This is a genomic window from Microbacterium sp. 22195, assembly GCF_052056515.1.
In the GTDB taxonomy this organism is placed as follows: Bacteria; Actinomycetota; Actinomycetes; order Actinomycetales; family Microbacteriaceae; genus Microbacterium.
The window spans coordinates 700922-756970 of record NZ_JBQEPE010000001.1 but is presented as its reverse complement, the minus strand read 5'-3'; the positions used below and the strand labels follow the sequence as shown (position 1 = coordinate 756970).

Genomic DNA, 56049 nt, shown 5'->3' with positions numbered 1-56049 from the left:
ATCGCGCGCCGCGAGCAGCGCGCCGGGACGCTCTCCGGAGGACAGCAGCAGATGGTGTCGGTCGCCCGCGCCCTGCTGAACGACAACAGGCTGCTGCTGGTCGACGAGCCCACCAAGGGACTGGCGCCCAAGATCGTCACCGAGGTGGCGGATGCCCTGGCCGAGGCCGCCACGACCGTTCCCATGCTGCTCGTGGAGCAGAACCTCGAGGTCGTGCGCCGCCTGGCGGACCAGGCCATCGTGATCGCGGACGGCCGCGTGGTGCACACCGGAACGGCATCAGAGATCCTCGATGACGCCGACCTGACCCGACGCCTGCTGGGCGTCAGCGCGGAGGAGACGAAGTGAGCACGCTTGTCCTCACCCTGATCATCGGCCTGGGCCTCGGGGCACTGTACTTCCTGGTCGCGAGCGGCCTGAGCCTGATCTACGGCCTGATGCACGTGCTGAACTTCGCCCACGGCGCCTTCCTCACCCTCAGCGCCTTCGTCGGCTGGGCGGTCGCCCAGACCATCGGCGTCTCCAGCTGGGGCGGCTTCCTGCTCTCGGTCCTCGCCGGCGCTCTGGTGGGCGCGGTGTTCGCGGCCCTGACGGAGCTGATCCTGATCCGGCCGCTGTACGAACGGCACATCGAGCAGGTGCTGGTCACGGTCGGGCTCTCGTTCGCCGCGATCGCGCTGTTCGAGGGCATCTGGGGCACGGATCCCGTCACCGTCACAGGACCGGCGTGGCTCGGGCAGACCACCTCGGTGCTCGGCGCCAGCATCCCGAACAAGTACTGGGTGCTCATCATCGCCGCGGGAATCGTGCTCGCCGGGCTCGTGCTGTTCCTGAAGAAGACCCGCTACGGCATGATCATCCGCGCCGGCGTCGAGAACCGCGCCATGGTCACCGCCCTCGGCATCGACGTGCGTCGCTCGTTCACCCTGGTGTTCGCGATCGGCGGCGCGGCCGCCGGCATCGGCGGAGTGCTCGCCATGCACGCCATGACCTACGTCTCGGCGCATCTCGGCTCCACGCTGCTGATCTTCGCGTTCATCGTGACCGTGGTGGGCGGCCTCGGCTCCCTGACGGGCGCCGCCGTCGCCTCGGTGCTCGTGGCCGTGCTGCAGCAGGTCGCCAACACCTACCTCGGCGGCACCGGCGACTTCATCGTCGTGATCCTGCTGGCGGTCGTGCTGCTGGTGCGACCGGCCGGACTGATGGGGAAGAGGGCATGACCATGCGCAGCATCCGAGACCTCCTCCCGCTCATCGTCGGCGCCGCAGTCGTCGTCGTGCTCGCGGTGCTCCCGCTGCTGAACCTCTCGATCCCCGGCATCCTGCCCGGGCCGACCTACACGCCGGGCTCGCTCGCCCTGATGTCGCTGTGCATGGTGTTCGCAGCCCTCGCGCTGTCGTACAACCTCATGCTCGGCACGGCCGGGTTGCTGTCCTTCGGGCACGCCCTGTACTTCGGCGCGGGCGCCTATGGGCTGGGCATCGTGCTCCACGCCGCCCAGCTCCCGCTCGTGCCTGCGGTGTTCGCGGCGCTGCTCGGCGGCGTCGTGATCGCCGTTGTCACGGGAGCCGTCGCCATGCGGGTGAGCGGCATCCCGTTCGCGATGGTGACACTCGCCTTCGCGCAGGCGGGCTCCGTGCTCGTCCGCCGCAACCAGGCGGTCACCGGCGGTGAGGAGGGGCTCAGCCTGAACACCGCAGGGGTTCCGGACTGGCTGGTGGGCGTCATCAACACCCGCAACCTGTACTGGGTGTCGCTGGCGGTCGTCGTGGTCGTCTACCTGATCGTGCTGTGGGTGGACCGCTCGCGCCTGGGACACCTGGCCGCCGCCGCACGCGAGAACGACCTGCGCGTGCGGGTGCTGGGTCTGCAGCCGAATCGGGCGAAGCTGATCGTGTTCGTGATCGCCGGCCTGTGCGCCTCCCTCGCGGGCATCGCGTACCTGCTGCTGCAGTCGGGCACGCAGCCCAGCGCCGTCGGAGCGGACCTCACGATCACGGTGCTGGTCATGGTGGTGCTCGGCGGAGTCGGATTCCGCTGGGGCGCGATCGTGGGCGGCGTGGTCTACACGATCCTCGATCAGCGACTCACGGTGCTGGCCAGGGCCGACGCCATCCACCAGCTCCCCGACATCCTGCGTGTGCCGCTGTCGGAGCCGCTGTTCATCCTGGGCGTGCTGTTCATCCTCGTGGTCATGTTCCTCCCCGGCGGCATCGCCGGGACGGTCGACGGCTGGGTGCGCCGCCGCCGGGGCAGGGCGGCGCCCGACACGGGCATCGCCGGGCTCGAGCAGAGCGACACGGCGGGTGTCGTGGCGCGATGATGGATGTCATGGCGGGCGCGCACACGATCGGGCGGTGGCTGCGCGACAGCGCCGTCGCAGCGCCCGCACGCATAGCCGTCGATGATCGCGGCGTGCGCACCGACTATCGCGCGCTCGCCGCACGAGTCGACGCGCTGGCAGCACGGCTGACGGATGCCGGGTACGGCGCCGGCCAGCGGATCGCCACGGTCTCGGGCAACTCGACCGACCACATCGTCGCGTTCTTCGCCTGCGCGGAGCTGGGCATCGCGTTCGTCCCGCTGTCGTGGCGGCTGACCCCGGGGGAGCTCGCGGATCTCGTCACCCGGACGGCGCCGGCACTGCTGCTGATCGACGACGAGCATGCCGCCCTCGCGACGGCGGCGCTCGAGCTCGTCGAGGCTCCCGTCTCGCGGGCCGCGCTCGGCGTGGCCGGAGTGGAGCGCGACGCGCCGCCCGCTGCGGAGGCGGCGCCGGCGCGACCGGCCCGCGACGACGACCCGCTGCTGGTGATCTACACCTCCGGCAGCGAGGCGGCTCCCAAGGGCGTCGTCCTCACGCACGAGAACTGCTTCTGGAACAACCTGGCGCTCGACCGCGCCATGCCCCTCGGCGCCGATGACGTCGTGCTCGCCATGCTGCCGCAGTATCACGTGGCAGCCTGGAACGTGCAGCCGCTGCAGGCGTGGTGGCGCGGCGCGACCGTCGTGCTGGAGCGCTCCTTCGATCCGGGCCGCGTGCTGCAACTGGTCCCTGAGCGCGGCGTCACCACCATGATGGGCGTGCCGACCCAGTACCGGATGCTGCTGCAGCATCCGCTCTGGGCATCCGCCGACCTCGCGTCGCTGCGTCGCGTGGTGGTCGGCGGGGCGACCATCCCCGACGACCTCGTGGCGAGCTGGGCCGCGCGGGGCCTGACCTTCACCCAGGGCTACGGGCTCACCGAGGCCGGACCCAACGTGCTGTATCTGGCTCCCGAGCTCGTCGCCGATCACCCCGGTGCAGTCGGCAGGCCTTACCCGGGCGTGGACGCGAGGCTGGTCGACCCGGCGACAGGCCTCGAACTGCGGGGCGTGGCGACCGGGGAGCTGTGGGTGCGCGGGGCGAGCGTCTTCCCCGGATACCTCGACGACCCCGATGCGACCGCGCGGGCCAGGAGCGGGGAGTGGCTCCGCACCGGCGACCTGCTGCACCGCGACGCCGACGGCATCCACCGGGTGGTGGACCGGCTGAAGGAGATCTACGTCTCAGGCGGGGAGAACATCGCCCCGGCCGAGATCGAGGGCGTACTGAACCGGCATCCGCTGGTCGCAGCCTCCGCCGTCGTCGGCGTGCCCGATCCCGTGTGGGGCGAGCGCGGCTGCGCGTTCGTGGTGACCGACGGCCCGGTGTCGGCGGACGAGCTGCGCGCTTTCGCCGCGGAGCGGCTCGCCGCGTTCAAGCTGCCCGCGCACATCGTGCTGCTCGACGAGCTGCCCCGCTCGACCATCGACAAGGTCGCCAGAGGCCGGTTGCGGCGGATGGCGCGGGACCTGCTCGCCGACCCGCCTCTGAAGGAGGAACATGATCACGCCCACTGAGGATCCGCCGGTCTCCCCGGCGACGGGACGGCCGCTGACCAAGCGCGGTCAGCTGACGCGCCGCCGCCTGCTGGAGGCGGCCGAGCAGGTGTTCGCCGATCTCGGCTATCACGAGGCGTCGATCGTGAAGATCACCGAGCATGCCGGGGTCGCGCTGGGCACCTTCTATCTGTACTTCGACAGCAAGCAGTCGATCTTCGAGGCCCTGGTCGTCGACCTGAACAGCCGTGTCCGGCACTCCATGTCCGAGGCGATGGCAGGTGCCGCGGACCGCATCGAGGCCGAGCGGAGGGGGTTCGAGGGCTTCTTCCGCTTCACCGCGCAGCATCCGGCGCTGTACCGGGTCGTCCGCGAAGCGGAGTTCGTCTCGCCCGCCATGCTCAAGCTGCATTACGAGCGCATCGTGGACGGGTACCGAGCCGGGCTCGCCGCCGCGCAGCGCGACGGCGAGGTCGCGTCCGAGCTGGACACCGAGGTGGTCGCGTGGGCGCTGATGGGCGCCGGCGAACTGATCGGCATGCGCTATCTGCTCTGGGAGACGGATGCTGAGGGGCGCCCGCCCGCCGAGATCGACCCGGCCGTGCTGGACGGCATGACCGCATTCATCACCCGGGCGCTGCGCCCGGACACCACGACCTCGCCGACCACGAAGGGGGCAGCAGGATGACCGAACAGGACCTCGCCGACAGGCGGGCCGTCGTCACCGGGGGAGCGAGCGGCATCGGCCTGGCGTGCGCCAAGGAGTTCGCCGGCCGCGGAGCGCACGTGATCATCGCTGATCTGAACGCCGAGGCGGCGGCTGCTGCCGCCGACGAGATCGGCGGGGAGGCGTGGGCCGTCGACCTCTCCGACACCTCAGCGCTCGATGCCCTCGAGCTGCAGGCCGACATCCTCGTGAACAACGCCGGCATCCAGCGGGTGAGCCCGATCGCCGAGTTCGATCCCGACGCCTTCCGGCTGATCCAGCGCATCATGCTCGAAGCGCCGTTCCTGCTGATCCGCGCCGTGCTGCCGGGCATGTACGAGCGCGGCTGGGGTCGGATCATCAACATCTCCAGCGTGCACGGGCTGCGCGCCAGCGCGTTCAAGTCGGCGTACGTCGCCGCCAAGCACGGGCTGGAAGGCCTGTCGAAGGTGACGGCCCTCGAGGGCGGCCCGCACGGCGTGACCAGCAACTGCATCAACCCCGGCTACGTGCGCACGTCGCTCGTCGAGAAGCAGATCGCCGACCAGGCGCGGCTGCACGGCATTCCCGAGAGCGAGGTCGTGGAGAGGATCATGCTCACCGAGAGTGCGATCAAGCGGCTGGTGGAGGCGACCGAGGTCGCCTCGCTCGCGGGCTGGCTGGCATCGGACGCGGCCGGCATGGTGACCGGTGCGTCGTACACCATGGACGGCGGATGGAGCGCTCGCTGATGTCCCACACCTACCGCACCACCGACGTCCCCGTCGCAGGCGGCGCCCTGCGCGTCGCGATCTGGGAGCCGGAGGGGGAAACGGTCGCGACCGCGCTGCTGATCCACGGGGTCACGTCCTCGCACCTGGCCTGGCCATTCGTCGTCGAGCGGATGCCCGGCGTCCGGATCATCGCACCGGACCTGCGCGGCCGGGGGATGAGCAGCACTCTCGAGGGGCCCGCGGGCATGGCGGCGCACGCCGACGACATGGCGGCGGTGCTGGATGCCGTGAGCGTCGAGTCCACGACCGTCGTGGGGCATTCGATGGGCGCGTTCGTCGCGGTCGCGTTCGCGCACAGGCATCCGGATCGTGTGCGTCGCCTGGTGCTCATCGACGGCGGCTTTCCGCTGGATCTGCCTGCGGGCGTCGACCCGGAGCAGGCGGTGCAGGTCGTGCTGGGACCGGTCGCCGAGCGCCTCTCGATGCGCTGGTCGGGCGTGCAGGAGTACACCGAGCGGTTCTGGCGGAATCATCCCGCGCTGGCCGAGGACTGGAGCGACGAGCTGGAGCGGTACATCGCCTACGATCTCGTCCCGGACGGTGACGCGTTCCGCGCCGCGACCACCTATCGCTCGATGGCCGACGACACCCGCGACATGAACGTCGGCACGCTGCTCCCGGAGGCACTGGCAGCGCTGTCGAAGCCGACCCTGTTCATCACCGTGCCGCGCGGCCTGCAGAACGAGACACCGGGGCTCTACCCGCCCGCGCACCTGCAGAAGGTGCTGGCGGAGTTCCCGCAGGTGCGTCACGTGCATCTGGACGACCTCAACCACTACACGGTCGTGATGTCCGAGCGCGGGGCGGACGCGCTGGCACCGTTGATCGTCGCCGAACTGGGGGCCTGACTACCGCCGGGCGCCTGCGATCCGCGAGGAGAGCTGGTGCGCGTGCGCCAGCAGCGTCCGGCCGAGCTGCGGAAGCCTGTCGGGGCCGAAGCGGAACTCGGCGCCCGTGAGACTCAGCGCCCATTCGGGGCGACCCTCGCGATCGAAGACCGCGGCGCCGATGCCCCAGGAGCCCTCCACGATCAGACCGGGATTCACGGCGTACCCCCGGGCCTTCGTCTCCGCGAGCCGCTTCCGCAGCGGCTCGGGGCCGTGGGCCGCGCCCCAGCGTCCCTCCAGCTCCGGATGGCGCTCGAGATACGCATCCACATCGTGGTCAGGCAGGAACGACAGGATCGCGATTCCGGCGCTGGCGACGCCGAGCGGAAAGCGGATGCCCTCGCTGAGCACGAAGGAGCGGATCGGGAACGACCCCTCCTCACGGATCAGGCACACCGTCTCGTCGGCCCGTCGCGTGGACAGGAACGCGCTCTCCTCGGTCTTCACCGCCAGCGAGCGCACGATGTCGCGGGAGATCTCCGTGATGTCGTAGCGCGACGCCGCGGCCGTGCCCATCAGATACAGCTCAGGACCGGCCGTCCAGCGCGAAGTCACCGGATCCTGATCGACCAGCCCCTCGACCTTCAGCGCGGTGAGCAGCCGGTGGGCTGTCGAGCGGCTGAGCGAGGCATCCGTCGCCAGCTGCTGCAGTGACGCGCCGTCCGCCGACGCCGACACCAGCCGCAGCAGGGCGGATGCCCGGGCGATGGCCTGCGCGCCGGGGACGGAGCGCCTCCCCGATGCCGTCGATTCCACAATGTGGACGCTACCCGGATCCTTGACCACATCGCAAGCATCGGCTTGCCGCCGCCGTCGCGCCGGGCGGATGCTGGATGAGGACATTCACGAAGGAGTGGTCAGTGATCGACAAACAGTTCGCATCGGCGGCCGAGGCGGTCGCTGACATCCCCGACGGAGCGTCGCTCGCGGTAGGAGGATTCGGTCTCTCGGGCAACCCGATGCTGCTCATCGAGGCGCTGCTCGCGCAGGGCACGAAGGACCTCAGCGTGGTCAGCAACAACTGCGGTGTGGACGACTGGGGTCTGGGCGTGCTGCTCGGCGCACGGCGCATCCGCAAGATGACCTCGTCCTACGTCGGCGAGAACAAGGAGTTCGAGCGGCAGTTCCTCGAGGGCGATCTGGAGCTGGAGCTCACCCCGCAGGGCACGCTGGCCGAGAAGCTGCGGGCCGGCGGCTCCGGCATCGCCGCGTTCTTCACGCAGACCGGCGTCGGCACGCAGGTCGCCGAGGGCGGGCTGCCGCGTCGCTACAACGCCGACGGGACGATCGCGGTCGCCTCTCCCGTCAAGGAGACCCGCTCGTTCGACTTCCACGGCGCGGAGCGCGAGTTCGTGCTGGAGGAGTCGATCACCACCGACTTCGCCCTCGTGCACGCGCTGAAGGGCGACCGGCACGGCAACCTCGTCTTCAACAAGGCCGCCCGCAACTTCAACCCGCTCGCCGCCATGGCCGGGCGCATCTGCATCGCTCAGGTCGAGCAGCTCGTCGAGCCCGGCGAGCTCGACCCCGACGGTATCCACCTGCCCGGAGTCTTCGTGCACCGGATCGTCGAGGTGGGGACCGGCATCGAGAAGCGCATCGAACGGCGCACCGTCGCCGCAGGACAGGGAGGCGACTGACATGGCGCTCACGCGGAACGAGATGGCGGCCCGCGCCGCACGGGAGCTCACCGACGGCTCGTACGTCAACCTCGGCATCGGCCTGCCCACACTGGTCCCCAACCACGTGCCCGAGGGCGTGACGGTCGTGCTGCAGTCCGAGAACGGCATCCTCGGCGTCGGGCCGTACCCGACCGAGGAGAACGTCGACCCCGACCTCATCAACGCGGGCAAGGAGACCGTCACGCTGCTGCCCGGCGCCGCGTTCTTCGACTCGGCGACCAGTTTCGGCATGATCCGCGGCGGCAAGATCGACGCCGCCATCCTCGGCGCGATGCAGGTCTCCGCCACCGGAGACCTGGCCAACTGGATGATCCCGGGCAAGATGGTCAAGGGACCCGGCGGCGCGATGGACCTGGTCCACGGCGCCGGCCGCGTGATCATCCTGATGGAGCACGTCGCCAAGGACGGCTCCGCCAAGATCGTCAACGACTGCACGCTCCCGCTGACCGGCAGGGGAGTCGTGCATCGCATCATCACCGACCTCGCGGTCATCGACGTCACGCCCGACGGGCTCGTGCTCGTGGAGACGGCACCCGGCGTGACCGCGCAGGAGGTCATCGACGCCACCGAACCGCCGCTGACGGTCTCGGAGAACCTGAAGGAGAACTCATGAGCGACATCGTCATCGTCGCCGCTGCCCGCACCCCGCAGGGACGCCTGAAGGGGCAGCTCGCGCCGTTCACCGCGCCGCAGCTCGGCTCGTTCGCGATCCGCGGCGCCCTCGAGCAGGCCGCCATCTCGCCGACGGACATCGACGCCGTGGTCATGGGCCAGGTCCTCGCGGCGGGCTCCGGGCAGAACGCGGCGCGCCAGGCCGCGATCGGCGCCGGCATCGGCTGGGACGTCCCGGCCAGCTCGGTCAACAAGGTCTGCCTCTCCGGGCTCACCGCGATCATCGACGCCGCCCGCATGATCCGTACCGGCGACGCCACCACGGTGGTCGCCGGAGGCATGGAATCCATGACCCGCGCGCCGCATCTGCTGATGGGCTCCCGCGACGGCTGGACCTACGGCACGGTCGACGTGCTCGACCACATGGCGTACGACGGCCTCACCGACGCGTACGACAAGGAGAGCATGGGAGCATCGACCGAGCGTCAGAACCCGCGCTACGAGATGACCCGCGAGCTGCAGGACGGGGTCGCCGCGCTGTCCCACCAGCGCGCCGCCGCAGGCCAGGCCGGCGGCGCGTTCGACGCCGAGATCGTGCCGGTCACGGTGCCGCAGCGCAAGGGCGACCCGCTCGTGCTCACCCAGGACGAGGGCATCCGTCCCGAGACCACGGTCGAGACGCTCGCGGGGCTCCGCCCGGCGTTCGCCGAGGGCGGCACCATCACGGCCGGCAACTCATCGCAGATCTCCGACGGAGCGGCAGCCGTCGTGGTCACCACGCGCGAGAACGCGGCGGCCAAGGGCTGGCCCGTGCTCGCCGTCGTGGGCGCCAGCGGCCAGACCGCGGGCCCGGACAACTCGCTGCAGGCGCAGCCGGCCCGCGCGATCGAGAAGGCCCTGGGCAAGCAGGGCATCACGACAGACGACCTCGACCTGGTCGAGATCAACGAGGCGTTCGGCGCCGTGGTCGCGCGATCCCAGCAGGAGCTCGGACTGTCCAGCGACATCGTGAACGTGCACGGCGGCGGCATCGCCATCGGGCATCCGATCGGCGCCAGCGGAACGCGACTGGTCGTGCACCTCGTGCACGAGCTCGCCAAGCGCGGGTCCGGCACGGCTGTGGCCGCCCTCTGCGGCGGCGGCGGTCAGGGCGAGGCGCTGGTCCTCACGCGCTGATCGGGTCTGCAGCGTCCTTCGCCTCGTCGCTGCGCTCCTCGCTCAGGAACCGGGGTGGATCCGGCCCCTGAGCGAGCGCAGCGAGACGAAGGGTCAGTGCTTGGTGCCCTTGGCGGCCTTCTCGATCGCCTTGAGCTGCTTCTTCGCCCGCTTGGTCTGCTTGGGGGCCAGCGGCGAGTCGTAGGCGACCGAGAGCCCGCGCTCGTCGCGGCGCATGTCGACCGCGGCGCCGATCGCGAGGGCGAGCGTGATGCCCCAGCTGATCCAGGCGAGCACGGCGCGCCACGTGATCGGCGCCTCGCGGGTGCCACGCAGCAGTGACATTCCGGCCGTGATGGCGCCGATGAGTCCAGTGCTGAAGAGATACCGCATGGCTTCACGTTAGCCGACGAGCATCCCTCCTCGGCTAGGCTTGACAGCAGTTACAGCTGTGTATCTACCGGCCGCCGGCTCCCCGGCGGACAGCGGCGGCACCCGACCCGGCGTCGCGATGCGGCGCCCGAGAGCCATGACACAGATCGATTCCTCGCCGAGCCTGCTGCGCCTCGCCGGCCTTCCGTACTTCCTCATCGCGTTCATCGCGCGACTGCCGTTCGCCATGATGGTCGTCGGCGTGCTGACCATCGTGGTCAGCGCCCGCGACTCGCTGTCCCTGGGCGGCCTCACCTCCGCCGCCGTCGGCATCGGCACGGCGCTGATCGGCCCGTTCCTGGGAGCTGCCGCCGACCGCTACGGTCAGCGCCCTGTGCTGGTCGCCGCGGCCGCGCTCAACGCGGCCATGCTCGCCGCGTTCGCCGCCGTCGTGTACAGCCCGCTCGACCAGGGCTTCGTGCTGCTCGCCGCCTTCGCGATCGGCGCCACCGCGCCGCAGGTCTCGCCCATGTCGCGCTCGCGGCTGGTCACCATCATCGACGAGCGGATGCCACAACCGCGGCGCGCCCGCACGACCTCGGCGACCATGTCGTACGAGTCGGCAGCCGACGAGACCGTGTTCGTGTTCGGCCCCTTCCTGGTCGGCGCGCTCGCCTCGCTGATCGCCCCCTGGGCGCCGATGGTGATGGCATCCGCCCTCACCCTGCTGTTCGTCGGCGCGTTCGCCCTGCACCCCACCGCGCGGCACGTCTCCGCCTCGCGAGCGGCGGACGGCACCGCGCCGTCCGCCGTGTCGGAGCTCTTCCGCCCCACGCTGCTGGTGGTGGTGCTCGGGATCCTCGGCGTCGGCCTGTTCTTCGGGGCGATGCTCACCGCCCTCACCTCGTTCATGGCCGACCGCGGCGTCGCGGAGCAGGCCGGACTGCTGTACGGCGTGATGGGGATCGGCTCGGCGATCCTCGCGCTCGGCGTGGCCTGGCTGCCGCCGCGCTTCACGCTGCACATGCGCTGGCTGGTGTTCGGCGGCATCCTGCTGGCGGGATCGGTGCTGGTGATCACAGCATCCGATGTCCCGGCCATGACCGTCGCCCTCGCGATCCTCGGCATCGGGGTCGGGCCGACGCTCGTCACGCTGTACAGCCTGGGGGCCGCGCGCAGCCCGCTCGGGCGCTCGGCCACCGTGATGACCATGCTGGGCGCAGGGGTCGTCGTCGGCCAGGCGGCCGCCGCGGCGATCACCGGAGAACTGGCCGAGGGCTCAGGCACCGCAGCCGCACTCGTCATGCCCCTGATCGCCGCGGCCATCGTCGTCGCGACCGGTATCGCAAATCGGCTCATGACGCCAGCCCGGCGCTGAGCCGCGCCGCGATCGGTAGCCTGGAGGAACCGAGCAGAGGAGTCCCCATGGCAGCCGCAGAGTTCGTCGTCGTCGCCAACCGACTGCCGGTCGACCGGGTCGAGACGGCCGACGGCGAGGAGATCTGGCGCACCTCGCCCGGCGGGCTCGTGGCGGCGCTCGAGCCCATGATGCGCAGCGTGGACGGCGCCTGGGTGGGCTGGGCGGGGATGCCGGATGTCGAGCTCGCCCCGTTCGACGCCGACGGCATCCGCCTGATCCCCGTCGCACTCAGTGAGGCCGACATCCAGGAGTACTACGAGGGCTTCAGCAACGACACGATCTGGCCGCTGTACCACGACGTGATCGCCCCGCCGCAGTACCACCGCGAGTGGTGGGAGGCGTACGTCTCGGTGAATCTGCGCTTCGCCGAGGCCGCGTCCGCCGCGGTGGCGAAGGGCGGCACCGTCTGGGTGCACGACTACCAGCTGCAGCTGGTGCCCGAGATGGTGCGCAACCTGCGTCCGGACGTGACCATCGGCTACTTCCACCACATCCCGTTCCCCGCCCACGGGCTTTACGCGCAGCTGCCGTGGCGGGATCAGGTGCTGCGCGGCCTGCTCGGCGCCGACGTGATCGGCTTCCAGCGTGCACAGGACGCCGCGAACTTCCTCGCCGCGGTCAAGCGCCGCCTGGGGTTCGAGACGAAGGCCAGCGCCATCACCCTGCCCGACGGCCGCCGCAGCCATGCGAGGGCGTACCCGATCTCGATCGACACGACGCCGTACCGCGAGCTCGCTCAGCGCGCCGACATCCGCGCCCGCGCGGTGGAGATCCGCGAGGGGCTCGGCAATCCGAAGCACATCCTGCTGGGTGTGGACCGGCTCGACTACACGAAGGGCATCCGGCACCGCATCAAGGCCTACGGCGAACTGCTCGACCAGGGCAGGATCTCCGTGGAGGACGTCACCTTCATCCAGGTGGCGAGCCCCAGCCGTGAGCGGGTCGACGCCTACGTGCACCTGCGCGACGAGGTCGAGCTCGCCATCGGCCGGATCAACGGGGACCATGACACGCTCGGGCACACGGCGATCCGGTACCTGCACCAGGGATTCCCCCGCGAGGAGATGGTGGCGATGTACCTGGCCGCCGACGTGATGCTGGTGACGGCGCTGCGCGACGGAATGAACCTCGTCGCGAAGGAGTACGTCGCCACCCGGGCCGACAACCGCGGCGTGCTCGTGCTCAGCGAGTTCACCGGCGCGGCCGACGAGCTGCGACAGGCGGTGCGGGTGAACCCGCACGACATCGAGGGCGTGAAGGATGCCATCGTCGCGGCCATCGAGATGCCGCGCACCGAGCAGAGCCGCCGGATGCGATCGCTGCGCAAGCGCGTGCTCGAGCACGACGTCACGGCCTGGTCTCAGGCGTTCCTGAAGGCGCTCGAGCACGCCTCCCAACACCGTCACCACCCGGAGGAGCCCGCATGACCCGCACCTGGACACCAGGCAGCCCCGACGAGGCCGTCACCGCGATCGCCCGCACGCCCGTGCTGCTGGTCGCCCTCGACTTCGACGGGACGGCGTCCCCCCTGGTCGCCGACCCGATGAGCGCGCGCGCCCTGCCTGAGATCTCGGATGCCGTGGCGCGACTGGCGGTGCTGCCCGACACCGAGGTGGCCTACGTCTCCGGGCGGAGCCTCGTGCACCTGCGGGAGATCACGGAGCACTCCGACGACTCGCCGGTGATCCTCGCCGGCTCCCACGGCGCGCAGTACTGGTTCCCGGGAGAGGGCGAGGCGGATGCCGCCGAGAGCGAGCAGGAGCGCGATCTGCGCGAATCGCTGTTCGACGAGCTCGAGCCGCTGCTCACGGAGTACCCGGGCGTGGAACTGGAGCGGAAGACCTTCGGCGTCGGCATCCACGGCCGTCCCGCGGATCCGGCCGTGGAGCGCGCCGCGTTCGCCGCGGTCGACGAGGTGATGGCGCGCCGGGCGGCGCGCTGGCGCCGGCGCACGGGCGACCGCATCCTGGAGTTCTCCTCCCGGCACGAGGGCAAGGATGCGGCGATCACCGCGCTGCGCGCCCGCACCGGGGCCACCGGGATCCTGTTCGCCGGCGACGACGTCACCGACGAGGACGCGCTGCGCGTGCTCACGAAGGACGACCTGGGCGTGCGGGTCGGCCCGGGGGAGACCTCGGCGACTCTGCGTGTGGGATCCCCACAGCAGATCGGCGAACTCCTCGGCGTCATCGCGACAGAGCGCGCGGCCGGTCGGGAATAGACTTCCGTCATGTCCTCGCAAGAAGCCCCCTCCGGCGCGCCCGGCGCGCCCGCTGAAATCGACATCAAGCCCCGCAGCCGGGTCGTCACCGACGGCATCGAGGCGACCACGTCCCGAGGCATGCTCCGTGCCGTGGGCATGGGCGACGCAGACTGGGACAAGCCCCAGATCGGCATCGCGTCCAGCTGGAACGAGATCACCCCGTGCAACCTGAGCCTGGACCGGCTCGCGCAGGGAGCCAAGGAGGGCGTGCACTCCGGCGGGGGATACCCGCTGCAGTTCGGCACCATCTCCGTCTCCGACGGCATCTCGATGGGCCACGAGGGCATGCACTTCTCGCTGGTGAGCCGCGAGGTCATCGCCGACTCCGTCGAGACGGTCATCATGGCCGAGCGCCTGGACGGCACCGTGCTGCTGGCCGGCTGCGACAAGTCCATCCCCGGCATGCTGATGGCGAGCGCCCGCCTGGGCCTGTCGAGCGTGTTCCTGTACGCCGGCTCCATCGCACCGGGCTGGGTGAAGCTCTCGGACGGCACCGAGAAGGACATCACGATCATCGACTCGTTCGAGGGCGTCGGCGCGTGTCGCGCCGGCCGGATGACCGAGGAGGACCTCAAGCGCATCGAGTGCGCGTTCGCCCCGGGTGAGGGCGCATGCGGCGGCATGTACACCGCCAACACGATGGCATCCGTCGCCGAGGCGCTCGGTCTGAGCCTCCCCGGCTCCGCCGCGCCGCCCTCCGCCGACCGCCGCCGCGACTACTTCGCGCACCGCTCCGGCGAGGCCGTGGTCAACCTGCTGCGCCAGGGCATCACGACCAAGGACATCCTGACGAAGGAGTCCTTCGAGAACGCCGTCGCCCTCGCCATGGCCCTGGGCGGTTCGACCAACGTCGTTCTGCACCTGCTGGCCATCGCCAACGAGGCGGGTGTCGAGCTGAGCCTGCACGACTTCAACCGCATCGGCGACCGCACCCCGCACGTGGGCGACCTCAAGCCGTTCGGGAAGTACGTCATGAACGACGTCGACCGTCACGGCGGCATCCCCGTGATCATGAAGGCCATGCTGGACGAGGGCCTGCTGCACGGCGACGCGCTGACCGTCACCGGCAAGACCGTCGCGGAGAACCTGCGCGAGCTGAACCCGGACCCGATCGACGGCGAGGTCATCCGCACCTTCGACAACCCGATCCACACCTCCGGCGGCATCACGATCCTGCACGGCTCGATGGCTCCCGAGGGCGCCGTCGTGAAGTCGGCCGGCTTCGACGCCGACGTCTTCGAGGGCCCGGCCCGCGTGTTCGAGCGCGAGCGCGCCGCGATGGACGCCCTCGCCGCGGGCGAGATCAACGCCGGCGACGTGGTGGTCATCCGCTACGAGGGCCCGAAGGGCGGACCCGGCATGCGCGAGATGCTCGCGATCACCGGAGCCATCAAGGGCGCGGGGCTCGGAAAAGATGTACTACTCTTGACGGACGGACGATTCTCAGGCGGCACAACCGGCCTGTGCATCGGCCACATAGCACCCGAAGCGGTGGACGCAGGTCCTATCGCCTTCGTGCGCGATGGTGATCTGATACGGGTCGATATCGCGGCTCGCTCCCTCGAGCTACTCGTCGAGGAGGCTGAGCTGAGCTCCCGCCGTGAGGGCTGGGAGCCCCTACCCCCGCGCTATACCCGTGGCGTCCTCGCCAAGTACTCCCGTCTCGTGCGCTCCGCCGCACAGGGCGCGGTGACCGGCTGAGCCTGAGACAGGCACGCCCTCCGCTCCCGTCCGGGTACCTGCTCATCACGATCATCAGAGGAATGAAATGACACCTCCCGATTCCGCACCGGCCGTGCCGCGGCCACCGGCGCGCACCGCATCCGCTCCCGAGATCTCGGGTGCCGAGGCGGTCGTCCGCTCACTCGAGAAGCTGGGCGTCACCGACGTCTTCGGCATCCCGGGCGGTGCGATCCTCCCGGTGTACGACCCGCTGATGGACGCATCCGATCTCCGGCACATCCTGGTCCGCCACGAGCAGGGCGCCGGGCATGCGGCGGAGGGCTACGCCTCGGCCTCGGGCCGGGTCGGCGTCTGCATCGCCACCTCCGGTCCCGGCGCGACCAACCTGGTCACCGCCATCGCCGACGCGTACATGGACTCCGTGCCGCTGGTCGCGATCACCGGTCAGGTGTTCTCCACGCTGATGGGCACGGACGCGTTCCAGGAGGCCGACATCGTGGGCATCACGATGCCGGTGACCAAGCACTCCTTCCTCGTGAAGGACGCGGCCGACATCCCGGGCGCGATCGCGGCGGCGTTCGAGATCGCCTCGACGGGTCGTCCAGGCCCTGTGCTCGTGGACATCACCAAGGACGCGCAGCAGGACGTCGTGCCGTTCATCTGGCCGCCCAAGGTGGAGCTTCCCGGCTACCGCCCGGTGACCAAGGCGCACGGCAAGCAGATCCAGGCGGCGGCGACGCTGCTGGCCGAGGCCAGGAAGCCCGTGCTGTACGTCGGCGGCGGCGTGATCCGCGGCAAGGCGTCCGACGAGCTCCGCATCCTCGCCGAGTCCACCGGCGCGCCCGTCGTGACCACGCTGATGGCCCGCGGCGCCTTCCCGGACTCTCACCCGCAGCACCTCGGCATGCCCGGCATGCACGGCACGGTCCCCGCGGTGCTCGCGCTGCAGGAGGCCGACCTGATCGTCTCACTCGGCGCGCGCTTCGACGATCGTGTCACCGGCAAGGTCGCGCTGTTCGCCCCGAACGCGAAGATCGTGCACGTCGACATCGACCCCGCCGAGATCTCCAAGATCCGCACGGCCGACGTGCCGATCGTGGGCGATGTGCGCGATGTGCTGGTCGACCTCGACACCGCCTTCCGCAGCACGGTGAGCAGCGACGGACCGGACACCGACGAGTGGTGGTCCTACCTGGACGGCCTGAAGTCCGAGTTCCCGCTCGGCTTCGCGCCGACCAGCGACGGACTGCTCTCGCCGCAGCACGTGATCCAGCGCATCGGCGAGCTGACCGGGCCCGAGGCCGTGTACGCGGCGGGCGTGGGGCAGCACCAGATGTGGGCCGCGCAGTTCATCAAGTACGAGCGTCCCAACTCCTGGCTGAACTCCGGCGGCGCCGGCACGATGGGCTACTCGGTCCCGGCCGCGATGGGCGCGAAGGTCGCCGAGCCCGACCGCGTGGTGTGGTCGATCGACGGCGACGGATGCTTCCAGATGACCAACCAGGAGCTCGCGACCTGCGTCATCAACAACATCCCGATCAAGGTCGCCATCATCAACAACTCGTCGCTCGGCATGGTGCGGCAGTGGCAGACGCTGTTCTACGACGGCCGGCACTCCAACACCGACCTGAACACGGGGGCTGGCACGGTCCGCATCCCGGACTTCGTCAAGCTCGGTGAGGCGTACGGCTGCCTTGCGATCCGGGTCGAGAAGGAGGACGAGGTGGACGCCGCGATCCAGCTGGCGCTGGAGACCAACGACCGTCCGGTGCTGATCGACTTCGTCGTGAGCGCGGATGCCATGGTGTGGCCGATGGTCCCCCAGGGCGTCAGCAACAGCTACGTCCAGTACGCGCGCGACCACGCGCCGGCCTTCGAGCAGGAGGACTGACCATGGCATCGCACGTGCTGAGCCTGCTGGTGGAGGACACCCCCGGCATCCTGACCCGCGTGGCCGGGCTCTTCGCCCGCCGCGGCTTCAACATCGAGTCCCTCGCCGTGGGCGTGACCGAGGTCGCCGGGATCTCCCGGATCACGGTCGTCGTCGACGTGGAGGACCTGCCGCTCGAGCAGGTCACCAAGCAGCTGAACAAGCTGATCAACGTGATCAAGATCGTCGAGCTCGAGCAGTCGTCGTCCGTGCAGCGCGAGCACATGCTCATCAAGGTGCGCACCGACAACAACACCCGCTCGAACGTGCTCGAGGTCGTCAACCTGTTCCGCGCCTCGGTCGTGGACTACGCGCCCGACGCGCTGGTGGTCGAGGTCACCGGCGATCAGGGCAAGGTGCAGGCGCTGCTGCGGGCTCTCGAGCCCTTCGGCATCAAGGAGCTCGCCCAGTCGGGCCTGCTCGCCATCGGCCGTGGCGGCAAGAGCATCACCGAGCGCGTCCTGCGCGGCTGACCACATGACCATGTTCGCTCGGCCGGTTGCTGAGCGAGCGAAGCGAGACGAAGTACACAACCAAGGAGAAACAACACCGTGAGCACCGAGATCTTCTACGACGACGACGCTGACCTCTCGATCATCCAGGGCAAGAAGGTCGCCATCGTCGGCTACGGCTCGCAGGGCCACGCCCACGCGATGAACCTGCGCGACTCGGGCGTCGAGGTCGCCATCGCCCTCAAGGAGGGCTCCAAGTCGATCGCCAAGGCTGAGGAGGCGGGCTTCCCCGTCAAGACGGTCGCAGACGCCACCGCCTGGGCCGACGTCATCATGATCCTCGCGCCGGACCAGCACCAGCGCGGCATCTACACCGAGTCGATCAAGGACAACCTGACCGCGGGCAAGGCCCTCGCCTTCGCGCACGGCTTCAACATCCGCTTCGGCTACATCGACGCACCTGAGGGCGTGGACGTCATCCTCATCGCTCCGAAGGCACCGGGCCACACCGTGCGTCGCGAGTTCGTCGCAGGCCGCGGCATCCCGGACATCATCGGTGTCGAGCGCGACGCGACCGGCGGGGCCTGGGCGCTCGCCCTGTCGTACGCGAAGGCCATCGGCGGCACCCGTGCCGGCGTCATCAAGACGACCTTCACCGAGGAGACCGAGACCGACCTGTTCGGCGAGCAGGCCGTGCTCTGCGGTGGCGTCAGCCACCTCGTGCAGGCGGGCTTCGAGACCCTCACCGAGGCGGGCTACCAGCCGCAGATCGCCTACTTCGAGGTGCTCCACGAGCTCAAGCTGATCGTCGACCTGATGTGGGAGGGCGGCATCGCCAAGCAGCGCTGGTCGATCTCCGACACCGCCGAGTTCGGCGACTACGTCTCCGGCCCGCGCATCATCGACGCCGGCGTCAAGGAGCGCATGAAGGAGGTGCTGGGCGACATCCAGTCCGGCGCCTTCGCCAAGCGCTTCATCGACGACCAGGACAACGGCGCTGCCGAGTTCCTGGCCCTTCGCGAGAAGGAGCAGGGTCACCCGATCGAGACCACGGGCAAGGAGCTGCGCGCTCTGTTCGCCTGGAAGCAGTCCGACGAGGACTATGTCGAGGGCAGCGCTGCGCGCTGACCGCGACATAGTCCCGGAGGGCAGTGCTGGTATGGCCGCTTCGCGGCCGCCGGCCCTTCGGGCCTGGGTCGAGGGCAGCGCTGCACGCTGACCCCCGGTTCGACTGAGAAAGGGCATCCCTTCGGGGATGCCCTTTCTTTGTCTGTTCAGATCACTGCAGGACGACGCCCTCGCCGACGACGCGCAGCGCGATGCGCCGTCCGGGCTTCGCGAGAGCAGCGTTCCAGTGCCGGATGGTGATGGTCGGCGGCTCCGCGGACAGGCGCGGGTCGGCGTCCGCCTGCGACTCCAGCCGGATGCGCACGGAGCTCTCCGCGCCGAAGTACACGCCGTCCTCGACGGTGCCCCGGACGGGGGCGTCGGCGACGATCTGCACCTGCTCGGGGCGCAGCATGAGCGTGACGTGCCCCTGCACCGGCGGGTTCCGCACCGGGATGTAGCCGAGCGCGCAGGACGCGAGAGAGCCGTCCAGCCACGCGTCCAGCACGATCGCCTCGCCGAGGAACTCAGCGACGCCGCGGTCGACCGGGCGGGTGTAGACCACGAACGGGTGCCCGGTCTGCACCAGATCGCCGTCGCGCATGACGGCGACCTGGTCCGCGAAGCTCAGGGCCTCGGACTGGTCGTGCGTCACCAGGATCGCCGTCGTCCCCGCCTCGGCGAGGATGGCCGAGACCGCCTGCCTGGTGGCCGAGCGCAGTCCCGTGTCGAGTGCGGAGAACGGCTCGTCCAGGAGCAACAGCTGCGGCTCGCGGGCCAGGGCGCGGGCGATCGCCACGCGCTGCTGCTGTCCGCCGGAGAGCTGGTCGGGGCGACGGTCGGCGAACTCGCGCGGCAGCGCCACGAGGTCGAGCAGCGCAGCGACGCGGTCGCGTCGTTCGCCACGCGGCAGGTGCTCGAGGCCGAAGGCGATGTTGCGGGCCACGGTCAGATGCGGGAACAGTCCGCCGTCCTGCGTGACGTATCCGATGCCGCGGCGATGAGCGGGGACCCAGGTGTCGGGTCCGGCGACCTGGATGTCGCCCAGGCTGATCTCGCCGCCGTCGGGGCGGGCGAAGCCCGCGATCACGCGCAGCAGCGTGGTCTTGCCCGATCCGGATGCCCCGACGATCGCGGTGATCCCGCCGCGCCGCACCGCGAGGTCGATGCCGTGCAGGACCTCGTGCCCGCTGTACGAGGCGGTCACCCCAGACAGCAGCAGGTGGGCGTCCGGCACGGGACCGGTGCCGATGGTGGGGACGGCGCCTGTGGAGCCGAGGTTGGATGCGGTCATTCGGTCGCCGCCTTCGTGGTGGTGCGCCTGGTGCTCCGGGCAGTGGTCGACTGCCGGAACAGCAGATAGGTCATGGGGGCGGAGAGCAGGATCAGCAGCAGCGCGTAGGGGGCCGCGCCCGCGAAGTCGATCTCGCTGGACAGGCTCCAGAAGCGGGTCGCCAGGGTCTGCACCCCGATCGGGGAGAGCAGCAGGGTCGCGGTCAGCTCGCCGGCGATCGCGAGGAACACCAGAGCCATCCCCGCAGCGGTCGCCGGCGCCACCAGGCGAAGCGTCACGCCCAGGAACGCGCGCAGCGGCGGGCGACCCAGCGCCTGGGCTGCCTCCTCCAGCAGCGGCGGGGCCTGCGCGATGCCGGCCTGCAGTGGCACCAGCGCCCGAGGCAGGAACAGCAGCGCGTATGCGACGAGCAGCAGCAGGGTGGTCTGGTAGATCGCCGGAACGAACGTCAGCGACACGGAGACGAGGGCCAGGGCCAGCACGATCCCCGGCATCGAGCTCGTGAAGTAGTTGGTGCGCTCCAGCAGCCGGCTGAGCCGGCCCGGATGACGGACGGCCAGCCACGACAGCGGGAACGCGGCGACCACGGTGAGCACGCCACCGCCGAGCGCGAGCCCCAGCGTCTGCAGGAGTGACGGGACCAGCTCCGGGGCCTGCCACACGCCGGCGCCGCCGAACACCAGCCAGCCGCCGATGACGACCGCGGGGACTCCGAGGGCGAGGACGGCGAGTGCCGCGAGCCCGAGCTGGGCCGGCAGCTGCCAGCCGTGCAGATGCACGCGGCTCGGCGGCGCGGCGGTCCCGGAACCGATCCGCGCATACCGCGCACGACCCCGCGCACGACTCTCCAGCACGAGCATCAGCAGGCACAGCAGCGTGAGGACTCCGGCGAGCATGCTTCCGGCGGAGCCGTTGAACGTCGACCGGTACTGGTCCATGATCGCCGTCGTGAACGTGTCGAAGCGGATCAGCGCGAACGCGCCGTACTCGCTCAGCAGGTGCAGGCCCACGAGCAGCGATCCGCCGAGCAGCGCGAGGCGCAGCTGGGGGAGCACCGTGCCGAAGAACACCCGCACCGGCCCGCGGCCGAGACTCGCCGCGCTCTGCTCGAGCGCGGGGTCCAGGCCCGCCAGCGTGGCTCGCACCGGCAGATACACCAGGGGGAAGTACGACAGGGTCGACAGCAGGACCCCCGAGCCGAGACCGGCGAGCGAGGGGATGGCGGACACCCATGCGTAGGAGTTGACGAAGGCGGGGATCGCGAGCGGCATCGCGAGCACGGCGCCCCAGAAGCCCGCACCGGCCAGCGCGGTGCGCTCCACCAGCCATGCTCCGCCCACGCCGAGCACGGCTGACAGCGGTACGGCCAGCGCGACGAGCAGCACCGTGTTGCCGAGAAGCTCGCCGACCCGGGGGCGGAGGATCAGGGCGATGGACTGATCCCAGCCGATCTGCACCGCCGTGGTGATCACGAAGACCAGGGGAAGCAGCGAGAGCGCGGCGACGAGGACGCCGGCGAGGACGACGCCGAAGGGCGGGCGGAGCGCTCGGGCTCCGCCCGCCCTGACGGGAGCGGTGTTCGTCGTGATGTTCCCGACCTTAGAGCAGGCCGGCCTGCGTCATCAGGTCGGTGACCTTCTTGGAGTTCAGCGTCGCGGGATCGATCTTCGGTGCGTCCAGCTCGGTCAGCGGCACGAGCTTGGAGTTCGCGGGCACGTCGGAGCCGACCGGGTACTCGAAGGACGTTCCGTTCTGCAGGACCTCCTGGCCCTTCTTGCCGGTGATGAAGGCGAGGAACTTCTGTGCTGCGGCCTCATGCTTGGTGGACTTGAGCACGCCGCCGCCGGAGATCGAGACGAACGCGCCCGGATCCTGGTTCTTGAAGTAGTGCAGCGCGACGTTCTTGGAGTTCTCACCGGTCTGCGCCTGGTCGCCGAACCAGTAGTAGTGGTAGATGATCGCGCCGTCGATCTCGCCGGCGTTGACCGCCTTCATCGCGGTGGAGTTGCCCTTGTAGGCGACCGAGTTGGTCTTCATCGCCTGCAGCCAGCTCTCGGCTGCCTTCTCGCCCTTGAGCTGGACGAGTGCGGAGACGATGGCCTGGAAGTCGGCGCCGGAGGGCGATGCCGCCCAGCGGCCCTTCCACGCCGGATCAGCGAGGTCCATCATCGACCCGGGCAGCTGCGCCTCGGTGAGCTTGGTGGTGTTGTAGGCGAACACGGTGGATCGTGCGGCGATGCCGACCCACTTCTCGGACGACGGGCGGTACTCCTCGGGGACGTTCTTCAGCGCTTCGTCCCCGGGAGAGGTGAACAGGCCCGCCTTCTCGACAGCGGTCATCGACGGGGAGTTCTCGGTCAGGAAGACATCGGCGGGGGAGCGGTCGCCCTCCTGGATGATCTGGTTGGACATCTCGGTGTCGTCGCCGTTGCGGACCTGCACCTCGATGCCGGTCTCCTTCGTGAAGGCGTCGATCCACTCCTTGGTCAGCGACTCGTGCTGCGCGTTGTAGACGGTGATCGTCTCGTCCGAGGGCTTGGTGGTGGATGATCCGCCGTCGGTGGCGGCGGGTCCGCTGCACGCGGCGAGAGTCAGAGCGGCGACGGCGGCGGCCGCGGTGGCCGAGAGCAGGCGAAGACGACGGTTCACAGTGGTCCTTCGATGAGGGGAGCGGCGCGAATGCGCACCTTCAAATATAGGTAAGGCAACCCTAATGCTGCAACGCGGCGAGCTCGTTACGGACGCATTGCCGCCAGACATCGGATGTCTGTGTCAGGATGGACCCATGCGACAGGAATGGTTCGACGAGGCCAGGTTCGGGATGTTCGTGCACTTCGGCATCTACAGCGTTGCCGCGAGGCACGAGTGGGTGCAGAGCTACGAGCGCCTCACGGATGACGACTACCGCCAGTACTTCGAGCACTTCGATCCCGATCGCTTCGATGCGCGCGCCATCGCCCGCCAGGCCAGGGAGGCGGGGATGGGGTATGTGGTGCTCACGACGAAGCACCACGACGGCTTCTGCCTGTTCGACTCGGCTCTGACCGACTTCAGCTCGCAGCAGACGTCGGGTCGCGACCTCGTGCGCGAATTCGTCGACGCCGTGCGCGCGGAGGGGCTGAAGGTGGGTCTGTACCACTCGGTCATCGACTGGCATCACCCGGACTTCACCGTGGACTGGAACCACCCGCGCCGCGACGACGAGAACGCGGCCGCCCTCAACGAGGGGCGGGACATGGCGCGATATCGCGAGTACCTGCACGGACAGGTGCAGGAGCTGCTGACGCAGTACGGCCGGATCGACTATCTGTTCTTCGACTTCACCTACCCCGAGAGCCGTGACGGCTGGGCGGGCAAGGGCCCGGATGCGTGGGATGCGGAGGCCCTGCTGGGCATGTGCCGCGTACTGCAGCCCGACATGCTCGTGAACGATCGTCTCGGCATCCCCGCCGACTTCGTCACACCGGAGCAGTACCAGCCCACCGCACCGCTCGTCGACGAGCAGGGAGCGCCGCGGGTGTGGGAGGCCTGCCAGACGCTGAACGGGTCGTGGGGCTATCACCGTGACAACACCGATCAGAAGTCGCCGACGCTGCTGGTCCAGATGCTCGCCGACTCGGTGTCGATGGACGGCAACATGCTGCTGAACATCGGTCCTGACGGGCGCGGTGCGATCGCCCCACGCGACGCGCGCACGCTGGATGAGATCGGACGATGGATGCTGCTGCACCGCGACGCGATCGTCGGCGCCGGGCACGCGGAGTTCACGCCGCCCCGGGAGGGCGTCTACACCCGCCGTGGCGACCGGCTGTACCTGCATCTGTTCAGCTGGCCGCTCGGGTTCGTGCACCTGCCGGACCTGGCAGGACGGGTGTCCTTCGCCCGGCTGCTGAACGACGGCTCCTGGCTGAAGACGTCCGTGCCGGACCCCGATCAGCACGACACCCACATGACGCCGACCCTGCAGGATGAGGGGACGTTGACGGTGCACCTCCCGGTGCAGCGGCCGGACGTGCTGATACCGGTGATCGAGCTGACGCTCGCGGACTGAGAGAGCCCGGAGGCCGTCAGGCCACCGGCATCTCCAGGCGATCCATCGCCAGCCTCGCGGCGCCCAGCAGGATCGCGTCGGCTCCCGTGCGGGCGGCCTCGATGCGGAGCGTCTGCGTGACGAGCGGGTGGCACGCCTCGTAGACGCGGCTGCGCACCGCGGCGAGGAACGGCTCCGAGCCGCTCATGCTGCCGGTGAGGAAGACGGCGTGCGGGTTGAAGAAGTTGACCACGCCCGACAACGCCTGTCCGAGGTGCGTGCCCGCGGTGCGCACCAGGGTCGTGGCCTCCGGATCCGCGTCCCGCGCGAGCGCGAGCACGTCCTCCGTGGTGTGCACGGCCTCGTGTCCTCGTCCGCGCATCTGGCGCACCAGGCTTGCACCGCTCGCGACCGTCTCCAGGCATCCCGTGTTCCCGCAGGAGCACGGGATGTCTCCGCTGCCGTCGATGCGCGTGTGCGTGATGTCGCCGGCTGCTCCGGTCGCGCCGCGGTGCACTCGGCCGTCCACGATGATCCCGCTGCCGATCGCGGTGCCGGCCTTGACCGTGATGCTGTGGCCGTCGCCGCCGAGCTGGGTCGTGTGCTCGCCGAGTGCTGCGAGGTTGGCGTCGTTGTCGACGATCACGGGCACCTCGTGGCGGGCGGTCAGATGCTCGCCCACGCGGAAGCCAGGCCATCCCGGCATCCGTGACGGCTGCTCGACCGAACCGGTCTCCACGACGACGGGGCCGGGCAGTCCGACGCCGATCGCCCGGACGGAGGCGTTCTCGGCGAATCGGTCGAAGACCTCGCTGACACGCTCGAGTGTGCGCTCCGGTCCCTCGGAGAGATCGATGGCGATGGTCTCGATGCGGTCCAGCGCGCCGCCGAGGGTGTGCCTGCCGATGCGCGCGTGACCGCCGCCGAGGTCGGCGGTCAGGATGGTCCCGGCCTCGGCGAGCTGGAGGACGCGGGGCCTGCGGCCTCCGCGTGACGACCCTTCGCCCGCCTCCCGCAGGATGCCGGCGTCGAGCAGCGACTGGACGCGGATCCCCACCGTGGACGGGGCCACGCCGAGCGCGGCGGCGATCTCGGTGCGGGAACGCGCCGCTCCGGTCGCGATCAGCTCGACGATACGGCGGGTGGGTGCGTCGTCTGCGCTCGGCATGCCTGTCTCCCGTGGGCTCTCCGCTGCGTGATGCGCGGACTAAACATCGGATGTTCGTGTTGCGTGTGTGCTCGAAGTATGAAAGCGTAACTTCGTTCAAGACGTTACCAGGTTGTTTCGACGGTCGAAACAACCTTTGATGAGGAGGCAATCAATGAAGATCAAGCGCGTGGGTGCGGTGATCGTGGTCGCGGGCGTCGCCGTCGCCATGGCGGGCTGCTCCAACGGTCCCAGCACGGGCGGCTCCGGTGACGGGGACGCGATCGTCGTCGACATGTGGGCGGGGAGCGCGGACGACACCGCTGCCCTCAAGGCGCAGATCGACGTCGTCAAGAAGCAGAACCCGGACCTGAAGGTGGAGCTGCGCACAGCTCCCTGGGGCGACTTCTTCACCAAGCTGACCACGAACATGGCGTCCGGCAACATGGCATGCGTCACCGGCATGAACTCCGGCATGCTCGCCAGCTACACCGACGGCTTCGTCAAGCTGACGGATGCCGACCTGAAGGCCGCCGGACTCGCCGAGAGCGACTTCGCCGCGGGTGCGACCGACATCCTCAAGAACAAGGGCGACCTCTACGGCCTGCCGTTCGACGTGTCGACCATGGTCACGTACTACAACGAGGACCAGCTGAACGCAGCCGGCGCCGAGCTCCCGAAAGTGGGGTGGACCTTCGACGACTTCGAGGCCACGGCCAAGAAGGCGACCACCGGCGGCAAGTTCGGCTTCGGCATCGGCATGGGCGACTTCCAGTGGCAGGCGCTGCCGATCGCCAAGTCGGGCACGCAGCCGGTCAGCGCCGATGGCGAGCTCCAGCTCACCGACCCCGGATTCGCCGCCGCTGCAGGCTGGTACGCGGATCTGGTCACGAAGCAGAAGGTCGCCGCACCCGTCGCCTCCGCATCGGACGGTGGATGGGGCGAGAACCAGTTCACCGGCGAGAACGCCGCGATGGCGGTGGACGGAACCTGGAACGCGGTCGGCTATCTGAAGAACGACGCGGGCTTCAAGGCGGGCCTCGCTCCTCTTCCGAGCGGCGACAAGGGAGACCTGAGCCTGGTGCTCGGTTCCGGCTTCGGCATCGCGAAGACGTGCAAGAACAAGGACGCCGCGCTGAAGGTGCTCGGTTCGCTGCTGAGCAAGGACTCGCAGGACTACATCGCGTCTTCGGGTCGCAGCTACCCGGCTCGTGCCGAGAGCCAGCCGCTCTACTTCGAGTCGCTCGACCCGGCGTACCGCGAGCAGGTGAAGACCGTCTTCGAAGCGGCCTTCAAGAACGTCGAGGGCCAGCACGTCTCGGACAACTGGGCCAAGGTCGGCACGTTCGTGCAGCCCGAGCTGGTGAGCGTCTACAACGGGCAGGAGTCGATGAAGTCGGTTCTGGAGTCCGCGCAGCAGCAGTTCGGCAAGTGACCCGAGACTGACGGAAAGGGATACCAGGAGATGACCATCACGACCGCTGCCAGGCGTCGTCGCGGGTCGCTCGCCAAGGTCGAGGCGCGCCAGGCGCTGGGCTTCGCAAGCCCGGCCCTGGTGGGCCTCGCCCTGTTCACGATCGTTCCGGTCGGCTTGTCCATCGTGATGAGCTTCTTCGACTGGCCGACCTTCGGCGAGCGCACCTTCAACGGGGGAGCGAACTACCTCCGGCTGTTCGAGGACCCGAACTTCCTCCCCGCGCTGCGGAACTCGATGGTCTTCACCGTCCTGTACGTGCCGCTGAGCGTGATCTTCTCGCTTCTCCTGGCGGTCGGTCTGGGCCCACGCATCCGGGGGCGCGGTGCGCTCCGAGTGCTCTTCTTCATCCCGGTGGTGACACCCATGGTCGCCAACGTCCTCGTCTGGAAGATGCTGCTGCAGCCGCAGGGGCTGTTCAACGGCCTCGCGCAGACCTGGTTCGGCGTGGAGCTGCCGAACTTCCTCGCCGACCGGAACTGGGCGATGATCATGGTCGTCGTCATGAGCGTCTGGCAGGGCATCGGCTACAACATGCTGATCTTCTCCGCTGCCCTCGAGCAGCTGCCGGAGAGCGTGCTGGAGGCGGCCAGCATCGACGGCGCCACCGGCTTCAGGCTGACCTGGAGCATCATGATCCCGATGATCTCGCCGGCGATCTTCTTCGCCACGATCATGACGATGATCACGTCGCTGCAGGTCTTCGTGCAGCCGCAGATGCTGACCGGCGGAGGACCGGGCAACAGCACGCTGCCCCTCGTGATGTGGATCTACAACCAGGGCTTCAAGTTCCAGGACCTCGGCCTCGCCGCCGCGGGCGCGTGGATCCTGTTCGCCCTCATCATCACGATCACCGCCATCCAGTTCACGGCGCAGAAGAGGTGGGTGCACTATGAGCACTGACATCGCAGTCCCCAGCACGAAGGCGATGGTCGCGGTGGACGGCGACGATCACGTCGACACCGAGCGCCGGTCGGGCGGCGCGCCGATGACTCCGGCCGCGCGTGTGCGCCTCATCGTCGCGCACATCGCGGTCTACATCGCAGCCGCGCTGTTCATGCTGCCGCTGGTCTACGCGTTCTTCTCGGCACTCAAGCCGAACGGCGAGATGTTCGCGATGCCGCCGAGCCTGTTCGGATCCGAGATCAAGTGGTCGAACTTCGCCGAGGTGTTCCAGTTCGGGCCGTTCTGGACCTACATCGGGAACTCGCTGTTCACGTCGATCGCGGGCACACTGGTGGTGCTGTTCGTCTCCACCACCGCCGGCTACGCGTTCGGCAGACTGCGATGGAAGGGTCGCGACGCCGTCTTCGTGCTCTTCCTCGCCACCCTCATGGTCCCCGCCGAGGTGCTGGTCATCCCGATGTTCCAGGTGATGCAGTGGTTCGGATGGGTGGACACGTATCAGGCCCTGATCTTCCCGTTCGCGTTCGGCGCGTTCGGCACGTTCCTCATGCGGCAGTTCTTCCGCGGCATCCCGTACGAGCTGGAGGAGGCGGCCCGCGTCGACGGCGCTGGCCCGGTGCGCACCTTCGCGCAGATCATCCTGCCGCTGTCCAAGTCGTCGATCGCCGTCCTGTCGGTGTTCACGTTCCTGTCGTTCTGGAACAGCTACCTGTGGCCGCTGATCGTCACAGTGGACTACGGCTCGCTCGGAACCCTGCCCGTCGGCCTCGCGAGCTTCTCCGGGCTGACCGGCACTCGCTGGGACCTGCAGATGGCCGCTTCGATCATCTCGATGATCCCGACGACGATCCTGGTGATCGCGCTGCAGAAGCACCTGGTCAAGGGCATCGCGATGGCCGGCCTCGGGGGGCGTTGAACGGATCGATGGCCACGTCACTCGGCACAGCCATGCCCTTCCGCGGATCCGTCGCCCCCGACGGCGTGATCGCCGGCATCGACATCGGCGGCACCAAGATCGCGGTGCTGCTCGTCGCCGCGGATGGGGAGATCCTCGGCCGCGGACAGGTGGCCGCTCCCGCGTTGGACGGGGGAGCGGCCATGGCGGACGCGGCCGCGGAGCTCACCCGCGGTCTGCTCGAGGAGAGCGGGCGCCTCCTGCTCGCCGCAGGGGTCGGCGCAGCGGGCGTGATCGATCACGACACGGGAACCGTGCGCGCCGCGTCGGCCACCTTCGCCGGCTGGGCTGGCTTCGCGCTCGCGGATGAGCTGCGCGTGCGTCTCGGCGTGCCGGTCGCGGTAGAGAACGACGTGAACGCGTTCCTGCTGGGCGAGGTCAGCCACGGCGAGACGACCGGAGACGATGTGCTCGGCGTGATGCTGGGTACCGGCGTCGGCGGCGCGGTCGTGCTGGACGGGCGGCTGCGCCATGGACCGCACGGAGCAGCGGGCGAGATCGGGCACACGCCCGGCTACAGCGAGCTCGCCTGCACGTGCGGACAGACGGGGCATCTGGAGACGCTCGCCTCGGGCACCTCGATCGGGCTGCGATACGGCGAGATGACCGGAGTCGCCGGTCTCAGCTCCCGGGAGGTCGCGGACAGGGCGCGCGCCGGTGATGCGGACGCGATCGCGGTGTTCGAGGCGGCCGGGCGCGCGGTCGCGCTCGCCTGCGCCGGCGCAGCCGGACTGCTCGACCTGTCCACCGCCGTCGTCGGCGGAGGCGTGGCCCGCGCGTGGGATCTCCTCGCACCCGCCATCGAGCGCACGCTCGCGACGGATTCGCCGGTCTCCGGCGTCACTCTGCGGATCGTCCCCGCGACCCTGCACACGGATGCCGTTGCGCTCGGAGCGGCCGCCGCGGCGAAGGCCATCCTGCTCTCGGGCACCGCACCGAGCCCTCATCATCCACAGAGCTCCCACCACTCATCGAGCCCCCACCACGAGGAAGGAGCCGTCGCATGACGGACCGTCTGGAAGCCCACGAGATCTGGATGCCCGCCCTGGCGCCCGTGTCGCCCGGCGGGCTGACGAGGCCGCGCATCGGCATCGGCGGCATCTCCATCGAGTCGAGCACCTTCTCGCCCCACGTCTCCGGCGACGAGGCGTTCACCATCCGCACCGGCGCCGAGTTGATCGGGTACTACCCGTTCCTCGAGGCAGGGCGCGACCTGGCCGACGCCGCCGAGTGGGTGCCGATCCACCACGGCCGCTCGCTTCCCGGCGGGGCGGTCGCGCCGGAGACCTATCAGCGGATGAAGAGCGCCATCGTCGACGGCATCCGCGAGAGCATGCGCGAGTCCGGACCCTTCGACGGGTTCTTCTTCGACATCCACGGCGCGATGAGCGTGATCGGCATGACCGACGCCGAGGGCGACCTCGCCATCGCCGTGCGCGAGGCGCTCGGACCGGACACGCTGATCTCCACGTCGATGGACCTGCACGGCAACGTCTCCGAGACGCTGCGGGACGCCGTCGATCTGCTCACCTGCTATCGCATGGCGCCGCATGAGGACTGGATGAACACGAAGGAGCGGGCGGTGTGGAATCTGCTCGCTCGGCTCCGCGGTGCGGAGGGCTCCGACCCGCTGCGACGCCGCCCCTTCAAGGCATGGGTCCCCGTGCCCGTGCTCCTCCCGGGCGAGAAGACGAGCACCCGCCTGGAGCCCGCGGCAGGCCTCTACGCGATGCTGCCTGACATCGAGGCCATGGAGGGCGTCGTCGACGCCTCCATCTGGATCGGATACGCCTGGGCGGACGAACCGCGCTGCCAGGCCTACGTCGTCGTGCTCGGCGATGACGAGCAGCTCATCGCGCGCGAGGCCGAGCGCGTGGCGCGGGACTTCTGGGACGCGCGCGAGGACTTCGTGTTCGTCGCGCCCACCGCGACCCTCGACGGGGCTCTCGAGCGTGCGACGGCGCCCGAGGCGCGGCATCCGTATCTGATCTCCGACTCCGGGGACAACCCGACCGCCGGCGGTGCGGGCGACGTCACCTGGACGCTGACCGAGCTGCTCGGACGTCCGGAGCTCACGGACGGCAGCCGCACGACCCTGGTCGCCTCGATCTTCGACGCGGAGGCGGTCGCGACCGCACGCGCGGCGGGCGTCGGCGCGAAGGTGTCGCTGCATGCGGGCGCCGGCATCGACCACGGCCCGAGCGGTCCGGTGGCGATCACCGGAGAGGTCTTCTCGATCACGGACGGCGACCCGGATGCGGGTACGCAGGCGGTCATCGCGGTCGGCGGCCTCCACGCGATCATCACCGAGCGGCGGAAGCCGTTCCACCACCTGGACGACTTCCGCATGCTCGGGCTCGACCCCGAGAGCGCGGACATCGTCGTGGTGAAGATCGGCTACCTCGAGCCGGAGCTGTACGAGCTCGCGGCCGACTGGACGCTCGCCCTCACTCCCGGCGGCGTCGACCAGGACCTGCTGCGGCTGGGGCATCGTCACCTCGCGCCGGGCGTGTTCCCGTTCGACACCACGGGCAATCCGCCTCTCACCGCGCACGTGAGCCGACGTCAGGAGACCTCCGCATGATGAACTTCGAGACGCGCACCGGACCCGACTTCGGCGCCGGCGCACCGAGCTATCCCGGCAACGGCGTGCCCGAGTGGTATCGCGACGCCAAGCTGGGCTTCTTCGTGCACTGGGGGCTCTACTCGGTGCCGGCCTGGGCCGTGCAGCATGGTGCCGGCGTGAACATCCCCACCGAGGATGCGTACGCCTGGCACCAGTACGCGGAGTGGTACGGGAACACGGTCCGCATCGCGGGCAGCCCCACGTGGACACGGCATCAGGAGCTGTACGGGCCCGGCACCTCCTACGAGGACCTCGCCGACCGGTGGGACGCGGCGGCCTTCGACGCGGACGCCTTCGTCGGCGAGCTCGTCGATGCCGGGGCCAGGTACATCGTGCCCACCACCAAGCACCATGAGGGCTTCTGCCTGTGGGACACAGCGACGACCGGCTTCAACGCCGCGGCGCGCGGTCCGCGGCGCGACCTCATCGCCGAGTTCCACGATGCCGCCCGCCGCGCCGGTGCCCGGTTCGGCGTGTACTTCTCGGGGGCGCTGGACTGGCACGTGAGCGACTTCCCGCCCATCGAGTCCGACACCGACCTGTTCCGCTTCCGCCGGCACGACGAGGCGTTCTCGCGGTACGCGGCGGCCCAGCTGGAGGAGCTGATCGAGCGGTTCTCGCCCGATGTGCTCTGGAACGACATCGAGTGGCCGGACGGCGGCAAGGGGCGCGACGAGTACGCCGTCGCCGCCCTGTTGGAGCGCTATTTCGGCGCCGTGCCGGACGGAGTCGTCAACGACCGGTGGGGTGTCCCGTACCACGGCTTCCTCACGCGCGAGTACACGCACATCCCCGATATCCTCGAGCAGCCCTGGGAGTCGACGCGCGGTCTGGGGTACTCGTTCGGCTTCAACCAGGCCGAGGACGAGCGCCATTCGCTCTCCGGCGTCGAGCTGATCCGGATGCTCGTCGACATCGTCTCCAAGAACGGGAACCTGCTGATCAACGTCGGCCCCGCTGCCGACGGCTCGATCCCGGAGCTGCAGCGGGCGGCGATGCGCGAGCTGGGCAGCTGGCTGCGCGACAACGGCGATGCCGTGTACGGCACGCGGCCGTGGATCCGCTTCGGCGAGGCGACGGGAGCTCCCGTGCGCTACACGCGCTCCGCCGCCGGCGTGCACGTCCACGCACTCGACCCCGCAGCCGGTGAGATCGCGCTGCCTGCGGAGCTGTCCGGCGGCGCCGCGCGCTGGGCCGACGGCTCGGTCGCCGAGACGACGACGGAGCCGGGTGGAGCCGTCGTCGTGCGCATCCCCGAGGCCCTGCGCGCTGCGCCCGTCGCGGTGGTGACGGTCTCGTGAGCGGGGTCGTGCAGTTGGAGATCGCGGTGCAGGACGCCGCCGGCGCGCGCGTCGCGTTCGCCGCCGGCGCCGACCGGGTCGAACTCTGCCAGGCTCTCTCGGCGACGGGTGGGCTGACGCCGTCGGCCGGCACGGTCGATGCCGTCCTCGCCGCCGCCGGCGCGGGCATCAGGGTGGCGCCGCTGGTGCGCCCGCGCCCGGGAGGATTCGTCTACGACGCGGACGAGGTCGCCCTGGTCGCGGCCGATGTCCGGGAGATCGTCCGACGCGGCGCGGGTGGCGTGGTCGTCGGGGCCATGACCCGGGAGGGCCGGGTGGATCGCGACGCCATGCGTCGCTGGATCGATGCCGCGGACGGTGCGGAGGTGTCCTTCCACCGTGCGATCGATGTCGCCCCCGATCCATTGGCGATCATGGACGAGCTCATCGAGCTCGGCGTGCATCGCGTGCTCACCAGCGGCGGTGCCACCCGCAGCGTGCACGGCATCGGCGTGATCGGCGAACTGGTCGCCCGCTCGGCCGGCCGCGTTCAGGTCATGCCCGGCGGCGGCGTGCACGTCGAGGACATCGCGCGACTGGTCGCGCTGGGCGTCGATGCCGTGCATCTGTCCGCCCGGGTCGACTCGGGGGACGCGGCGCCGAGCGGACCCGGCGGCGGGGGCACCGGATTCGATGCGACGGACTCCTCGATCGTCGTCGCGGCCCGGGCCGCCCTCGACCGGGCCGTGCGCTCCGCCGCATAGCAGGAGACGCAGAAGAGGCCGTTCCCGGGTTCCGGGAACGGCCTCTTCGGCGTTCGGTCGGGTCAGTTCGCCGCGGGTGCGGCCTCCTTCACCTCGACGGGGGGCTTGACGCCCTCGCCCCACACGGGAGCGGGCAGCGTGACGACCTGGCCGCCCTGGATCTGACGCAGGGCGTCGGCGATCTCGGTGGCGTTCTCGGGGACCGGCAGGCCGCACTTCTCCAGCTCGGAGGCGAACTTCAGCGTGAGGCGCTCCTTGTGGGCTGCGACTGCCTCGGCGGTGGTGCCGGTCTGGATCTCGCTGCCGGTCTGGATGTCGGAGACCTGATCGCACACGTGGTACACCGAGCCGCCGGCGACCCAGGTGACCTGGTCCTTGCCCAGCAGCTGGATGACCGTGGACTGGTCGGCGGTGTACTTCTCGACCGATGCCGGGTTGAAGTCGACGCCGATGAAGACGGTGAGGGCCGCGAGCACGATGCCGACGATGCCGGCGGTGGTCTTCTGCCCCTTGTCCATGTCCTTGTTCAGGAAGATCAGGATGATCAGCGGGACGAAGGCGATGATCGCGATGATCGCGCCGAGCTGGTTCTGCACGAAGAAGCGCACGGTGTCGGACTTCTTCGCAGGATCGAGGTGGTTGGCCTTCTTCCACAGGATCGAGCCGGTGATCGACAGGGCAGCGATGACGACGAGCAGCACGAGCAGGGTGATGAACGCCCACTGCGGGAAGGTCGTGGTGACGCCCTCCTCGCGCAGCAGCCCGGTGTCGTTGTCGCGCACCAGGGTGCCGTCGGCGCCCGTGACCACGCGCTGCTTCAGCAGCCAGAAGATGCCGACCGCCTCGCCGACGATGGCCACCAGCCACAGCGCCGCCGCGATCCACCGGAACGTGGTCGCCTTCTTCTTCGCCTCGGCCGTGGGCACCCAGGTGCGCTCGGCGGGCGCCTCGGCATCGGGCCGGACGTCCTTGTTCTTGCTCTCTGCCACGGTTTCCTCCCCGGAAGTGGTGTCGCCCTGAGCATAGTGGGGAGCGGGGTCGGGCGTCGGTACGCTGGAAGGATGAGATCCGACGGCGACGACGACGCCCTCAGCTGGGACGGGGACGATGCGCTGGAAGCGCGCCGTCCGGAGATGCGACCCCGGAGAACGCGGCCGCAGGAGTCGCCGCGATCCGTTTCCGCGCCGAAGCAGCCGGACGCGCCGGCTGCGGCATCCGATCCGTCGGCTGTGCAGGCGACGGATGCCGGAGACGATGACGAGCCGCAGGGTCTCAGCACCGTGACCCTGGTCGCGCTCGGCATCCTCGGCGGCGTCTACCTTCTGTACACCGTCGGGTGGGTCATCGGCGGAGTCGGGATGCAGGCGCCCGTGATGTTCACGCTTCCCGCGTTCCTGTACCAGGCGGCACTGTGGCTTGCGGTGCTGGCACCGGCGTTGTGGTTCGTCGCCGTCCTCGTGGTCACCCGAGGCGCGAAGGACTGGGTGCGGATCGTCTGGCTGATCGCGGGCGCGGCCCTGCTCGTGCCCTGGCCGTTCGTCGTGTCCGGGGGAGGCGGTGCCCTGTGAGCGGGAACGTGGCAGCCGACGGCATGCAGGGGAGCGGCCGCGTGCGCAGCGCGCTCCGCGGGTTCCTCACCGGTCTCGGCGGTCTCGCGTACGCCTTCGTCATCTGGACGGCCGTGTTCTACGCGATCCAGCTCTCCGTCGGAGGGATGTCGGGTTACGGATGGGTGGTCCTGCTGCTGCCCGCTGTGGTCACGGCCGTCGTCTTCTCCGTCGTCCTGGTCATCACCCGGCGACGCTCGATCGGGGCGCTCGTCCTGGTGCTGCTCGCGGGCCTGGGGCTGAGCGCGGTCTTCCTGCTGAACACGTTCAGCTACGTGATCCGCAACCTGGCGGCGCTCACCGGCTCCTGACGGAGGGACGCCCCGGCGTCATACGGTCGGGAGCGTGGATGCCGCTCGGGTAAAGTGTGTCCCGATCGCGCCCCCACCGGCGTGCGGCGCATCGACTGCCCCTCCACCGTGTGCTGCCCCGAAGGATACCTGTGTCGAACCAGTCCGCATCCAAGCCCGTCGTTCTCATCGCCGAAGTCCTCTCGCCCGCCACGATCGAGGCGCTCGGGCCGGACTTCGAGGTGCGCAACGTCGACGGCACCGACCGCGAGGCGCTGTTCGCCGCCCTCGCCGACGCGGATGCCGTGCTGGTCCGCTCCGCGACCAAGGTGGACGCAGAGGCGCTGTCGCACGCGCCCAAGCTGAAGGTCATCGCACGCGCGGGCGTCGGGCTCGACAACGTCGACATCAAGGCGGCCACGACCGCCGGTGTCATGGTGGTGAACGCGCCGACGTCGAACATCGTCTCGGCCGCAGAGCTGACGATCGGTCACATCCTCAGCCTCGCGCGCCGCATCCCCGCCGCGCACGCCTCGCTCTCCGGCGGCGCCTGGAAGCGCAGCTCGTTCACGGGTGCGGAGCTCTTCGAGAAGACCGTCGGGATCGTGGGGCTCGGCCGCATCGGCGCCCTCGTCGCCGCCCGCCTCAACGCCTTCGACATGCGCGTGATCGCGTACGACCCCTACGTCACGAGCGCGCGTGCGCAGCAGCTGGGCGTGCAGCTCGTCTCGCTCGACGAGCTGGTCGCCGAGGCCGACTTCCTCACCATCCACATGCCGAAGACCCCCGAGACCACGGGCATGATCGCCGCGGAGCAGTTCGCCGCCATGAAGCCGACGGCCTACGTGGTCAACGTCGCCCGCGGCGGGCTGATCGATGAGGCCGATCTGCACGAGGCCCTCGTCTCCGGCGAGATCGCCGGCGCCGGCCTCGACGTGTTCACCTCCGAGCCGCCGGTCGAGGGCAGCACCGCGCAGGCACTGCTCAGCCTGCCGAACGTGGTCGTCACCCCGCACCTGGGGGCCAGCACGGAGGAGGCACAGGAGAAGGCCGGCGTGTCCGTCGCCCGCTCCGTGCGTCTCGCGCTCGGCGGAGACCTGGTGCCGGATGCCGTGAACGTCGCCGGTGGCGTGATCGACCCGTACGTGCGCCCGGGCATCGCCCTGGTAGAGAAGCTCGGTCAGATCTTCTCCGCGCTGTCGCAGTCCCCGCTCACCAGCCTCGACGTCGAGGTGCACGGCGAGCTGAACGACTACGACGTGAGCGTGCTCAAGCTCGCCGCACTCAAGGGCGTGTTCACCAACATCGTCAGCGACAACGTCTCGTACGTGAACGCACCACTCCTGGCCGAGCAGCGCGGCGTGGCCGTGCGCCTGCTGCAGGACGACATCAGCGAGGAGTACCGCAACGTCATCACGCTGCGCGGCGCCCTCTCCGACGGCAGCCAGCTGGCCGTCTCCGGCACGCTGACCGGCCCGAAGCAGATCGAGAAGCTGGTGTCCATCAACGGGCACGCGATCGAGCTCCCGATCGAGAAGCACCACGTCGTGATGACGTACACCGACCGCCCGGGCATCGTGGCGGTGTACGGCCAGAAGTTCGGCGAGGCGGGGATCAACATCGCCGGCATGCAGATCGCCCGTGAGGCCGCAGGCGCCCAGGCCCTCAGCGTGCTGACGCTCGACTCGCCCGTCACCGACGAGCTGCTCGCCGATGTGAGCGCCGCGATCGACGCCGACCTGTTCCGCCAGATCGAGATCACCGAGGTCTGATCCGCGCAGCATGACGCCCCGAACGACCCGTCCTCAGCCGAGGGCGGGTCGTTCGCCGTTCCGCCCGGCAAGAACTTCTGAAAGAATCCAGCCGGGCTGTCGATTTCCCGCGCGCCCGCACGTCATGTCGGTGTTCGACACCTCAGCGGGTCACGCACCCGCACGACGAAGGAGACACGATGTCCGACGAGTACATGATCATCATCCACGAGCCCGAATGGGACTACTCCACGCGCACCCCTGCGCAGCTGGACGCGGACCTCGAGGGTCACAAGGCGTTCCAGGCGGCCGTCGCCGCGGCCGGGCAGCGCCTCACGGCCGGCGTGCCGCTGCGCGCGCAGTCCGAGGCGTTCCGCATCCGGCCCTCCGCCGACGGGCCCGTCTACACGGACGGCCCGTTCGGTGAGACGCGCGAGGTCGTCACCGGGTTCTACACCTTCACCGCCGACTCGGTCGAGCAGGCGAAGGAGCTCGCCGCTCTCGTCCCCACCGGAGGCTGGCTCGACGTGCATCCGGTGCTCGACATGACGGCCATGCGGGGCTGACCGAGGCGGTGACGATGACGAGCCGCATCGAGGATGCGTTCCGCGCAGACGCGGGACGCATCCTCGGGGCGGTCACCGCGTACACCGGCGACCTGCAGCTGGCCGAGGACGCTGTGCAGGACGCCTTCCTCCGGGCCATCGCGCAGGAGAAGGCCGGTGCGGAGCTGCGCGCGCCGTCGGCCTGGATCACCACCGCGGCGCGCCGCATCGCCGTCGACGCGATCCGGCGCGAGCGCACCGCCGCCCGTGCCCTGCCGACCTTGGCGGCGGATGCCCGGATCGTCGACGATGCCGACCTGGACGCTTTCTCCTTCACCGGGGACGAGAGGCTCGAGCTCATCCTGACGGTCTGCCATCCGGACCTCCCCGAGGAGACCAGGCTCGCACTCGCGCTGCGCTTCGCATGCGGCGTCCCGACCCGCGAGGTCGCGGCCATGCTGCTGGTGTCGGAGACGACGATGGCGGCGCGGCTGACCCGCGCCAAGAGGCGCCTGCACGACTCCGAGATCCGCTTCGCAGTGAGGGACGACGAGCAGGTGCGCACGCGCATGCCCGACGCCCTGTCCGTGATCGCCCTGCTCTACACGACGGGCTATGCGGCGCCGACGAGCGATGAGGGGCGCGTGCTCTGCCGCGACGCCGTCGAGCTCGCCAGGGACGCGCTGCGCATCGCGGGCGACGACGCCGAGGCGCAGGGACTGCTCGCCCTGGTGCTGCTCACCGAGGCGCGGCGTCCCTCGAGGGTCGACCCCTCGGGCGAACTGGTCGCCCTCGCCGAGGCGGACCGGGCGCTGTGGGACCGACGGCTGATCGCGGAGGGGGAGCGCCTCGCCACGGGTGCGCTGCAGCACGGGACGGGGCGCTTCGCGCTGCAGGCGGGTATCGCCGGGCTGCACGCGATCGCGCCGACGTGGGAGGCGACGGACTGGTCGTCGATCGCGCGGCTCTACGACGGCCTGGTCGAGCAGTGGCCATCGCCGTCGGCGCGGCTGGCGAGGATCGTCGCCCGCGGGTATGCGGAGGGGATCGGGGCCGAGGGGGTCCGTCTGGAGCTGGACGCGGATGAGGTGCTGTTCCAGGGGCCACTGGCGGCGCAGGCCTTCGCCGTGCGCGGCGAGCTCGGCATCCGCTGCGGCGACACGGCAGGAGCACGACGCGACCTGCGTGAGGCGATCGGGCTCACCGAGGACCCGGCGGTGCGCCGGCATCTGGAGCGTCGGCTGCTCGCCGTGGGCGCCTAAGGTGCTCAGGCGGTCGAGCTGCGGACGAGCTCGACGAGCCGCGCCAGCGCTGCACCGGTCGGCACGAATCCGTCGTCTGCCGAGACGCGCCCGTCCGCGGGCTCGGAGAGCGAGTTGTTGAAGTACAGGCCGTCGCTCAGCAGCATCACCAGGTCCAGAGCGGTGTCGTCGCGCACGTGCGGACGGATCGCATCCGCCCATCGGTGCCGCACCTCCCGCAGTGCGGCGGATGCCGCGGCGGAGCCGCCCTGAGCCAGCCGCGTGGTTGCGATGAGCGCCCGATCCAGGGCGTCGTCCTCCATCACCGAGGTGCGGATGTAGTAGGCGACGGGGCCGTCCGGCGCCTCCCGCATGCGCTCCAGGTCCTGGTCCGTGAGCACCGCGAGTCGCTCGGCGAGCCCGGCGGCCAGATCGTCCTTCGAGGCGAAGTGATAGAGCAGGCCGCCCTTGGAGACGCCGGCGGCCTTCGCGACGGCGTCGAGAGTCGCGGCACGCTCGCCGTCCGCGATGAGGATCGACTCGTAGGCGTCGAGCACGCGTTCGCGCGCCAGGGGAGGGCGGGACATCGGGGACTCCTTGCTCGTCGCGGGCGCCGGCTGCACAGCATCCGATCAGGCCGACATCTGTTACTGTACCAGCTGGACGGTTAAGTTATCGGAGGACATCATGCCCGCCACTGCACCCATCGACCTCACCGGAGTCGACGGACCCCGCGTCGGTCTGCGCGGCTGGGCCGCGCTCGCGGTGCTCATGCTCCCGGTGCTGCTGGTGTCGGTCGACAACACGGTGCTGGCGTTCGCGCTGCCCGAGATCTCGGTGTCGCTGCAGCCCAGCGGCGCCGAGCAGCTCTGGATCATCGACGTCTACTCGCTCGTGCTCGCCGGGCTGCTCGTCACGATGGGCGTGCTCGGCGATCGATTCGGACGTCGGCGGATGCTGCTGATCGGCGCCACCGGCTTCGCGGCCGTCTCCGCTCTCGCGGCGTTCGCCCCCTCGGCCGGGCTGCTCATCGCCGCGCGGGCAGCGCTCGGCGTGTTCGGCGCGATGCTCATGCCCTCGACGCTGTCGCTGCTGCGCTCCATCTTCCGCAACCGCGATCAGCGGCGTCTCGCGATCGCAGTGTGGGCGTCGGCATTCTCGGCGGGCTCCGCGCTCGGGCCGGTCGTCGGCGGCTTCCTGCTCGAGCACTTCGGCTGGGGCTCGGTGTTCCTGATCGCCGTGCCCGTGCTCGTCCCGCTGCTGATCGGCGGCCTGTGGCTGCTGCCCGAGAGCAGCGACCCGAACCCGGGACGGATCGACCCGATCGGCATCGTGCTGTCGATGGCCGCGTTGATCCCGGTGGTCTTCGCGATCAAGTCCTTCGCCGTGGACGGCCCCAACCTGGCCGCGGCGGTCTTCCTGCTCGTGGGCGTGTTCGCCGGCTTCCTCTTCGTGCGGCGGATGCGGCGCGCGGAGAACCCGATGCTCGACATGACGCTGTTCCGTCGCGGCGGCTTCAGCGGTGCGATCCTCGTGAACCTGCTGAGCGTGATCGCGCTGGTCGGCTTCCTGTACTTCGTCTCGCAGCAGCTGCAGCTGGTGATCGGGCTCTCGCCCATGGTCGCGGGTCTCGCGCTGGTGCCTGGGATGGCGGCGATGATCATCGCGGGTCTGGGCGTCGTGCCCATCTCGCGGCGGGTCGCGCCGCACATCGTGGTGCCCGTCGGCCTGTCGCTGTCGGCGCTCGGCTACGTGATCGTCGCCGCCACGGCGGGCCTGAACAGCGTCGGATGGCTGCTGGTCGCCTTCGTGGTGCTGGGCATCGGCATCGGTGCGGCCGAGACCATCTCGAACGAACTGATCCTGGCTCATGCGCCGGCCGAGAAGGCGGGCGCCGCGAGCGCCGTCTCCGAGACCGCGTACGAACTGGGTGCGGTGCTCGGCACGGCGGTGCTCGGCGGCATCATCACCGCGTTCTACCGCGGTGCGCTCGTGATCCCCGGCGGCGTCCCCTCCGAGCTGGCCGCACATGCTCGCGAGACGCTGGCCGGCGCCTACACCGCCGCCCAGGAGCTGCCCGGCCGGCTGGGCGAGGCGCTGTGGGATGCTGCGACGGCAGCCTTCGGCTCGGGCGTCGTCACGACCTCCATCATCGGAGCGCTCCTGGTGATCGGCGCGATCGTCGTGGCGCTCACCACGCTGAAGCCGTCCCGGAACGGCTCGGCCGGCTGACAGGCATCCGCCCGCTCCCGACGGTGACTCGAAGTCGGGAGCGGCGCGCGTGCGCCGCTACGCTGGAAGGCAGTGTCCGCGGCGACCAGCGCGGCGGGCCGTGGTGCAGAGGAGTCCCATGTCGCGCGTCGTGAAGCTGGCCGTCATCCCCGGAGACGGGATCGGCCGTGAGGTCATCGCCCAGGCCGAGCGCGTGCTCGACGCCGTCACGGCGGGCAGCGACGTCGCGTTCGAGAAGACGCCGTTCTCGCTCGGGGCCGACCGCTTCCTCGCGACCGGGGACACACTGACGGATGCGGACCTCGACGCGATCCGCTCGCACGACGCCATCCTGCTCGGCGCCGTCGGCGGAGTCCCGGGCGATCCGCGCCTGAAGGACGCCAACATCGAGCGCGGACTGCTGCTGAAGCTGCGCTTCGAGCTCGACCACTACGTGAACCTGCGCCCCTCGAAGCTGTTCGCCGGCGCACCCGGACCGCTCGCCGATCCGGGCGAGATCGACTTCGTGGTCGTTCGCGAGGGCACCGAGGGTCCGTACGTCGGCAACGGCGGCAGCATCCGCAAGGGCACGCCCCACGAGGTGGCCAACGAGACCAGCGTGAACACCGCGTTCGGCGTGGAGCGCGTCGTCCGCTACGCCTTCGACCTCGCCGAGCGTCGCCGCAGGAAGCTCACGCTTGTGCACAAGACCAACGTGCTCGTGCACGCCGGGGCGATCTGGAAGCGGATCGTCGACCAGGTGGCATCCGAGCACCCCGACGTGACCGTCGACTACCTGCACGTCGACGCCGCCACCATCTTCCTGGTGACCGATCCCGCGCGCTTCGACGTGATCGTCACCGACAACCTCTTCGGCGACATCCTCACCGACCTCGCCGGCGCCGTCACCGGCGGCATCGGCCTGGCGGCCTCCGGAAACATCAACCCGGACGGCGCCTTCCCCTCGATGTTCGAGCCCGTGCACGGTTCGGCGCCCGACATCGCGGGACAGCAGAAGGCCGACCCCACGGCCGCCATCCTGTCCGTCGCGCTGCTGCTCGATCACCTCGGGCTGCGCGACGAGGCCGCGCGCGTGCAGCGCGCCGTCGAGCAGGACATCGCAGCCCGTTCGGGCAGCCGCAGCACCAGCGAGACCGGCGACGCCGTGATCGCCCTGCTGCAGGCGTAATCTGACAGTACGCGCGCATCGCCGCCGCATTCGATCGAGGACAGACATGACCGACACCACCACCGCACCTCTGACCTTCGCCGTCACGAAGAACCTCGCCGCCAAGAGCCCGGCTCAGCGCGAGGAGATCCTGCAGAACCCCGGATTCGGCCTGCACTTCACCGACCACATGGTCGACATCTGCTGGTCCGAGAACGGCGGCTGGCACCGTCCGCGCGTGCAGCCCTACGGCCCGATCTCGCTCGACCCCGCGGCCGCCGTGCTGCACTACGGCCAGGAGATCTTCGAGGGCATCAAGGCCTACCGCCACGCCGACGGCTCGGTGCACACGTTCCGTCCCGACCGCAACGCCGCCCGCCTGCAGCGCAGCGCGCGCCGCCTGGCGCTGCCGGAGCTGCCGACCGAGCACTTCATCCAGTCGATCCGCGAGCTGGTCGCGGTCGACGGTGCCTGGGTGCCCTCCGGCGCCGACCAGAGCCTGTACCTGCGGCCGTTCATGTTCGCCAAGGAGGCGTTCCTCGGCGTGCGTCCGGCGAAGAAGGTGGCCTACTACCTGATCGCCTCGCCCGCCGGCGCCTACTTCTCCGGCGGTGTGAAGCCGGTGCGCATCTGGCTGAGCGAGAACTACGCCCGAGCGGGCAAGGGCGGCACGGGAGCCGCCAAGACCGGCGGCAACTACGCCTCCAGCCTGCTGCCGCAGGCCGAGGCGTACGAGAAGGGCTGCGACCAGGTCGTCTTCCTCGACCAGGACAACAACGTCGAGGAGCTCGGCGGTATGAACGTGGTCTTCGTGTACAAGGACGGCCGCGTCGTCACCCCGGAATCCGACTCGATCCTCGAGGGCATCACCCGCGATTCGCTGCTGCAGCTCGCCGAGGACCGCGGTCTGACCGTCGAGCGCCGTCCGGTCTCGCTGGACGAGTGGCGTCAGGGCGTGGCATCCGGCGACATCGTCGAGGTGTTCGCCTGCGGCACGGCCGCCGTGGTCACCCCGATCGGCGCGCTGGTCGCCGACGGCTTCGAGGACGCGCAGCCCCTGGGCGAGCTGGCGCTGTCGCTGCGCGAGGAGCTCACCGACATCCAGTACGGCCGCCGCGAGGACAAGCACGGCTGGCTGCTCCGGCTCGACGCCTGAGGCCCTGTCGCCGACCTCTTTCGCCGACACCCCCACTTTCAGCCGAGACCCCTAGTTGCAGACGTCCGCAGCTAGGGGTCTCGGCGGGTTCTAGGGGTGTCGGCGACCGGTGACTGCCCCTGCACAGTCGGCGGGATTCGCTTCGGGCTGTGGATAACGGGACGCCGGGCCCGGTGACACCGCACGATAGGCTCGTGCGCCGCCGAATCGATATCACCCAAGCGCGACAACTGCTGCTGTCCAGAGAGCAGCTGCTGGCCTGCATGACGGAGCGCCGGCTGCGGGAGGAGGTTGCTGCGAAGCGACTGATCCGATTGCATCGCGGGTCGTACGTGCGGGCGGCGGACTGGGCGGAGCTGTGGTGGGAGGGCCAGCACCTGCTGAAGGTGCTCGCCGTGCGGGCGGCGAGTCCGGGCCGAGGGCCGATCTATAGTCACGTCTCGGCGGCCGTGGTGTGGGGCATTCCGCTGTACCGCCTGGGGAATGCGCCGGTGCAGCTGGTCATCGACGGCGAGCGGCACAGCCGCGTGATCGCAGGAGTGGTGCGCCGCGACATGCAGCTCGCCGACGCGGACATCCTCGAGATCGACGGGCTGCGGGTGACCTCGCTGATCCGCACCGTGTTCGACGTCGCTCGCGAGTCGACGTTCGAGATGGCCGTCGGATGCGCAGAGGCCGCACTGCGCCGCGCATCCGTCGTCGGGCACGAGGTGGATGTTGACGCCGAACAGGCATGGCGGTCGGCTGCCATGCGGCTGACGCTCCCCGGATTGCGCGGTGTCCGGCGCGCACGGTGTGTGCTCGAGTTCGCCGACGGCCGGGCGCAGCTGCCCGGCGAGAGCGTCAGCCGCGTGCGCCTGCTGCAGCTCGGCTTCTCGCGGTACGACTTGCAGGTGCCCGTGACGGGAGCGGCCGGGAATCGGTACTGGTTGGACTTCGCTTTCCCCGGTGCGAAGACCTTCGGAGAGTTCGACGGCGAGGGCAAGTACACCGATCCCACGTTGCGCGCTGCGGAATCGGCGCAGGCGGCGGTCCTGGCCGAGAAGCATCGGGAGGACGACGTCCGCGGAGTGACGGGCTGGGGATTCGCGCGCTGGGGCGACGAGCACATCACGACCTCCGCTGATCTCGGCGCGCGACTGGCCGCCTTCGGCGTCCGTCCGCCTGGATGACGACGAGCAGACGCGCCGAGACCCCCAGTTGGTCTCGACACCCCCACTTACGGGCGTCCGCAGCTGGGGGTCTTGGCAGAAGGTGGGGGTCTCGGCGAAACGGTGAGGGGGAGAGCCGGGCGGAGAGAGAGGGCGGTAGCGGGATGCAGGCGGATAGGCTGTCCGGGTGAAGATCGCACGTTTCAGCCACAGCGACGGCATCCGGTTCGGCATCGTCGACGAGGGCGACCTGGTCGTGCTCGCAGGCGACCCCATGTTCGCCGGATTCGACACGACGGGGGAGCGGGTGCCGCTCGCGGATGCCGCACTGCTGGCGCCCGTGATCCCGCGCTCCAAGGTCGTGTGCGTGGGACGCAACTACCACGAGCACGCCGCCGAGTTCGGCAACGTCGCACCCGAGGAGCCGCTGCTCTTCCTCAAGCCGAACACCTCGGTGATCGGGCCGGGCGATGCCATCCTGCGGCCGGCGATCTCGGAGCGCACGGAGTTCGAGGGCGAGCTGGTCGTGGTGATCGGGCGCATCGCCAAGAACGTCAAGGCCGAGGACGCGCTCGACTACGTGTTCGGGTACACCGTGGGCAACGACTTCACCGCCCGCGACATCCAGCGCAAGGACGGGCAGTGGACGCGCGGCAAGGGCTTCGACACCTTCTGCCCGCTGGGTCCCGTGATCGAGACCGAGTTCGACGCGGCATCCGCCCGCATCGAGACGCGCGTCAACGGTGAGGTGCACCAGCAGGCGCCGCTCACCGACATGATCCACTCCGTGGCCGACATCATCGCCTACGCCTCGGCGGCGTTCACGCTGCTCCCGGGTGACGTGATCATGACCGGCACCCCCGCGGGGGTCGGACCGGTCGTCGCGGGCGACACGATCGAGGTTGAGGTCTCCGGCATCGGCACCCTGCGCAACCCGGTGCGCGACGCGGTCCCCGTCTCGTGAGCGCCGCGCTCACCCTCGACGAACTCGCGGCGATCCAGCGCCGCACCGTCCGCATCCTCTCGCTCGGCCAGGTGCTGGGCGGCATCGCCTTCGGGGCCACGGTGTCCCTCGGCGCCCTGCTGGCCGCGGATCTCTCCGGCAGCGACGCGCTGTCGGGACTGGCGACGGCCTCCGTCACCCTCGGGGCCGCCGCCTTCGCCATCCCGCTGGCCCGCTTCGCGGCTCGCCGCGGCCGCCGGCTCTCGCTGACCGCAGGCAACCTGCTGGCGCTGATCGGGGTGGCCACGGTGATCACCGCGGCAGCCACGCGGGTGTTCCCGCTGCTGCTGATCGGCATCATCATGATCGGCATGGGCAACGCGGGCAACCTGCAGTCCCGGTTCGCCGCGACCGACCTGGCCGCTCCCGCTCACCGCGCGCGGGACCTCTCCGTGGTGGTGTGGTCGACGACCGTCGGCGGCGTCACCGGTCCGCTGCTGCTCACACCGGGTGAGGCTCTCGGCCATGCGATCGGGATGCCGCCCCTGACCGGCTCGTACCTGTTCTCGCTGGTCGCGCAGATCGCCGCCCTGATCCTGTACCTCGTCGCCCTGCGACCCGACCCGCTGCTGACCGCGCTGCATCTGGCGAGGACGACCACGACCGCGTCGCCGCTCGGAACCGGCGTCGACCGCCCGGTCGTTGCCCGGTACGCGATGTTCGCCGTGGCGGGATCGCACGCCGTGATGGCCTCCGTGATGGCCATGACCCCCATCCACCTGTCGCACATGGCGCACGGAGCGCACGGCAGCATGCCGTCGAGCACGGATGTGACGCTGCTCGTGGGGATCACGATCGCCCTGCACGTGGCCGGCATGTACGGGCTCTCGCCCGTTTTCGGCATCCTCTCGGACCGCTGGGGACGCGTGCGCGTCGTCCTGCTCGGGCAGGCCGTCCTGGCCGCATCGCTGCTGACGGCGATCTTCGCCGGCCGCACGCCCGCCGGTGTCATGATCGCCCTCATCCTGCTCGGACTCGGCTGGAGCGCGGCGACCGTCGCCGGGGCCGCGCTGCTCACGGAGTCGTCGACGGTGACGATGAGGCCCCGCCGTCAGGGCATCAGCGACTCGCTGATGAGCCTCACCGCGGCTGCGAGCGCGGCCGCCGCAGGCTGGGTCCTCACGACCTTCGACTACGCCGGGCTCGGGATCGTGGCGCTGGTGTTCGTGATCGCGATCACGGCGCTCTCGCCGCTGGGACGGATCCGCGAGACGGCGGCCGAGACCGACCCGGCCGCGGCCGTCTGAGCCGTCTCGGTCTCAGCATCCGCCCCCGATAGAATCGAGGGGATATGGCTACTGTGCACCCCCTCACCACCACCGCCACCGGGTCCGACATCCGCGTGCGCTTCTGCCCTTCGCCCACCGGCCTGCCGCACGTCGGCATGGTGCGCACGGCCCTGTTCAACTGGGCGTACGCGCGGCACAATGGCGGCAAGCTCATCTTCCGCATCGAGGACACCGATGCCGCCCGCGACAGCGAGGAGAGCTTCCGGCAGCTGGTCGATGCGCTCACCTGGATGAAGATCGACTGGGATGAGGGCGTCGAGGTGGGCGGTCCGCATGCCCCGTACCGTCAGTCGCAGCGTCACGACATCTACGCCGAGGTGATCGAGAAGCTGAAGGCCACCGGCGCCGTGTACGAGAGCTTCTCCACCGCCGAGGAGATCGACGCGCGCAATGAGGCAGGCGGCCGGGCCAAGCAGCTCGGCTACGACAACTTCGACCGCGACCTCACCGAGGAGCAGAAGGCGGCCTTCCGTGCCGAGGGGCGTCAGCCCGCACTGCGCCTGCGCGTTCCGGATGAGGACCTCACCTACGTCGATCTGATCCGCGGCGAGGTCACCTTCCCCGCGGGTTCGTTCCCGGACTACGTGATCGTGCGCCCGAACGGCGTGCCGCTGTACACGTTCGTGAACCCGGTGGACGACGCGCTGATGGGCATCACCCACGTGCTGCGCGGCGAGGACCTCATGCCCTCCACAGCCCGCCAGCTGGTGCTGTACGACGCGCTCACCAAGGCGGGCGTCACCGACTTCGTGCCGCGCTTCGCGCACATGCCGCTGGTGCTCGGCGAGACGGGCAACAAGAAGCTGTCCAAGCGCGACCCGCAGGCCGACCTGTTCCTGCACCGCGAGCGCGGCTTCATCCACGAGGGTCTGCTGAACTACCTGGCGCTGCTGGGCTGGTCGATCGGCCCCGACCGCGACGTGTTCTCGCTGGAGGAGTTCATCCAGGCGTTCGACATCGTCGACGTCAACCCGAACCCGGCCCGCTTCGACCAGAAGAAGGCCGAGTCGATCAACGGCGACCACATCCGTCAGCTGGACGGCAAGGACTTCGCCGAGCGGATGCTGCCGTACCTGGCGGATGCCGGGGTGTTCGGCGCGGCCGAGCCCACGCACGAGCAGATCGTCCTGGCGTTCCGCGCCGCGCCGCTCGTGCAGGAGCGCATGCAGCTGCTGGGTGAGGCGCCCGGCATGCTGGGCTTCCTGTTCACCGACGAGGTGACCTACGAGGCGGACGCCATGAAGGGTCTGCCCGCGAACGCCGCGGAGGTCCTCGCCGCGTGCGTCGCCGCGCTCGAGCCGGTGGAGGAGTTCACCCCGGATGCCGTGCAGACGGCGCTCTCGGCGAAGCTGGTCGACGAGCTCGGCCTGAAGCCGCGCGTCGCCTACGGGCCGCCGCGCGTCGCCCTGACCGGTCGTCGCGTGTCCCCGCCGCTCTTCGAGTCGATGGAGCTGCTCGGCAAGGACGAGACGCTGCGTCGCCTGCGGGCACTCGCCGACACCCTGGGCTGATTCCGGTGACGGATGCCGCGCTTCCGGCAGCCGAGACGGATGTCATCCTCGGCGACCTCGGCGTTCTGCTGCTGGAATGCGGCGTATCCGTGACGGACGTGCGCGGCTCGCTCGAGCAGGTCGGGCGGCGCGCGGCGTCGACGCCGCAGGCATCCCTCGAATTCGCGATCCTGCCGGAGATGGTGATGGTGAGCCGTCCCGGCGCATCGTCGGCGACGACCACCGTGATCGGCAAGGGCGAGGCGCTGACGTTCCGTCAGTCGGCGAAGGCCAGCAGGCTGGTGCACGGGCTCGAGTCGGGTGCTGTGCCGCTGGCTGAGGCCCCGGCGCGGATGGCTGCCATCCGGGCGACGCCGAGGCATCGTCCTGGTCTGCAGAGCGTGATCGGATGCGGACTGCTGTCGCTGTCGCTGGCCTGGCTGTTCCGGTGTCCCTGGTGGGCGATCGTACTGGCACTGCTCGTGGGGCTGCTGGTCGGTGGCCTCACGATGCTGATGATGCGCGTCCGGGCCGCGGCGGCCGTCGCACCTTTCGTCTCGGCGTTCGTCTCGACGATCCTGGTGGGCACTGTCGCGGGCTGGCTGGATCTCGGGCCGGTGCCGCTGTTCGCGGTGTGCGCTCCTGTCGCCATCCTCGTGCCCGGCGCACTGATCACGAACGCCCTGCTCGAACTGACCTCCACGGACATCGTCACGGGTGCGTCCCGCCTGATGTACGGGCTGATCATGCTGGCGTTCATGGCTGCGGGAGTCTATTCGGGCGCCTCGCTCACCGGACTGCGGGTGGACTCGGCATCTGCCGCTCTGGTGGGGGAGGCCGTGCAGCTGACCACCGAACGAGGGGGATGGGAGGCGCTGCCGCCGCTGTGGTCGGCGTGGCTGGCGGTGATCGTGCTGGCGATCGGCATCGGACTCGCGTTCGGATCGGGATTCCGTCTCACCGTCGTGTGCGTGGTGGTGATGGCCGGCACCTATGCGGTGCTGGCCCTGTTCAGTCCTCTGGTCGGAAGCGTCGTCGCGACCGGCATCGCGGCGGCGGTGCTGTTCGTGGCAGCACGCGTGCTGGAGCGTCTGACGATCGCGATCCCCGCCACGGTGTCCTTCCAGCCGGCGTTCCTGCTTCTCGTGCCCGGCACCGTCGGCCTGGTCTCGCTGGCCAGCTTCGACGCGCAGGCGCTGGTGTCGGCGCCGATGATGTTCCTGAGCCTGTGCATCGGCACCAAGGTCGGCGCGCTGCTCGCGGATCTCGCGCGGATCACGCGCTCCACGGTGTTCCTGCGCTGGGCGAAGCCCGCGCGCATGGGCGAGCTCTGAGCCCCCTGTAGTCCGCGGCCGCGAGGGGCGCAACCCCGTTCTGCCAAGCGCATCCGATCCGTAGTGTGACGGGGGAGCAGAGGAGGAGCATCATGACCGATGACGTGCGTTCCGTGCCCGCACTGGAGCTGCGGCGGTATCTGGGCCTGTGGTTCGAGGTTGGCCGGCTGCCGCTGCGCTTCGAGGACGACCGCGCCACCGATGTGACCGCGGAGTACACGATGGCCGAAGACGGGACGGTGACCGTCGACAATCGCTGCCTCGATGAGGATGGCAAGCCCACTCAGGCTCTGGGGCAGGCGTTGCCGGATGCGGAGCATCCAGGCCGCCTGCAGGTGACGTTCCTGCCCGAGGCGCTGCGGTGGATTCCGTTCACCAAGGCCGACTACTGGGTGCTCCGGGTCGACGACGCGTACCGGCATGCCCTGGTCGGGACCCCCGATCGCAAGCATCTGTGGCTGCTGTCCCGCGAACCGCAGGTCGAGGATGCCGTGGAGAGGTCGTTCCTCGACACCGCACGCGACCAGGGCTTCGATCTCGACCCGTGGATCCGGCCGGCGCAGTCGGGGCAGGTGGTCGCCGTCTGACGGCGGCGACCCGCCACGCCCGGGCGGATCGTGTCGATTCGCCATCTGCGGGCGCCTCAGGTAAGCTTGACTCTCGGTGCGAGGCTCCGGTTTCGCCCTTGGGGTATGGTGTAATTGGCAACACGGCTGATTCTGGTTCAGTTGTTCTTGGTTCGAGTCCAGGTACCCCAGCAAGAATGAAACCCCCGCTCAGGCGGGGGTTTTCTTGTTTCCTGGTGGTGGGGGGGGGGGGGGGGTCTCCGAGCCCCCACCCCCCCCCCCCCCCACCACCGTTCGCCCCTCAGTCGACGAGTGCTCCTGCCGAGAGGTTCGCGATCACGCCTGTCATCGAGGCCGCGCGATCGGAGGCGGCGAACGCGAGGTACTCGGCCACCTCGTCGAGCACGGGTAGGCGGCCGAGTGCCGTCGTGCCGGCGAGCCCGCGGATCCAACCGTCCATCGGCAGGCCCGCGGTGGACGCGATGCGCCCGAACATCTCGCGCGTGTACGAGGTCGCGAGCGCGTCCGAGATGGCGTGCGGGCGCACGCAGACCACTCGCACGCCGTCGGGGCCGAGTTCGCCGGCGAGAGCACGGGAGAAGCCCTCGAGTCCCGCCGACTGGGCAGCATTGCCGATGAGTCCCCGGCCCGACAGGCGGGCGCCGGGGGTGGAGACCGTCAGGAGCACTCCGCTGCGCTGAGCGACCATGTGCCGCGCGGCGGCCTTGGCCGTCACGAAGTTCGTCTGCAGGTACCCGACGATCGGATGCAGGTAGTCCTCGAGCGAGGTTTGTGCAATGGCGAGGCCCTGCGCGTGGTCGAAGCCGACCGCGTTGAGAGCGATGTCGATACGCCCCGCCTTCTCCGCCACCTCGTCCGCGTGACGGTCGACCGCCGCCTGATCCGATGCGTCGACGACGGCGACCTCGACCTCTGCGCCTGCGGCTCTGACTGCGGCGGCGGCCGCCTCCAGCCTCGGCCGGGATCGGCCCGCGAGGAACAGCCTCGCACCCTCGCGGGCGAACGTGCGCGCCGTCGCGGCTCCTATCGAACCGCCCCCGCCGTGGATCACGGCGACCTTGTCCTTCAGCAGCATGGTGCCGCCTCTCTCTCGTGTTGTGCAACTTGATGATTGCACTAGAGAGGCAACTCTGCAATACACAGGTTGCAGAAGGCGAAGCGTCGTCAGAGCTCCTCGGCGATCTCCTTGATCGCGGCCAGGCGCTGCTCCCACTCGCGTCCGATCGCGTCGAGTCGGCTCGCCGTGGCGCTGAGCGTCGCGCCGATGACGCGGTATCGGACTTCGCGGCCGACGCGCACGGGTTCGACGACGCCGACCTCGCTGAGGACGGCCAAGTGCTTCGCGATGGCCTGCCGGGTCACGGGGAGCCGCTGCGCGAGCGCCGATGCGGAGGCATCGCCTTCGCCGAGCGCGGCGAGGATGCTCCACCGGGTGTCGTCGCCCAGGGCGGCGAGCACGGGAACCAGCGTGCGAGTCATGCCTGAACCTCGAACAGGGCGATGAGCTTGTCGAGTTCCTCGTCCCAGCCGACGCGATGCCTCTCGAGGTTCAGCAGCGGGGCGGAGGTGCTCTCGAAGCCCGCCTCGACGACCGTCAGCCGTGTTCCCGCGCCTTCGACCTCGAGGGTGAAGGTGAACGCCGTCGAATGCGCCTCATCGAGAGCGCTCGGAGGTGCGTCGAGGGCGTTGTCGTTGCACCAGCGGTAGGTCACGGCGCGCGGTGCGTCGATCTCCTCGATGCGGATCGGCACGGTGCCGTGACCCTCGAACGTCATCGTCCCCTGTGAACCGCGGCGGGCGCCGTCGAAGACGGTCTGCCCGAACCAGCGCGAGATGTGCTCGGGCTCGGTGATCGCGCGCCATACGTTCTCGATCGGCGCGGCTATCGAGATGCTCCGGGTGACGGTGAAGGTCTCCTCGTCGATCGCGGACGCCTCGCCGCCGGTCACGCTCTCCATGTCGTCTCCTCTTGAGCGCCGGGTACTCGCCCCGACTCTAGTGCAACTGCCGGGCTGCAGGGGGAGAAATCTCCTACGCCGCTGTGGCGGCGTGATGCTCGATGACGGCGAGCGCGTCCTCCGGCTCATCCACGAAGGTGCACAGCTGAGCGAGCGGGACGGGCAGGAAGCCCTCCGCGTCCATGCGGGCGAACTGCTGCTGCAGGCCGTCGTAGAAGCCGTCCGTGTTCAGCACGACGACCGGGCCGTCGTAGATGCCGTGCTTGCGCAGCTCGAGCACGTCGGTCGCCTCGTCGAGCGTGCCGCTGCCGCCGACCATGATCACCACGGCATCGCTGCGCGTCAGCAGCGTCGCCTTGCGCTCGGCGAGGTCAGTCCCGACGATCAGCTCGTTCGGCGACTGCAGCTGTCGTGCCTTCGCTGCCAGGAACTCGACCGAGATGCCCACGAGCCGGCCACCCGCGGAGTCGACCGCATCGGCGAGGACCTTCATCAGACCCACATCGCTCGCGCCCCAGACCAGCGTGTGGCCCCGCTCGCCGATCAGCTGGCCCAGCTGGCGAGCGGCGCGTGTGTAGCGCTCGTCGAGATCGGATGCGGAGAGGAAGACGCAGATGTTCACCCACCCAGCTTAGGAAGCGTGAGGGGCCGCGCTCACCCCGCGAGCGCCGCCAGCTCGTCCCTCGTACCGTGGAACACGTTCATGTCGATGTACTGCTCGACGCCGGCATAGCCCTTGAGGCGGTCGTGGTCGGAGTACTGCCAGATCGTCCAGTCGCGCCCGTCGTCGAGCGTCGGAGGCAGCACGATCGAACGGATCCAGATCGGATTGCCGGCGTAGCCGCCGGACAGATAGCGGTCGTAGGCCGAGGATGTGGCGTAGATGACGGGCGGTGCGCCGTAGTGCTCTTCGAGCAGGCGCAGGAGCGGCTCCAAGATCGCATCCACCTTCTCGCGGGTCGGCGGGTGGGCGAAGAAGTCTCCGTAGTACTCGAGATCCAGTGCGATCGGGAGCGTGGCTCCCTTCGGGACCGTCTCGATGATGTGCGCGGCCTGGGCCTCGCCAGTGCTCTCGAAACTCACGAAGTGATAGGCGCCGATCAGCAGGTCGGTGTGAGAGGCACCCGCCCAGTTCGCAGAGAAGCGCGAGTCGGTCGACTTCGAGCCCTCCGTCGCCTTGATGTACGCGAAGTCGATGTCCTGCGACGCGAGCTCCTCCCAGTCGACGTCGCCCTGATAGCTGGAGATGTCGATCCCGCGCACCGGATACGACGCTGCGAACAGTCGTGCCGGCCACAGCACGCCGTTGAAGACCAGGATCGCGAGTACGCCGAGTGCCGCGATGACGCTCGTGGCGATCACGATCAGGCGCCTTCCGCCTCGGCGGCTCGGGGACATGCGCACAGTCTGGCACCCGCGGTTGCGCGAGACTGGACGCATCATGAACACGCCCCTCATCGTCGAGTACCCCTCCATCCCGCCGACGCCGTGGAAGAACGGGCGCGGCGTCACGCGGAACCTGTTCGATGACGCGACGGATGCCGGCACGTGGACCTGGCGCGTCAGCATCGCGGAGATCACGGGCACGCAGCCGTACAGCTCGTACCCCGGCGTGCGTCGAGGTCAGGTCGCGCTCGGCCCCGGCGCTGTGGACCTGCGCATCGACGGGCGCGACCTGGTCCTCGAGCCGGAGGGGATCGTCGTCTTCGACGGCGAGGCCGAGGTGACCGCCAGCCCACGCGAGGCGGGCTTCCTCGACCTCAATGTGATGACCCGCCGTGACACCTGGGACAGCGAAGTGCGATGCGTCGACGATCCGGGTGTCACCGAAGCGGGCGACGGAATCGTCGTCCTCGTGACGCTCGGTGACTCCGCGCTGGTCGATGGCAGGCCACTGGCCAGGCTGGACGCCGTGATGCTCCGGGCCTCCGCATCCGCCGACCTCCGCGGCAGGTTCGTCGTCGCCCGGATCGCCGCCCGACGGCATCCGCTCGGGTGAGCCGCCTGCGCGCTCAGCGCGCCACCGACGACCACACGATCGAGACGCAGACCATCATCGCGATCAGTGCCACGACGGCCATGGACAGCATGCAGGCGGCGAGCCAGCGCAGCCGCTGAAGCGGAGCGGAGACCAGGAGGGGCACGACGAACTCCGCGGCGAGAAGTCCCACGAGCAGCACGATCGCGACGATCGCGACGGGAGTCGCCGCGCTGCGCACGACGACGATGCCGATCAGCGGCACCAGGCAGACCGCCACGAACACGGCGGAGCAGATCAGCCACACCGCTCCGGACGAACTCCGCAGCGACGGTTGGTTGGTCACCAAGGTCGGATCGGGCGACGAACCGGGCACGCGCGTTCGCCGAGTGCGTCGTCCGGAGCTCTGCTGGGTCATGCGCCTCAGCATCCGCCACCGGACGGATGCCGTCGACGGGCTGGACGCGGAGCCGGATTCGCGCTAGGCCGGTAGCACTACCGAGCGGCGCGTGCCACCCCCCTTCGACGCGGCCGCGGCCCGGGGCATCGTCGGAGCCGGCGGACGTCCCTCGGGGACGCACGCGGAGAGGAGCAGGACATGACCGTCCGATTGAACGAGAACGCGCTCTCGCACGCCCGCGGACTGCTGCGTTCGGGTGATGTCGTCCACGACGAGCGCGATGACTGGAGCGAGCACGCGCCGAGCACGGACGATGAGAACGACTTCATCGATGAGCACGGCATGGCGGAATTCGCGCGATGGCACCTCGGCGAGGACACCGATGCCACGGAGGGGACGAAGGGACGCTACAGCTTCCCGTTCGGCGACTTCAGGAAGCTGCATCGCTGCGCCGTGATCTCGGCCGAGAGCCGAGCCGGGCAGTATGACCACGCGTCGATCGAGAAGGCCCTCAAGGATCTGCTCGAGAAGATCGACGCGAAGTCGGAATAGGCGCCGGAGCCCGCAGGGGTGCCGGATGCTCGGCATCCGACGCCCCCGCGTCCGGCTGCTCCTCGCTTCAGACCACCATCTCGCCGTCCTTCGCGACGATCACGCCGCCGCGAAGGACGTAGTCACGCCGGGGCTGATCGATCACGACCTGCGGGATGTTCTCGCCATCGATCACCATCAGATCCGCAGGGGCGCCCACCTCGAGCGTGGACTTCGGGAGCTCCATCACCTCGGCCCCTCCGGCGCTGGCCAAGTCGAAGCCGCTCTCCAGCTCGTCGTCCAGACGAGCGCCGGTCGACCAGCCGAGGATCCACGTGCGGTGCAGCATGTCGGCGTTGCCGAACGGGCTCCAGTTGTCGCGCACTCCGTCGGACCCGAGCCCCACGTGCACGCCGTGGTCGCGCAGACGGCGATGCGGGAGCACGCTGCTGGGGCTGGGGGAGACCGTGGTCAGCTTCACCCCGACCGCAGCGATCTCGTCGGCGATCCGCTCCTGCTCGGCGACCAGCAGTGACGCGATCGCGTACGCGTGGCTGATGGTCACCTCGCCGTTCGTCAGGCCGGCGGCACGCGTACGGGCGAGGATGTCGCGGATGGTGGTGATGCCGAGCGCGCCGCCCTCATGGATGTGCATGTCGAGGCCGACGCCGTGCGTCGTTGCGATGCGGAACAGCACATCCAGCTGCTCGGATGCGCGGTCGGCACCCTCGAACGCGGTCGGGTCGATGCCGCCGACGTAGTCGAGCAGTCCCTCGGCGGCCGCGCGCTCGAGCAGCTCTGCGGTTCCGGGCGCGCGCAGCACGCCGTGCTGCGGGAAGCCCACGACCTGCATGTCGAGGATGCCTCTGAGCTTCTGCTGTGCGGCGCGAAGACCCTCCAGGCCGCTCACCCCGTAGGCCGGGGCGACGTCGGGGGGGGGGGGGGGGCGGGGGGGGGGGGGGGGGGGGGGGGGGGGGGGG

General features: G+C 69.9%; 56 protein-coding genes and 1 tRNA gene (1 of these 57 running past the window's edge). 42 read left to right on the top strand and 15 right to left on the bottom strand.

Annotated features, from left to right (window positions below):
* The 7 genes in view from ACTJJ4_RS03780 to ACTJJ4_RS03750 are tightly spaced (at most 8 nt apart) and all read left to right on the top strand, a layout consistent with a single transcriptional unit that may run on beyond the window.
* Positions 1-348, top strand: the 3' portion of a protein-coding gene (locus tag ACTJJ4_RS03780) for an ABC transporter ATP-binding protein (protein WP_440942082.1). The gene continues 363 nt to the left of window position 1, outside the view; only the last 348 of its 711 coding nucleotides appear in the window; the start codon falls outside the window, past its left edge; it ends in the stop codon at positions 346-348.
* Entirely contained in the window at positions 345-1220 is an 876-nt protein-coding gene (locus ACTJJ4_RS03775) for a branched-chain amino acid ABC transporter permease (RefSeq protein ID WP_440942081.1), read from the top strand. Before ACTJJ4_RS03780 ends, ACTJJ4_RS03775 begins: the two co-directional genes overlap by 4 nt.
* A complete protein-coding gene (locus ACTJJ4_RS03770; RefSeq protein WP_440942080.1) occupies positions 1217-2323 on the top strand; it encodes a branched-chain amino acid ABC transporter permease in 1107 nt (368 codons plus the stop codon). The genes ACTJJ4_RS03775 and ACTJJ4_RS03770 overlap by 4 nt, the downstream gene beginning before the upstream one ends.
* A gap of 8 nt (positions 2324-2331) precedes the next feature.
* Entirely contained in the window at positions 2332-3882 is a 1551-nt protein-coding gene (locus tag ACTJJ4_RS03765; protein WP_440942079.1) for a class I adenylate-forming enzyme family protein, read from the top strand.
* On the top strand, positions 3866-4549 hold the full coding sequence (locus ACTJJ4_RS03760; RefSeq protein ID WP_440942078.1) for a TetR/AcrR family transcriptional regulator: 684 nt from the start codon (positions 3866-3868) through the stop codon (positions 4547-4549). Before ACTJJ4_RS03765 ends, ACTJJ4_RS03760 begins: the two co-directional genes overlap by 17 nt.
* Positions 4546-5298, top strand: coding sequence for a 3-hydroxybutyrate dehydrogenase (locus tag ACTJJ4_RS03755; RefSeq protein WP_440942077.1), 753 nt, complete (start codon positions 4546-4548; stop codon positions 5296-5298). Before ACTJJ4_RS03760 ends, ACTJJ4_RS03755 begins: the two co-directional genes overlap by 4 nt.
* Complete coding sequence (locus ACTJJ4_RS03750; protein ID WP_440942076.1) at positions 5298-6188, top strand: alpha/beta hydrolase; 891 nt, start codon at positions 5298-5300, stop codon at positions 6186-6188. The genes ACTJJ4_RS03755 and ACTJJ4_RS03750 overlap by 1 nt, the downstream gene beginning before the upstream one ends.
* On the opposite strand, the gene ACTJJ4_RS03745 is transcribed toward ACTJJ4_RS03750, so the two are convergent.
* A complete protein-coding gene (locus ACTJJ4_RS03745; protein WP_440942075.1) occupies positions 6189-6983 on the bottom strand; it encodes an IclR family transcriptional regulator in 795 nt (264 codons plus the stop codon).
* 104 nt (positions 6984-7087) lie between these two features.
* On the opposite strand from ACTJJ4_RS03745, the gene ACTJJ4_RS03740 reads away from it, so the two are divergent.
* From ACTJJ4_RS03740 to ACTJJ4_RS03730, 3 genes are read left to right on the top strand one after another with little or no spacing between them, the layout of a single operon-like run.
* Complete coding sequence (locus ACTJJ4_RS03740; RefSeq protein WP_440942074.1) at positions 7088-7867, top strand: CoA transferase subunit A; 780 nt, start codon at positions 7088-7090, stop codon at positions 7865-7867.
* Between the two features lies 1 nt (position 7868).
* A complete protein-coding gene (locus ACTJJ4_RS03735; RefSeq protein WP_440942073.1) occupies positions 7869-8522 on the top strand; it encodes a CoA transferase subunit B in 654 nt (217 codons plus the stop codon).
* Positions 8519-9697: an acetyl-CoA C-acetyltransferase gene (locus ACTJJ4_RS03730; protein ID WP_440942072.1), complete on the top strand. Its 1179-nt coding sequence runs from the start codon at positions 8519-8521 to the stop codon at positions 9695-9697. Before ACTJJ4_RS03735 ends, ACTJJ4_RS03730 begins: the two co-directional genes overlap by 4 nt.
* 93 nt (positions 9698-9790) lie before the next feature.
* Here ACTJJ4_RS03730 and ACTJJ4_RS03725 read toward each other — a convergent pair whose 3' ends face one another.
* A complete protein-coding gene (locus tag ACTJJ4_RS03725; RefSeq protein ID WP_285632922.1) occupies positions 9791-10069 on the bottom strand; it encodes a hypothetical protein in 279 nt (92 codons plus the stop codon).
* Between the two features lie 136 nt (positions 10070-10205).
* Here ACTJJ4_RS03725 and ACTJJ4_RS03720 point away from each other — a divergent pair, with 136 nt between their 5' ends.
* The 7 genes from ACTJJ4_RS03720 to ilvC all read left to right on the top strand — a co-directional run bounded on the left by ACTJJ4_RS03720 (position 10206) and on the right by ilvC (position 18924).
* On the top strand, positions 10206-11426 hold the full coding sequence (locus tag ACTJJ4_RS03720) for an MFS transporter (RefSeq protein ID WP_440942071.1): 1221 nt from the start codon (positions 10206-10208) through the stop codon (positions 11424-11426).
* A gap of 47 nt (positions 11427-11473) precedes the next feature.
* Entirely contained in the window at positions 11474-12895 is a 1422-nt protein-coding gene (locus tag ACTJJ4_RS03715; protein ID WP_440942070.1) for an alpha,alpha-trehalose-phosphate synthase (UDP-forming), read from the top strand.
* On the top strand, positions 12892-13689 hold the full coding sequence (gene otsB, locus ACTJJ4_RS03710; RefSeq protein ID WP_440942069.1) for a trehalose-phosphatase: 798 nt from the start codon (positions 12892-12894) through the stop codon (positions 13687-13689). Before ACTJJ4_RS03715 ends, otsB begins: the two co-directional genes overlap by 4 nt.
* 9 nt (positions 13690-13698) lie before the next feature.
* Entirely contained in the window at positions 13699-15432 is a 1734-nt protein-coding gene (gene ilvD, locus ACTJJ4_RS03705) for a dihydroxy-acid dehydratase (RefSeq protein ID WP_440942068.1), read from the top strand.
* 67 nt (positions 15433-15499) lie between these two features.
* Entirely contained in the window at positions 15500-17305 is a 1806-nt protein-coding gene (locus ACTJJ4_RS03700; protein WP_440942067.1) for an acetolactate synthase large subunit, read from the top strand.
* A gap of 2 nt (positions 17306-17307) precedes the next feature.
* Positions 17308-17817 carry an acetolactate synthase small subunit gene (ilvN, locus tag ACTJJ4_RS03695; RefSeq protein WP_292697622.1) on the top strand — a complete coding sequence of 170 codons (510 nt, stop codon included), beginning with the start codon at positions 17308-17310 and terminating at the stop codon, positions 17815-17817.
* 78 nt (positions 17818-17895) lie between these two features.
* Positions 17896-18924 carry a ketol-acid reductoisomerase gene (gene ilvC / locus ACTJJ4_RS03690; protein WP_285632903.1) on the top strand — a complete coding sequence of 343 codons (1029 nt, stop codon included), beginning with the start codon at positions 17896-17898 and terminating at the stop codon, positions 18922-18924.
* Between the two features lie 151 nt (positions 18925-19075).
* Here ilvC and ACTJJ4_RS03685 read toward each other — a convergent pair whose 3' ends face one another.
* The 3 genes from ACTJJ4_RS03685 to ACTJJ4_RS03675 are packed head-to-tail and all read right to left on the bottom strand — an operon-like array spanning position 19076 to position 22846.
* Entirely contained in the window at positions 19076-20197 is a 1122-nt protein-coding gene (locus ACTJJ4_RS03685; RefSeq protein ID WP_440942066.1) for an ABC transporter ATP-binding protein, read from the bottom strand.
* The gene (locus tag ACTJJ4_RS03680) at positions 20194-21786 is read right to left on the bottom strand and encodes an ABC transporter permease (protein ID WP_440942811.1); all 1593 of its coding nucleotides are present in this window, start codon (positions 21784-21786) and stop codon (positions 20194-20196) included. The genes ACTJJ4_RS03685 and ACTJJ4_RS03680 overlap by 4 nt, the downstream gene beginning before the upstream one ends.
* A 10-nt stretch (positions 21787-21796) precedes the next feature.
* Positions 21797-22846 (bottom strand): iron ABC transporter substrate-binding protein, encoded by a 1050-nt coding sequence (locus ACTJJ4_RS03675; RefSeq protein WP_440942065.1) that lies wholly within the window; start codon positions 22844-22846, stop codon positions 21797-21799.
* Positions 22847-22982: 136 nt separating this feature from the next.
* Between ACTJJ4_RS03675 and ACTJJ4_RS03670 the strand changes: the two genes are divergently transcribed.
* A complete protein-coding gene (locus tag ACTJJ4_RS03670) occupies positions 22983-24248 on the top strand; it encodes an alpha-L-fucosidase (protein WP_440942064.1) in 1266 nt (421 codons plus the stop codon).
* Between the two features lie 16 nt (positions 24249-24264).
* Here ACTJJ4_RS03670 and ACTJJ4_RS03665 read toward each other — a convergent pair whose 3' ends face one another.
* Positions 24265-25395, bottom strand: coding sequence for an ROK family protein (locus ACTJJ4_RS03665; RefSeq protein WP_440942063.1), 1131 nt, complete (start codon positions 25393-25395; stop codon positions 24265-24267).
* Positions 25396-25549: 154 nt separating this feature from the next.
* Between ACTJJ4_RS03665 and ACTJJ4_RS03660 the strand changes: the two genes are divergently transcribed.
* Genes ACTJJ4_RS03660 through ACTJJ4_RS03630 form a run of 7 tightly spaced genes read left to right on the top strand, consistent with a single transcriptional unit; the run spans position 25550 to position 33379 of the window.
* Positions 25550-26809 carry an ABC transporter substrate-binding protein gene (locus tag ACTJJ4_RS03660; RefSeq protein ID WP_440942062.1) on the top strand — a complete coding sequence of 420 codons (1260 nt, stop codon included), beginning with the start codon at positions 25550-25552 and terminating at the stop codon, positions 26807-26809.
* A 30-nt stretch (positions 26810-26839) separates the two neighbouring features.
* Positions 26840-27751: a carbohydrate ABC transporter permease gene (locus ACTJJ4_RS03655; RefSeq protein WP_440942061.1), complete on the top strand. Its 912-nt coding sequence runs from the start codon at positions 26840-26842 to the stop codon at positions 27749-27751.
* Entirely contained in the window at positions 27741-28670 is a 930-nt protein-coding gene (locus tag ACTJJ4_RS03650; RefSeq protein ID WP_440942060.1) for a carbohydrate ABC transporter permease, read from the top strand. The genes ACTJJ4_RS03655 and ACTJJ4_RS03650 overlap by 11 nt, the downstream gene beginning before the upstream one ends.
* A gap of 8 nt (positions 28671-28678) precedes the next feature.
* Positions 28679-29716: an ROK family protein gene (locus ACTJJ4_RS03645; RefSeq protein ID WP_440942059.1), complete on the top strand. Its 1038-nt coding sequence runs from the start codon at positions 28679-28681 to the stop codon at positions 29714-29716.
* Positions 29713-31293 carry a M81 family metallopeptidase gene (locus ACTJJ4_RS03640; RefSeq protein ID WP_440942058.1) on the top strand — a complete coding sequence of 527 codons (1581 nt, stop codon included), beginning with the start codon at positions 29713-29715 and terminating at the stop codon, positions 31291-31293. Before ACTJJ4_RS03645 ends, ACTJJ4_RS03640 begins: the two co-directional genes overlap by 4 nt.
* Positions 31290-32636 carry an alpha-L-fucosidase gene (locus ACTJJ4_RS03635; protein WP_440942057.1) on the top strand — a complete coding sequence of 449 codons (1347 nt, stop codon included), beginning with the start codon at positions 31290-31292 and terminating at the stop codon, positions 32634-32636. The genes ACTJJ4_RS03640 and ACTJJ4_RS03635 overlap by 4 nt, the downstream gene beginning before the upstream one ends.
* Positions 32633-33379, top strand: coding sequence for a copper homeostasis protein CutC (locus tag ACTJJ4_RS03630; RefSeq protein ID WP_440942056.1), 747 nt, complete (start codon positions 32633-32635; stop codon positions 33377-33379). Before ACTJJ4_RS03635 ends, ACTJJ4_RS03630 begins: the two co-directional genes overlap by 4 nt.
* A 62-nt stretch (positions 33380-33441) precedes the next feature.
* Here ACTJJ4_RS03630 and ACTJJ4_RS03625 read toward each other — a convergent pair whose 3' ends face one another.
* Positions 33442-34368 carry a hypothetical protein gene (locus tag ACTJJ4_RS03625; RefSeq protein WP_440942055.1) on the bottom strand — a complete coding sequence of 309 codons (927 nt, stop codon included), beginning with the start codon at positions 34366-34368 and terminating at the stop codon, positions 33442-33444.
* Between the two features lie 72 nt (positions 34369-34440).
* On the opposite strand from ACTJJ4_RS03625, the gene ACTJJ4_RS03620 reads away from it, so the two are divergent.
* The 5 genes from ACTJJ4_RS03620 to ACTJJ4_RS03600 all read left to right on the top strand — a co-directional run bounded on the left by ACTJJ4_RS03620 (position 34441) and on the right by ACTJJ4_RS03600 (position 38834).
* Entirely contained in the window at positions 34441-34947 is a 507-nt protein-coding gene (locus ACTJJ4_RS03620) for a DNA polymerase III subunit gamma/tau (protein ID WP_440942054.1), read from the top strand.
* Positions 34944-35297 carry a hypothetical protein gene (locus ACTJJ4_RS03615; protein WP_440942053.1) on the top strand — a complete coding sequence of 118 codons (354 nt, stop codon included), beginning with the start codon at positions 34944-34946 and terminating at the stop codon, positions 35295-35297. Before ACTJJ4_RS03620 ends, ACTJJ4_RS03615 begins: the two co-directional genes overlap by 4 nt.
* A gap of 131 nt (positions 35298-35428) precedes the next feature.
* On the top strand, positions 35429-37048 hold the full coding sequence (gene serA / locus ACTJJ4_RS03610) for a phosphoglycerate dehydrogenase (RefSeq protein WP_292697607.1): 1620 nt from the start codon (positions 35429-35431) through the stop codon (positions 37046-37048).
* Positions 37049-37227: 179 nt separating this feature from the next.
* The gene (locus ACTJJ4_RS03605) at positions 37228-37593 is read left to right on the top strand and encodes a YciI family protein (RefSeq protein ID WP_292697605.1); all 366 of its coding nucleotides are present in this window, start codon (positions 37228-37230) and stop codon (positions 37591-37593) included.
* Between the two features lie 14 nt (positions 37594-37607).
* Complete coding sequence (locus ACTJJ4_RS03600) at positions 37608-38834, top strand: RNA polymerase sigma factor (RefSeq protein WP_440942052.1); 1227 nt, start codon at positions 37608-37610, stop codon at positions 38832-38834.
* A 5-nt stretch (positions 38835-38839) separates the two neighbouring features.
* On the opposite strand, the gene ACTJJ4_RS03595 is transcribed toward ACTJJ4_RS03600, so the two are convergent.
* Positions 38840-39400 carry a TetR/AcrR family transcriptional regulator gene (locus ACTJJ4_RS03595; protein WP_440942051.1) on the bottom strand — a complete coding sequence of 187 codons (561 nt, stop codon included), beginning with the start codon at positions 39398-39400 and terminating at the stop codon, positions 38840-38842.
* A gap of 100 nt (positions 39401-39500) precedes the next feature.
* Here ACTJJ4_RS03595 and ACTJJ4_RS03590 point away from each other — a divergent pair, with 100 nt between their 5' ends.
* From ACTJJ4_RS03590 to ACTJJ4_RS03545, 10 genes are all read left to right on the top strand, one after another.
* Complete coding sequence (locus tag ACTJJ4_RS03590; RefSeq protein ID WP_440942050.1) at positions 39501-41045, top strand: MFS transporter; 1545 nt, start codon at positions 39501-39503, stop codon at positions 41043-41045.
* Between the two features lie 118 nt (positions 41046-41163).
* Complete coding sequence (locus ACTJJ4_RS03585) at positions 41164-42213, top strand: 3-isopropylmalate dehydrogenase (protein ID WP_440942049.1); 1050 nt, start codon at positions 41164-41166, stop codon at positions 42211-42213.
* A 46-nt stretch (positions 42214-42259) separates the two neighbouring features.
* Positions 42260-43348, top strand: coding sequence for a branched-chain amino acid aminotransferase (locus ACTJJ4_RS03580; protein ID WP_440942048.1), 1089 nt, complete (start codon positions 42260-42262; stop codon positions 43346-43348).
* 263 nt (positions 43349-43611) lie between these two features.
* Complete coding sequence (locus tag ACTJJ4_RS03575) at positions 43612-44520, top strand: hypothetical protein (RefSeq protein ID WP_440942047.1); 909 nt, start codon at positions 43612-43614, stop codon at positions 44518-44520.
* A 166-nt stretch (positions 44521-44686) separates the two neighbouring features.
* On the top strand, positions 44687-45463 hold the full coding sequence (locus ACTJJ4_RS03570; RefSeq protein WP_440942046.1) for a fumarylacetoacetate hydrolase family protein: 777 nt from the start codon (positions 44687-44689) through the stop codon (positions 45461-45463).
* A complete protein-coding gene (locus ACTJJ4_RS03565; RefSeq protein ID WP_440942045.1) occupies positions 45460-46749 on the top strand; it encodes an MFS transporter in 1290 nt (429 codons plus the stop codon). The genes ACTJJ4_RS03570 and ACTJJ4_RS03565 overlap by 4 nt, the downstream gene beginning before the upstream one ends.
* 44 nt (positions 46750-46793) lie before the next feature.
* A complete protein-coding gene (gene gltX / locus ACTJJ4_RS03560; protein WP_440942044.1) occupies positions 46794-48302 on the top strand; it encodes a glutamate--tRNA ligase in 1509 nt (502 codons plus the stop codon).
* 5 nt (positions 48303-48307) lie between these two features.
* Positions 48308-49615 carry a threonine/serine exporter family protein gene (locus tag ACTJJ4_RS03555; RefSeq protein ID WP_440942043.1) on the top strand — a complete coding sequence of 436 codons (1308 nt, stop codon included), beginning with the start codon at positions 48308-48310 and terminating at the stop codon, positions 49613-49615.
* A gap of 92 nt (positions 49616-49707) precedes the next feature.
* A complete protein-coding gene (locus ACTJJ4_RS03550; RefSeq protein WP_440942042.1) occupies positions 49708-50202 on the top strand; it encodes a lipocalin family protein in 495 nt (164 codons plus the stop codon).
* 99 nt (positions 50203-50301) lie between these two features.
* Positions 50302-50373, top strand: a tRNA-Gln gene (locus tag ACTJJ4_RS03545).
* A gap of 109 nt (positions 50374-50482) precedes the next feature.
* On the opposite strand, the gene ACTJJ4_RS03540 is transcribed toward ACTJJ4_RS03545, so the two are convergent.
* The 5 genes from ACTJJ4_RS03540 to ACTJJ4_RS03520 all read right to left on the bottom strand — a co-directional run bounded on the left by ACTJJ4_RS03540 (position 50483) and on the right by ACTJJ4_RS03520 (position 53558).
* Complete coding sequence (locus tag ACTJJ4_RS03540) at positions 50483-51277, bottom strand: SDR family NAD(P)-dependent oxidoreductase (protein WP_440942041.1); 795 nt, start codon at positions 51275-51277, stop codon at positions 50483-50485.
* Between the two features lie 89 nt (positions 51278-51366).
* Positions 51367-51681, bottom strand: coding sequence for an ArsR/SmtB family transcription factor (locus ACTJJ4_RS03535; RefSeq protein ID WP_440942040.1), 315 nt, complete (start codon positions 51679-51681; stop codon positions 51367-51369).
* A complete protein-coding gene (locus ACTJJ4_RS03530; protein WP_440942039.1) occupies positions 51678-52160 on the bottom strand; it encodes an SRPBCC domain-containing protein in 483 nt (160 codons plus the stop codon). Before ACTJJ4_RS03530 ends, ACTJJ4_RS03535 begins: the two co-directional genes overlap by 4 nt.
* Positions 52161-52233: 73 nt before the next feature.
* Positions 52234-52782, bottom strand: a complete 549-nt coding sequence (locus tag ACTJJ4_RS03525; RefSeq protein ID WP_440942038.1) for a TIGR00730 family Rossman fold protein — start codon at positions 52780-52782, stop codon at positions 52234-52236.
* 32 nt (positions 52783-52814) lie between these two features.
* Positions 52815-53558 (bottom strand): GH25 family lysozyme, encoded by a 744-nt coding sequence (locus tag ACTJJ4_RS03520; protein ID WP_440942037.1) that lies wholly within the window; start codon positions 53556-53558, stop codon positions 52815-52817.
* Positions 53559-53601: 43 nt separating this feature from the next.
* Between ACTJJ4_RS03520 and ACTJJ4_RS03515 the strand changes: the two genes are divergently transcribed.
* Positions 53602-54159, top strand: coding sequence for a HutD/Ves family protein (locus ACTJJ4_RS03515; protein ID WP_440942036.1), 558 nt, complete (start codon positions 53602-53604; stop codon positions 54157-54159).
* A gap of 13 nt (positions 54160-54172) precedes the next feature.
* Here ACTJJ4_RS03515 and ACTJJ4_RS03510 read toward each other — a convergent pair whose 3' ends face one another.
* Positions 54173-54556 carry a hypothetical protein gene (locus ACTJJ4_RS03510; RefSeq protein WP_440942035.1) on the bottom strand — a complete coding sequence of 128 codons (384 nt, stop codon included), beginning with the start codon at positions 54554-54556 and terminating at the stop codon, positions 54173-54175.
* 180 nt (positions 54557-54736) lie between these two features.
* Between ACTJJ4_RS03510 and ACTJJ4_RS03505 the strand changes: the two genes are divergently transcribed.
* Entirely contained in the window at positions 54737-55090 is a 354-nt protein-coding gene (locus tag ACTJJ4_RS03505; RefSeq protein WP_440942034.1) for a hypothetical protein, read from the top strand.
* 67 nt (positions 55091-55157) lie between these two features.
* On the opposite strand, the gene ACTJJ4_RS03500 is transcribed toward ACTJJ4_RS03505, so the two are convergent.
* Positions 55158-55979 (bottom strand): amidohydrolase family protein, encoded by an 822-nt coding sequence (locus ACTJJ4_RS03500; RefSeq protein WP_440942033.1) that lies wholly within the window; start codon positions 55977-55979, stop codon positions 55158-55160.
* Positions 55980-56049: the final 70 nt, after the last annotated feature.

Coding starts and splice junctions, on each gene's coding strand:
- ACTJJ4_RS03770 (WP_440942080.1), top strand. CDS start 1,217: ATGACCATGCGCAGCATCCGAGACCTCCTCCCGCTCATCGTCGGCGCC.
- ACTJJ4_RS03765 (WP_440942079.1), top strand. CDS start 2,332: ATGGCGGGCGCGCACACGATCGGGCGGTGGCTGCGCGACAGCGCCGTC.
- ACTJJ4_RS03760 (WP_440942078.1), top strand. CDS start 3,866: ATGATCACGCCCACTGAGGATCCGCCGGTCTCCCCGGCGACGGGACGG.
- ACTJJ4_RS03755 (WP_440942077.1), top strand. CDS start 4,546: ATGACCGAACAGGACCTCGCCGACAGGCGGGCCGTCGTCACCGGGGGA.
- ACTJJ4_RS03750 (WP_440942076.1), top strand. CDS start 5,298: ATGTCCCACACCTACCGCACCACCGACGTCCCCGTCGCAGGCGGCGCC.
- ACTJJ4_RS03735 (WP_440942073.1), top strand. CDS start 7,869: ATGGCGCTCACGCGGAACGAGATGGCGGCCCGCGCCGCACGGGAGCTC.
- ACTJJ4_RS03730 (WP_440942072.1), top strand. CDS start 8,519: ATGAGCGACATCGTCATCGTCGCCGCTGCCCGCACCCCGCAGGGACGC.
- ACTJJ4_RS03725 (WP_285632922.1), bottom strand. CDS start 10,069: ATGCGGTATCTCTTCAGCACTGGACTCATCGGCGCCATCACGGCCGGA.
- ACTJJ4_RS03720 (WP_440942071.1), top strand. CDS start 10,206: ATGACACAGATCGATTCCTCGCCGAGCCTGCTGCGCCTCGCCGGCCTT.
- ACTJJ4_RS03715 (WP_440942070.1), top strand. CDS start 11,474: ATGGCAGCCGCAGAGTTCGTCGTCGTCGCCAACCGACTGCCGGTCGAC.
- otsB (WP_440942069.1), top strand. CDS start 12,892: ATGACCCGCACCTGGACACCAGGCAGCCCCGACGAGGCCGTCACCGCG.
- ilvD (WP_440942068.1), top strand. CDS start 13,699: ATGTCCTCGCAAGAAGCCCCCTCCGGCGCGCCCGGCGCGCCCGCTGAA.
- ACTJJ4_RS03700 (WP_440942067.1), top strand. CDS start 15,500: ATGACACCTCCCGATTCCGCACCGGCCGTGCCGCGGCCACCGGCGCGC.
- ilvN (WP_292697622.1), top strand. CDS start 17,308: ATGGCATCGCACGTGCTGAGCCTGCTGGTGGAGGACACCCCCGGCATC.
- ACTJJ4_RS03685 (WP_440942066.1), bottom strand. CDS start 20,197: ATGACCGCATCCAACCTCGGCTCCACAGGCGCCGTCCCCACCATCGGC.
- ACTJJ4_RS03670 (WP_440942064.1), top strand. CDS start 22,983: ATGCGACAGGAATGGTTCGACGAGGCCAGGTTCGGGATGTTCGTGCAC.
- ACTJJ4_RS03665 (WP_440942063.1), bottom strand. CDS start 25,395: ATGCCGAGCGCAGACGACGCACCCACCCGCCGTATCGTCGAGCTGATC.
- ACTJJ4_RS03660 (WP_440942062.1), top strand. CDS start 25,550: ATGAAGATCAAGCGCGTGGGTGCGGTGATCGTGGTCGCGGGCGTCGCC.
- ACTJJ4_RS03655 (WP_440942061.1), top strand. CDS start 26,840: ATGACCATCACGACCGCTGCCAGGCGTCGTCGCGGGTCGCTCGCCAAG.
- ACTJJ4_RS03650 (WP_440942060.1), top strand. CDS start 27,741: ATGAGCACTGACATCGCAGTCCCCAGCACGAAGGCGATGGTCGCGGTG.
- ACTJJ4_RS03645 (WP_440942059.1), top strand. CDS start 28,679: ATGGCCACGTCACTCGGCACAGCCATGCCCTTCCGCGGATCCGTCGCC.
- ACTJJ4_RS03640 (WP_440942058.1), top strand. CDS start 29,713: ATGACGGACCGTCTGGAAGCCCACGAGATCTGGATGCCCGCCCTGGCG.
- ACTJJ4_RS03635 (WP_440942057.1), top strand. CDS start 31,290: ATGATGAACTTCGAGACGCGCACCGGACCCGACTTCGGCGCCGGCGCA.
- ACTJJ4_RS03620 (WP_440942054.1), top strand. CDS start 34,441: ATGAGATCCGACGGCGACGACGACGCCCTCAGCTGGGACGGGGACGAT.
- ACTJJ4_RS03605 (WP_292697605.1), top strand. CDS start 37,228: ATGTCCGACGAGTACATGATCATCATCCACGAGCCCGAATGGGACTAC.
- ACTJJ4_RS03600 (WP_440942052.1), top strand. CDS start 37,608: ATGACGAGCCGCATCGAGGATGCGTTCCGCGCAGACGCGGGACGCATC.
- ACTJJ4_RS03595 (WP_440942051.1), bottom strand. CDS start 39,400: ATGTCCCGCCCTCCCCTGGCGCGCGAACGCGTGCTCGACGCCTACGAG.
- ACTJJ4_RS03590 (WP_440942050.1), top strand. CDS start 39,501: ATGCCCGCCACTGCACCCATCGACCTCACCGGAGTCGACGGACCCCGC.
- ACTJJ4_RS03585 (WP_440942049.1), top strand. CDS start 41,164: ATGTCGCGCGTCGTGAAGCTGGCCGTCATCCCCGGAGACGGGATCGGC.
- ACTJJ4_RS03580 (WP_440942048.1), top strand. CDS start 42,260: ATGACCGACACCACCACCGCACCTCTGACCTTCGCCGTCACGAAGAAC.
- ACTJJ4_RS03575 (WP_440942047.1), top strand. CDS start 43,612: ATGACGGAGCGCCGGCTGCGGGAGGAGGTTGCTGCGAAGCGACTGATC.
- gltX (WP_440942044.1), top strand. CDS start 46,794: ATGGCTACTGTGCACCCCCTCACCACCACCGCCACCGGGTCCGACATC.
- ACTJJ4_RS03550 (WP_440942042.1), top strand. CDS start 49,708: ATGACCGATGACGTGCGTTCCGTGCCCGCACTGGAGCTGCGGCGGTAT.
- ACTJJ4_RS03540 (WP_440942041.1), bottom strand. CDS start 51,277: ATGCTGCTGAAGGACAAGGTCGCCGTGATCCACGGCGGGGGCGGTTCG.
- ACTJJ4_RS03535 (WP_440942040.1), bottom strand. CDS start 51,681: ATGACTCGCACGCTGGTTCCCGTGCTCGCCGCCCTGGGCGACGACACC.
- ACTJJ4_RS03530 (WP_440942039.1), bottom strand. CDS start 52,160: ATGGAGAGCGTGACCGGCGGCGAGGCGTCCGCGATCGACGAGGAGACC.
- ACTJJ4_RS03520 (WP_440942037.1), bottom strand. CDS start 53,558: ATGTCCCCGAGCCGCCGAGGCGGAAGGCGCCTGATCGTGATCGCCACG.
- ACTJJ4_RS03515 (WP_440942036.1), top strand. CDS start 53,602: ATGAACACGCCCCTCATCGTCGAGTACCCCTCCATCCCGCCGACGCCG.
- ACTJJ4_RS03510 (WP_440942035.1), bottom strand. CDS start 54,556: ATGACCCAGCAGAGCTCCGGACGACGCACTCGGCGAACGCGCGTGCCC.
- ACTJJ4_RS03505 (WP_440942034.1), top strand. CDS start 54,737: ATGACCGTCCGATTGAACGAGAACGCGCTCTCGCACGCCCGCGGACTG.